Consider the following 57,671-nt stretch of genomic DNA (forward strand, 5'->3'; position numbering starts at 1 on the left):
CCGGGACGCGAGGGCCGACGCGGCCGAGCGGACCGCCCAGGACACCGCGGCGACCGCGATGGCCGTGCCGGCGACCGAGGCGCCCGCGGCCGTGGCCGCGTGCCAGGAGACGAGCAGGCCGACGAGCACGGAGGCCGCGCCGAGGATCGACGCGAGCAGCATCCGGGTCGGGATGCGCGTGGTCCAGTGACCGGCGGCCACCGCGGGAGCCAGCAGGAGCCCGACGACGAGGAGCGAGCCGACCGCCTGGTAGGAGGCGACGACGGCGAGGGTCACCAGGCCGACCAGCGCGGCCTGAGCCGAGCGCGGACCGAGGCCGAGCACCGCGGCGATGCGCGGATCCAGCGCCAGGGCGACGAGCGGGCGGTGGAAGGCCGCTGCGACGAGGAGGCCGACTCCGGCGGCGGCGGCGAGCAGCCCGATGTCGACGGGAGTGATCGCGAGGATGTCGCCGAAGAGGATCGAGGTCGCGTCCGTGGCGAAGCTGCCCGAGTGCGAGATCACGATGACCCCCAGCGCCAGCATGGCGACGAAGAGCAGGCCGATGCTGGTGTCGTAGGACAGTCGTCCGCGCCGCTGCAGGGCCGCGATGCCGAGGCTCATCAGCACCGCGCTGGCTGCGCCGCCCACGAGGACGGGCGCGCCGAGCACCGTCGCGAGGGCGACGCCGGGGAGCATCCCGTGGGCGAGCGCCTCGCCGAGGAAGGCCATCCCGCGGAGGACCACCCAGGTGCCGACGACGCCGCAGAGGACCGCGACGAGGACGCCGCCGAGGAGGGCGCGCTGGAGGAAGTCGAGAGCGAACGGCTCGAGGATTCCGGCGAGGAGGCTGGGCATGGTGCCCGACCGTACACGATAATGAGAACAGTTATCACTCCTGTACGCTCGTCGGGATGGACGTCTCACCCCTGCCCGAGCCCCCGGTCCGCCTCCGAGGCGCTCACGTCGACTTCGGCTCCCGCCGCGCTCTCGCGGGGGTCGATCTCGACGTCGCCGCGCGCTCGCTGACCGTGATCGCCGGGCCGAACGGCGCCGGCAAGTCGACGCTCCTGGAGGTGATCGCGGGAGTGCGTCCACTGACGTCCGGCACGCGGGACGTCACCGGAGCGATCGCCTTCGTGCCGCAGCGGGCGTCGATCCCGGACCGCCTCCCGGTGACGGTGCGCGACGTGGTCGCGGTGGGCACCTGGGGTCGGCTCGGCCGCCTCCGCCGCAGCGACGCGCGCGCGGCGGACGCGATCGCCACCGCGCTCGAGCGGATGGAGATCGCCGCGCTCGCCCGGGAGCCCTTCGCGGTGCTCTCCGGCGGTCAGCGGCAGCGGGCGCTCCTCGCCCAGGGGCTCGCCCGCGGGGCCGGCCTGCTGCTCCTGGACGAGCCCACCACCGGCCTCGACTCGGCGAGTGCGGAGCGGATCCGGTCGGTCCTGCGCGCGGAGGCGGACCGCGGCGCGACGGTGGTCTGCGTCTCGCACGACCCCGCCGTGCTGGCCGACGCCGACCGCGTCGTCGGACTCGTCGACGGGGCCCTCGCTCCGGCGGACCGATCCGTCACCCGCGGCCCGTGAGGCGGGGGCGCACGGGCCGTCCGTGACGGATCGCACCCGAGCGACGGCCCACGGGCTGGGAGGATGGGGGGATGACCTCGACGCTGCTCGACCGGATGCCGACGCCCGACGCGGACGGGCGCGTCGACGACGACGCGGTCTACCTGGCCTTCACCGAGTGGGCGGAGTCGCGCGGCCTCCCGCTCTACCCGGCGCAGGACGAGTCCATGCTCGAGATCGCCTCCGGCTCCAACCTGATCCTCTCGACGCCCACCGGCACCGGGAAGTCGCTCGTCGCGATCGGCGCGCACGCCGCGGCGCTCGCCTCCGGACGCCGCAGCTTCTACACGGCGCCGATCAAGGCGCTCGTCTCCGAGAAGTTCTTCGCGCTGGTCGACGTCTTCGGCGCCTCCAACGTCGGGATGGTCACCGGCGACTCCTCGGTGAACGCCGACGCGCCGATCATCTGCTGCACGGCCGAGATCCTCGCGAACCTCGCGCTCCGGCACGGCGAGGACACCCCGGTCGACCAGGTCGTGATGGACGAGTTCCACTTCTACGCGGACCCGGCGCGCGGCTGGGCCTGGCAGGTGCCGCTGCTCACCCTCCCGCACGTGCAGTTCGTGCTGATGTCGGCCACCCTCGGCGACGTGACAGCGCTCGCCGCCGACCTCAGCCGCCGCACGGGCCGGGAGACCGCCCGGGTCACCGGCGTGGAGCGCCCGGTGCCGCTGCACTACTTCTACGAGATCGCGCCGATCCACGACTCCATCGAGGAGCTGCTCTCGACGAACCAGTCGCCGGTCTACGTCGTGCACTTCTCGCAGGCGGCCGCTCTCGAGCGTGCGCAGGCGCTCACCAGCGCGAACATCGCCACCCGCGAGCACCGCGACCGCATCGCCGAGGTGATCGGCGGCTTCCGCTTCACCACCGCGTTCGGCAAGACCCTCTCCCGGCTGCTCCGGCTGGGGATCGGCGTGCACCACGCGGGCATGCTGCCGAAGTACCGCCGCCTGGTCGAGCAGCTCGCCCAGCAGGGCATGCTGCGCGTGATCTGCGGCACGGACACCCTCGGCGTCGGCATCAACGTCCCCATCCGCACCGTGCTGCTCACCGCGCTGACCAAGTACGACGGCACCCGGACCCGCCAGCTCTCGGCCCGCGAGTTCCACCAGATCGCCGGCCGCGCCGGCCGCGCCGGGTACGACACCGCCGGGACCGTGGTCGTGCAGGCCCCCGAGCACGAGTCCGAGAACCGGAAGGCTCTCGACAAGATGGGCGACGACCCGAAGAAGCGGAGGAAGTGGGTCGCCAAGCGCGCACCGCAGGGCTTCGTCAGCTGGGGGGAGCCGAGCTTCCGCAAGCTCGTCGACGCCGAGCCCGAGACGCTGACCTCGCACATGACGATCACCTCGGCGATGCTGCTGAACGTGATCGCCCGCGGCGGCGACGCCTACGCGAACGTGCACGCCCTGATCTTCGACAACCATGAGCCGTGGAAGCGGCAGCTGCAGCTGGCCCGCCGGGCGCTCGGCATCTACCGGACGCTGCGGGAGGCGGGAGTGGTCGAGCAGAGCGTCGGCGCCGACGGCGTGACCCGCATCCGCCTGACCGTCGACCTGCAGCCGAACTTCGCGCTCAACCAGCCGCTCTCGCCGTTCGCGCTGGCCGTGTTCGACGTTCTCGACCCGGAGTCGCCGAGCTTCGCGCTCGACGTGATCTCGGTGCTCGAGGCGACCCTCGACGACCCGCGCCCGATCCTGGGGGCCCAGCAGTTCCAGGCCCGCGGCGAGGCCGTCGCCGCGATGAAGGCCGAGGGGATCGAGTACGAGGAGCGGATGGAGCTGCTCGAGTCCGTCACGCACCCCAAGCCGCTCGAGGAGCTCCTCGAGGCGACCTTCGAGACCTACACCGCCGCGCAGCCGTGGGTGAAGGACTTCGAGCTCTCGCCGAAGTCGGTCGTGCGCGACATGTACGAGCGGGCGATGTCCTTCGGCGAGTACACCGCGTTCTACAAGCTCTCCCGCTCGGAGGGACTGGTGCTGCGCTACCTGTCCGACGCGTTCCGCGCGGCCCGGCAGACCATCCCCGACGAGCTGAAGAACGAGGAGCTGCACGACCTGATCGAGTGGCTGGGCGAGCTCGTGCGCCAGGTCGACTCCTCGCTGGTCGACGAGTGGGAGGAGCTGGTCAATCCGGCGCTCCACGCGGCCGACCAGGCGATCGTGCCGCCCGCTCCGCGCCGCCTCACCGCGAACCACCGCGCCTTCCGCGTGCTGGTGCGCAACGAGATGTTCCGCCGGGTGACCCTCGCCGCCCTCGACGACCACGAGGCGCTCGGCGAGCTCGACGCCGCCGCCGGCTTCGACGCCGACGCGTGGGGTGCCGCGCTGGACGACTACTACGACGAGCACGACAGCATCGGCATCGGGCCCGACGCCCGGGGGCCGAAGATGCTGCTCGTCACGGAGGAGCCGACGCAGTGGCTCGTGCGGCAGATCCTCGACGATCCGGCCGGCGACCACGACTGGGGGATCTCGGCGACCGTCGACCTCGCCGAGTCGGACGAGCAGGGTGCGGCCGTCGTCCGCGTCACCTCGGTCGGCCGCCTGGACTGATCAGCGGCCGCGCTTCTCCCGGCGCTGCATCTCGGCGGCGATGTCCGCCTCGGTGATCTCCTTGCGGGCGGGACCCCAGATCGACGCGGCCTGGCCGACGACGCCGATCCCGATCCCGATCATCGGCCAGATCGGCCAGAAGTAGCCGTCGGCCCCTGTGCCGACCCAGACGGCGGTCGTGATCGCCGAGACGCTCGCCCATCCGCCGACCGATCCCAGGAAGTCGCGGCGCCGCTTGACCTCGCGCACGGCGAGCGCGCGCTCGGCGTCCTCGACGCGGGCGGTCTCCACCTCTTCGCCGGAGGCGGCCGCCGGGACGACCTCCGCGGACCGGTCTCGCCGGGCGGACGGGTCCGGAGTTCCCCACTCGTTCGTCATGCGGCCAGCCTACGCACGGGCCGTCGGCAGCGGTACGCGGGCTTCAGGCGGCGGTACGCGGGCTCAGGGGGCGGCCGCCTGCTCCGGCTGGCAGTGCGGGCACCACCAGGTGCGGCGCTGCTCGGGGTCGTCGCGGACCTCGTCGCGGACGAGCACCGTCGTGCCGCAGCGCAGGCACGGGCGCCCGGCGCGCCCCGCGACCCAGTGCCGCTCGCCGCGGCGGGTGTCACCGGTGGTGGTCTGGAATATCCCCGGGATCGTGACGGAGGCGCGGAGGCCTCTCGCCGCGGTCGCCACGAGGGCGCGGATGTCGAGGGAGCCGATCGGCCGCCAGGGCCAGACCCCGCGGAGGAAGCAGACCTCGTTGGCCCAGAGGTTGCCGAGACCCGCGAGGCAGCGCTGGTCGAGGAGTGCGGCGACGACGGGCCGGTCCGGGAGGCGGGAGAGGCGCCGGACGGCCTCGTCGGCGTCCCAGTCCGCGCGGAGCGGGTCGGGCCCGAGGTGCCCGACGGCGCGCGGCTCGTCGCGGGTGGCGAGGAGCTCGACGACCGGGAGGTCGATGCCCCACACGGTCGAGTCGTCGTCGAGGCGGAGGCGGACGCGGACGTCCTTCTGCACCGAGCGGGGGACCGCTCGGCCGGGAGCGGTCACGGTCCAGGAGCCCTGCATCCGCAGGTGGGTGTGCAGGGTCGTTCCGCCGGAGAAGCGGGTGAGGAGGTGCTTGCCGTGGGTGTCGTGCTCGAGGATCCTCAGCCCGGCGAGGGAGGTGCCGGCCGCGTCCCCGGAGCGCAGCTCGCCCTCGAGGACGGTGCGACCGTCCGCCGCCCGCCTGAGGCGGGCGGCGAGACGGTGCACACTGTCTCCCTCGGGCATCCCCGAACTCTAGGAGCCGGAGCTCGTCGAGGTCAGGGGTCGCGCGGGATCAGGCGCCGCGGTACGCCTGCTTGTAGACGCGCTCGGTGCCGTCGGGCGCGGTGACCTCGATGGTCGCCGTGCCGGCCTTGATGGGCGTGAAGACGGTCACGGTCTTGACTGTGAACGACTGGCCGGGCTTGACCGTCTTCTTCGTCTTGCTGCCGTACGCCGTCGTGATCTCGATCGAGACCGTCTCGTCGCCGTTGTTCACCGCCGACACCGTCAGCGTCCGCACGACGGCGAGGCGCTTGGTGGAGGCGGTGGTCGCGACGTCGATGACCGTGACGGGCTCGGGCTCCGGGTCCGTCCGGGTCTCGGGCAGGTCGAGGCCGACGACGACCGGGTCGTGGTCGCTGGAGCGGTACGCCGAGGTGTCGTAGAAGATCGTCGCGTTGTAGTCGTAGCGGCTGTACTCCAGTGCCACGGACTCGCCGCTGTTGATGTTCCAGGTGTCGACCCCGGTGACCGTCCTGTCGGCCGCGGGCGAGGCGAAGACGTGGTCCAGCGAGCCGACCGCGCCGTCGAACGAGTACGAGTACTTGCCGTCCTTCGCACCCTGGTCGATGTAGCCGGCGTCGGTGATCACCTTCACCGGGTCCTCCTTCGAGTAGGCGTTGAAGTCGCCCAGCAGGTAGACGAGCTCGGTGGCCTTCTCGGTGCGGAGGCGGTCGGCGAACGCGACGAGCGCGGTGGCCTGGTTGACGCGGGAGGCGTTCGAGGCGCCCTGGCCGTCGCCCTGATCCGCGTCGACTCCGGAGCCGGAGCCCTTCGACTTGAAGTGGTTCACGATCGCGACGAACTCGCTGGCGCTGTCGCCGATCAGGCGGAACTCCTGGGCGAGGGGCTTGCGGGCGTTGGAGAAGGCGACGCCGTCGTTCAGGATGACGGACTCGCCGACCGGCTCGATGACGGCCTTCTTGTAGATGAACGCGGTGCGGATGACGTCCTCGTTCGCCAGCGCGGGGAGGGCGGCGGGTGAGGGCACGTACGCCCACAGCTCCGAGCCGGCGGCGGTGTTCAGCGCGGCGGTCAGCGTGGCGAGGGCCTCGTCGCGCGGCTTGCCGAACTTGGCCGAGTTCTCGATCTCCTCGAGCGAGACGACGCCGGCGCCGAGGCTGTTGATCGCGGTGACGATCTTGGCCTGCTGGCGCTCGAGGTCGTCCGCGTTCGCGGCGCCGCGGGCGTCGCAGCCGCTGTTGACCGTGACGGGGTCGCCGTCGCGGTCGGTGTAGAAGGTGCAGCCGGTGATCGAGTCGCCCGTGGTGGAGAAGTAGTTCAGCACGTTGAAGGACGCGATCGAGAGGTCGCCGCCGACGGCCTCGGGCTTCGCGGTCCGGGTGTTCGCGAAGGTCGCGGGCTGCACGTCGCCGGCGTTCTCGACGGTCAGCTGCGTGGTGGGCTGGAAGGCCCAGCCGCCGTTGCGGTAGTCGAGGACGACGGGGCGGGTGAAGGTCGCCGGAGCACCCACGCGGATCGGCGCGGTGGTGGTGAGGTAGGGCAGCGGGATCGCCTTGTTCGCGGCGGCGCCGAGGAAGTTGATCGAGGCGCCGTCGTCGAGGGTGATCGCGCGGGCGGCGTTGTCGGCGACGACGGCCGCGAGCTCCGGCGAGCCGGGGCGGGCGACCTCGGTCGGCGTGAGCAGCGGGGACGTGCCGGCGGCGAGGCCGACCGAGCCGAAGCTGTTCAGGTCGAAGGTGTCGGTGACCGTGTAGGCGCCCTGCGGAGCGATCAGCATGCTCTCGAGTACCTCGCGCTCGGCGGCGGTGCGGGGGAGCGCGACAGCGGCCGGGACCGGCGCTGCGGCGGCGTCGTCGAGCTTCACGACGGTCGCGGCCGAGGTCGGGGTGAGCTCGGTCAGGCCGTTGTACTCGCTCACCTCGCCGGTGATGCGCAGGTGGTCGCCGATCGCGACCGACCCGACGGAGGCGGAGGAGAAGACGAAGACGGCGTCGGAGGCCGTGCGCGAGCTCTCGCCGCCGGTGCCGGGGGTCTGGATGACGTAGCCGTTGTAGCCGCCGGACGGGTAGCGCGCGGTGACGACGCCGGAGGTGGTGACGGTGCTGCCGACGAGCGGCGACGCGTCGCCGGTGCCCTGGATCTCCGCGATGGAGACGGCCGGGATCTCGGCCGGCGGGGTGGTCGGGGGAGTGGTCGGCGGGGTGGTCGTCGGCGGCGTCGTGGGCTCGGGCTCGGATCCTCCGCCCGCGGCCTGCGGGGTCGGTGCGCCGAGCGCGAAGTCGGCCGAGTTGACGTCGGTGTCGCCGGTGGCGGTGTCTGCGCGGGCGATCGTCTGGGTGAGCGAGGGGACCGTGGCGACGGACGACTCGAAGGTGTTCGAGGTGCCGTAGCCGACGAGGTCGATCACCGCGTCCGGCTGGGCGGCGGCGCCGGTGGGCGGCGCCACGAGCGCCGAGGTCCCGTCGACGAGGAAGAGGGTGCCGCCCGCGGCGGCCATGTTGAGGCCGTTCGCGCTCTGGTCGGGCGTCGGCAGGGCCGCGCCGTTGGTGCCGTTGCTGGCGCCGGCGAGCAGGAAGTGGCCGCCGGCGGGCACCGAGCCGGTGAGCGGCACGGTCGTGGTGGGGTTCGCGGTGCCGGTCGCCGAGCGGTACTGGATCGAGAGGCCGCCGAGGGCGATCTCGGCGGCGGTGGGGTTGTAGAGCTCCACGTAGCGGTTGCTGAACGCGGCGCCGGCGGAGCCTCCGCGGGCGAAGACCTCGCTGATGACGAGCTCGTCGCCCGAGGGCGCGGCCGCGGCGGAGGTCGCGACCAGCGGAGCGGCCGCCAGGGCCAGTCCGGTCAGGGCCGCCAGGCCGAGCCCGCGCCTCCGGCGGCGGTCGGGCGGAGTGGGAGAGTCGGGCATGGTGGTCCTCTCGATCGCCGCTCGGAAGAGCGGTCGCAGCGTCGTCGCCGCGCGGCGCGGCCGGCGCACCCCCGAAAGGGGCACGCATGGTCACGCTATGCAGTGCGGGTGCCCGGCCTGTGAACCGGACGTTTCATGAACGTAAACTCATCCACCGACATCGGGGCGCGCGGGTGCCGCTCGCGGCGCGTTCGCGGCTTCGCGGGCCACACTCGTCGGATGATCTCCTTCGAGCTGGCCCGTGCCCTGCGCACGGCGGGCGTGCGCTGGACGCCCCGCACCGGTGACCGCTTCCGCATCGAGCGGGAGGGCTTCGACGGCGACGTCTTCACCGTCAGCGACATGACCATCGAGGCGCACGAGTACCCGAGCGGGACCGTCCTCGGCTTCAACGGCACCACGGAATGGGCGCTCGACTCCGTCTCCCTGGAGGACTCGCTCTGGCTGCCGCGGGAGGACCAGCTGCGCGAGCTCCTCCGCGGGACCTTCCGCTCCCTCCGTCGCCTCGCCGAGCCGGAGACGCGGTTCGCCGTCGAGGTCGAGCTCGGCGGCCGGGCGCGGACCTTCGAGGACGCGGCGGCCGAGAACGCCTACGCGGAGGCGCTGCTCGCGCTGGTCAGCTCGGTCGCGGTCGACCTCGACGACGTGCACGAGCTGGACGCGGCCGACGAGCCCGACCGGGCGGCCGAGCGGGCCGGAGGCTCCGTCTGACCCCGACCCGCCGCATCCGGCGGGACTAGGACGCCGCCTTCTCCGCCGCAGCGGTCTTCTTCGGGGTCCGCTTCTTCGCAGGCGCGTCGGCGCCCTTCTCCGTGTCGGCTCTCTTCGCCGCGGGCTTCTTCTTCGCGGCGGTCGTCGCCGGAGCCTTCGCCGCCTTCTTCGCGGCCTTCTTCTCGGCGGGGGCCTCCTCCGCCGGCGTCCCCTTCGCCCCGCGGCTGCGCTCGACCGAGCGCTTGAGCGCCTCCATCAGGTCGAGCACCTCGCCGCCGCCCTCCTCCTCCGGCGCCTCGCCGAAGGTCGCGGCGGTGTCGAGGGCGTCGCCCTGCTCGATCTTGGCGTCGATCAGCGTGCGCAGCTCCTCCTGGTACGCGTCGTGGAACTTCGCGGCGTCGAAGTCCTCGGAGTAGGAGTCGACCAGGTGCGCCGACATCTCGAGCTCGCGCGCCGCGATCCGGGTGCTGCCCTCCAGCGACGGGAACTCGACCTCCCGCACCTCGTCCGCCCAGAGCAGGGTCTGCAGCATCAGGAGCTTGCCGCGCACGCGCAGCGCGGCGAGGCGGGTCTTCTGCCGCAGCGCGAACTCGACGATCGCGGTGCGGTCCGTCTGCTCGAGGGTGCGGCGCAGCAGGACGTAGGCCTTGGGGGAGGAGGAGTCGGGCTCCAGGATGTAGGCGCGGTCGAACATGATCGGGTCGACCTGCTCGCTGGGCACGAACTGCACGACGTCGATCTCGCGGTCGCGCTCCTCCGGCAGCGCCTTGAGCTCGTCCTTGGACAGGACCACGGTGCGCTCGCCGTCGTCGTAGGCCTTGTCGATGTGGTCGAAGGTGACGACCTCGCCGCAGATCTCGCACTTGCGCTGATACCGGATCCGTCCGCCGTCCTTGTCGTGGACCTGGTGCAGCGGGATGTCGTGGTCCTCGGTCGCGCTGTAGATCTTCACCGGCACGTTGACCAGGCCGAAGGTGATCGCGCCCTTCCAGATGGCTCGCATGCGCCCAGTGAACACCGTGTCCCCCGGCCGCCGGAAGCCCTGTCGGACGCGAGGGAGCCCCCGACCGTCGAAGGGACCCGCCGCAGCTCGACGGTCCGGGGTCCCCTCAGGGCGGAACGACGGAGCCGTCCGGTCGTCGCGGAGCGACGGCCGGACGGCTCCGGGGCGGTGGCGGCTAGCCGCGCTCGGCGCTCCGGCGGCGCAGCGCGGCGAGCAGGAGCCCGCCGACGCCGCCGGCGATCAGCAGTCCGCCGAGGCCCAGCGGCAGGCCGACGTCGGCGCCCGTCGAGGCCAGGGGCGGGCGGCCGCCGGGGTGCGGCGCCACGGCGGTCGGCGTGCTGCTCGGAGTGGGAGCGGTGGTGGGCGCGGTCGTCGGGGCGACGGTCGGCTGCGCGGTCGGAGCGACGGTCGGCTCGGCGGTCGGGGCCACGGTGGGCTCCGGCGTCGGAGTCGGCGTGGTCGGGTCCTTCTCGGCGTCGATCGCGGAAATATCCGCGGCGAACGAGGCGGTCACGAAGGCGATGGCCTTCGACGTGATGCCGAGCGCCTCCTGGTTGATGTTGTCGATGTCGTCGGCGGCGGAGTGGTAGTTCGGGTCGTGCGTGATGCCGGCGGTGCCGCCGAACAGCGCGACCTCCTCCTCCGTCTTGACGTCGTCAGCGCCGGTGAAGACGCCCGAGGACGGGATGCCGACCGAGATGAAGCCGTCGTAGTCGCTGCGGCCGTCGAACGCGGTGTCGATCCAGGGCTGGTCGATCGAGTCGAAGTAGTCGGTGAACGCCTTCTCGGTCGCGATCGAGCCGGCGGGCACGTCCACGGGTGCCTCGTAGGTGGACTGGTCCGCGTCGTAGACGGAGATCACGTAGTTCGGCGAGGCGACCATGTCGAAGTTCATGTAGGTCGCGATCTTCGAGGCGTCCTCCTCCGTCAGGGAGTCGACGTAGGTGTAGGAGCCGACCAGGCCCACCTCCTCGGCGCCCCACCAGGCGAAGCGGACCGCGTTGGTCGTGTCGCCCGCGGCGGCCAGCTGCACGGCCGTCTCGAGCAGCGTCGCGGATCCGGAGCCGTTGTCGTTGATGCCGGGGCCGGCGGGCACGCTGTCGAGGTGCGCGCCGAGCATGACCACGTTGTCGTGGTCGCCGCCCGGCGTCTCCGTGACGATGTTGAAGGTCTCCACCTCGGTCGTCGTCTGGTCGATGAGGACCGAGACGCTCGCGGGGAGCGACGCCAGCAGCGCCTGCCCCTCGGCCTGCGTGACGCCGACGCCGGGGACGGCGGCCGCGTCCTGTCCGCCGAACGTCCCGTTGAGGGCGTCGCTCGGCGCGTTGTCGTAGATGATGATCGCGGCGGCGCCGGCGGCACCGGCGGCGACCGACTTCTCGAGGAAGCTGCAGGAGCCGCGGCTGACGAGCGCGACCTTCCCGGTGGCGTCGAGGCCGGTCCAGGCGTCCGTGGTGCAGCCGAGCGGATCGACGGGGGCGATGAGCTCGCCGGTCACGCCGCCCTCGGGCGTCGACGGAGTGAACTCCATCGGCGTGCCGACGGCGCCGGTGCCGGTGGTCAGCGTGAACGCGTCGATCGTCTGCGTCGCGGTGGTGAAGTCCTGGCGCTGCGTCGTGTAGCCGGCGTCCGCGAGGACCTTCTCGACGTACGCGCCGCTCAGCTCGTAGCCCGGAGTGCCGATCGCGCGGGTGCCGCCGTTGGCGTCCGCGATCGCCTGAAGCGCCTCCAGGTGGGTCATGATGCCGTCGACCGTGACGGTGTCGGCGAAGTCGACCGGCTCGACGGCGCTCGCCGTCGGCGCGAAGGCGAAGCCGGCGACGAGGGCGCCCGCTCCGATCATCGCGCTCGAGCCGATCAGCGAGCGGCGTCGGCGGCCGCTCGGGGTGTTCGTGGTGGTTCGCGCCACTGGGGCTCCCTCTCCTCGAGAACGGGCCGCCGCGTCGGCGGCCCCGACGCGCACCTCCCGAAGACTGGGAGGGGATCGCGTCCTCTGCGAGGGTATTCACAGGAAACGGTGCGGCCCAGTCCCCCCTGCCAGATTTCATCCGGACGAAACACGGACCGGGCCGGCGGGTCGGTCAGGCCGTCGCCGGGCTCTCGGCCCACTCGCGGAGCATCGCGAGCGTCTCCTCCGGACGGTCGCGGTGGGGGCTGTGACCTGCGCCCGCCACGACCGCGTACCGGATGCGCGGATTCGCGCGCAGCACCAGGGCGGCGAGGGAGGGAGGGAGCAGCGTCTCGACCTGCGGGTCGCCGGCCAGCACGAGGACCGGCGGGCGGAGGCCCGGCAGGTCCGCCAGCAGGTCCCACGGGTTGTTGTCGTCGATCGTCGCGGCGACCGCGGCCGGATCGGCGGCCCGCACCGCGGCGAGCTTCTCGGCCCGGTCCCGCTCGTCCCAGAGCGGCTGCGCGACAGCGAGCTCCTCGGCCGAGACCGCGAGACCGGCGAGCTCGCCCGCGCGGACGGCGGCCCGCTGCTCCGGGGCGAGCCGGAGCACCGGGTCCAGCAGCGCCAGGCGCCCCGCCCAGCCGGAGTCGCGGGCGGCGGCGCGCACCGCGACCGCTCCGCCGAGCGAGTGCCCGACGACGAGGTCGAACGGTCCCCGCGCGAGGGCGTCGTCGGCGTAGGCGTCGTGGCGGGAGGAGCCGCCGCGCGGCCCGTCGCCGTGTCCGCGCAGGTCGGGAGCGGAGACGCTCCAGCCCGCCGCGGTCAGCTCGCGGCTCAGCCGCCACCAGGTGCGGCCCGAGCCGCCCAGGCCGTGCAGGAGCAGGACCCTGCCCGCCGTCATCGCCGGAGCCTCAGTCGAAGCGCGGGTCGCGCCCGGTGCGCTCACCGGTCGCGAGCCCGGCGATCGCGGCGAGGTCCTCGTCGTCGAGGGCGAAGCCGAAGACGTCCAGGTTCTCGCGGATCCGCTCCGGCGTCACCGACTTCGGGATCACGACGACGCCGAGCTGCACGTGCCAGCGCAGCACCGCCTGCGCCGGCGAGACGCCGTGCTTCGCGGCGACGCGGGCCAGGGCCGGCTCGTCGAGGAGGCGCCCGCGGGCCAGCGGCGACCACGCCTCGGTGACGATCCCGTGGGCGGCGTCGAAGGTGCGCAGCTCCTCCTGGGGCAGCCGCGGGTGCAGCTCGACCTGGTTGATCGCCGGCACCACTCCCGTCTCGTCGAGCAGGCGCTGCACGTGCTCCTCGGCGAAGTTCGAGACGCCGATCGAGCGGGCCCGCCCCTCGCTCTGCAGGCGCTCGAGGGCGCGGTAGGTGTCGACGTAGCGGTCGCGCGAGGGGATCGGCCAGTGCACGAGGTAGAGGTCGACGTAGTCGGTGCCGAGCAGCTCGAGGCTCCGGTCGAAGGCGGCGAGCGTCTCGTCGAAGCCGTGGTCGTCGTTCCAGACCTTGGTCGTCACGAAGACCTGCTCGCGGGGGAGGCCGCTCGCGCGGATCCCCTCGCCGACTCCGCGCTCGTTGCCGTAGAGGGTGGCGGTGTCGACGTGCCGGTAGCCGGCCTCCAGGGCGACGGCGACCGTGCGGGCCGCCTCCTCGTCGCCGATCTTGTAGACGCCGAGCCCGAGCTGGGGGATCGCGCGGCCGTCGTTGAGGGGGATCAGGGGGACGCTCATGCCTCCCATGCTGGCACGCGCCTCAGACGCTCCAGTCGAGCTCGCCGTGCGGTCCCACGTGCACGTCGTCCTCGATCAGCGCCGCGAGACCGGCCACCCCGAAGAGGAGGCGCCGCTCGGCGCGCTCCGCGTCGCTGCGCTCGTCGATGCCGCGCGCGGCGAAGTGCACGTCGTGGCCCGCCTGCAGGCCCTCGACGCCGAGCCGGCCGCGGAGCGCGCGCACGGGGCGCCGGCCGATGCCGAGTCCGCGCCAGAGGGAGCCCGTCTCGAGGACCACCGCCGTCTCGGAGGCGACGACCCCGTGCTGCTCGCGGTGCGCGGTGAGCTGCCACCCGTAGCCGAGGTGGTGCAGGCGGGTCGAGTGCGGGCCGCGCCAGGCGTGCGAGGACTCCTCGCGGCGGAAGTAGACGGGACTCGGGCGGAAGGACCCCTGCCAGAGCGCGGCGGCGAGCTCGGTGCACCACTCCGGGGTCTCCGGATCGGACCAGGGGTCGAGGAGGTCGGTCCGGGCGGCGGCGCGCCGGTGCTCGCGCACCAGCTCCTCCGCGTCCTCCCGCAGTCCCATGCCGCCCCCTCGCCGTCGTGGCCTTCACCCTAGGGTGCCCGACAGGCGCCGGACAACCGGGGTGGCGGCCTAGGAGGGCAGCGTGACCGGCTCGGTGTCGGGCAGCGGGCTGGCGTCGCGCCCGCGGAGATCCGGGTGGTACCGGCGGCCGAGCAGGGGCACCAGGAAGCCGACCAGGGCGAAGGCCGCGGCGACGACGATGGCGGCGGTCGGCCCGGCCTGGTCGATCTGCACGCCGGCGATCGCGGAGCCCAGCGCCGCGCCGATCAGCTGACCGGTGCCGACCCAGCCGTAGGCCTCCGCCGTGTCCGAGAAGCGCACGCTCGAGGCGGTGATCGCGAACAGCGCCGCGAGAGCGGGGGCGATGCCGATGCCGGCGAGGAACAGCGTGACGCACAGCCACCAGAAGTCGGTCGAGACCGCCGCCAGGCCCATGCCGACCGTGACGATCAGCATCCGCCGCGCGGTCGCCCACCGGCTGATCGGGATGTGGCCGAGGGCGAGGCCGCCGACCAGGGAGCCCGCCGCGAACACGGCGAGCACGACGCCCGACTCGACTCCGCCCTCGCCGAACACCGCGACGACGCCCGCCTCGACCGCCGAGCAGGCGCCGATCAGGAGGAAGCCGACGACCGTGGCCAGCAGCACCGGGGGCTTCGTGAGCACCACGCCGAGGCGGCGCTTCGAGCGCGGGATGCGGACGCGGCCCACCTCGGGCGAGGCGATGAACCAGATCCCGCCGCCGATCAGGAACGCGGCGGCGGTCAGGATGCCCGCGACCGTCGACACCTGGATCGACACGAGCGTCGCCAGCACCGGGCCGAGCACCCAGATGATCTCCTGCGCGGAGGCGTCGAGCGAGAAGAGCGGGGTCAGCTGCGAGCTGGTGACCATCTTGGGGTAGATGGTCCGCACGGCCGGCTGCACCGGCGGCATGCTCAGGCCGGCGATGAATCCGATCACGACGAACTGCCACACCTCGAGCGGGAGCACGGCCATCGCGATGATCGCGCCCGCGCAGACCACGAGGGTGATCGTCAGCACGCGGCGCATCCCGAGCCGCCCCATCAGGCGGCTGGTCAGCGGCCCGGCGATGGCCTGCCCGATCGACATCGAGCCGAGCACCAGGCCGGCGGCGGCGTAGGAGTGGTGCACCCGCTCCACGTGCAGGAGGAACGCCAGCGAGAGCATCCCGAACGGGAAGCGCGCGGTCAGCTGCGCGAGGATGATGCGCCCCACCCCGGGGGTCTTCAGGAGATCGGTGTAGCTGCCCACCGGACGACACTAGCGCTCCGGAGGGGACTGCGGTTCGTCGAGGGAGACCGCTGCCCGAGGGCCGCTCGACGGGTCGCGGTTCCCTCGGCGGAGGGGCGCGTCAGCCGGCCAGCACCTTGCGGATCCGCTGCAGCGACACGCTCTCGGCGGTGCCGAGCGACTGCGCGAAGAAGCTCACCCGCAGCTCCTCGATCATCCAGCGGGCGCGCGCGATCCGCTCCGGGGCGTGCGCGGGCAGCGGCACGACGCCGCCTGCCGAGCGGTAGAGCTCCTGGGCCGCCTGCACCTCGTTCAGCCAGACGCGGTCGCGCCCGACGTTCTCGGCGATCTTGCCGAAGCGCTCGGTGATCCCGCCGAGGTAGCGCGGGAGGTGCCGCAGCCGCTCCACTCCGGTCGCCGAGACGAAGCCCGGGTAGACCAGGCCCGAGAGCTGCTCCCGCGCATCCGTGAGAGCGGGCAGGAGCGCCATGCTCGTCGAGGCCTTGAGCGCCTTCTCGACGCCCCGGGCGGTGGTGAGGATCGTCGTGACCGTCTTCACGGTCTCGAACATCGCGTCCATGACGCTCGCCGAGACCCGGTCGCGCACGGCGTCGAACTCGGCGCGGAGGAAGAGCATCCCGTCGGGCTTCATCCGCCAGAGGACCGCGTCGACGCAGGCGAGCAGGCAGTCGGTGAAGAGCGCGGTCGTGTTCTGGTACGGGCTCTGCGCGAGCACGAGCTTCTCGTTCGAGGTGAGGTGCTGCTGCACGTAGGCGACGGGGCTCGGCGTCGCGAGCAGGAGGAGGCGGCGCACGCCGCGCGGGTGCTCGCGCGCCTGGTCCTCGGCCGTGGCGAGCAGGCGGATCGAGACCGAGTCGCCGTCGTCGATCAGGGCGGGGTAGGCGCGGATGGTGTTCCCGCCCTGCCGGGTGTCGGTGACGCGGGGCAGCTCCGGCATGTCCCAGGTCTTCAGGCCCCGGCGCTCGAGCGCGTCGGGGACCCGGGCCTCGACCACGCGGGCGACCTCGTCGCGGACCCGACCGCGCAGGCGCTCGGCCAGCGGGGCGAGCTCCTTGCCGGCGGCGACCGTGCGCCCCCGCTCGTCGGCGACGGCGAAGGTGACCCGCAGGTGCGAGGGGATGCGCTCGAGGTCGAAGTCCTCGGGCTGCACCACCACGCCGGCCTCGCGGCGGATCGCTCCGGCCAGGGTCGCCGCGAACGACTCCGTCGGCGGGTTCGGCACGTCGTGCGGCAGGGACGCGGTGAGCTTGCGCGCCCAGTCGTTCGCGGGCACCACGTTCCGGCGCAGGTGCTTGGGCAGCGCCTTGATCATCGCGGTGACCAGCTCGGCCCGGAGTCCCGGCACCAGCCAGTCGAAGCCGAGGGGCGTCACGCGGGGCAGGAGCGCGAGCGGCACGTGCACCGTCACTCCGTCCTCCTCCGTCCCCGGCTCGAACCGGTACGAGAGGCGGAAGCGCTGGTCGGCCTGGCGCCACTGCGTGGGGAACGCGGTCTCGTCGATCTGCTCCGCGTCCTCGGGGAGGAGCGTCTCCTGCGTCATCGTCAGCAGGTCGGGCTCGTCGTGCTGGGTCGTCCGCCACCAGGAGTCGAACGAGCGCACCGAGGTGATGTCGCGGGGGAGTCGGCGGTCGTAGAAGTCGAACACGGCCTCGTCGTCGACGAGCAGGTCGCGACGGCGCGTGCGCTCCTCCAGCCGCTCGAGCTCGGCCCGCAGGGCCCGGTTCTTGCGGTCGAAGGCGTGGCGCGACTCCCACTCGCCCTCGACGAGGGCGTGCCGGATGAACAGCTCGCGGGCGTACGAGGCGTCGATCCGCGAGAACTGGACGCGGCGGCGGGCGATGATCGGCACGCCGTAGAGCGTGACCTTCTCGTAGGCGACGGCCGCGCCCTGCGACTTCTCCCAGTGCGGCTCGCTGAACTGCCGCTTGACGAGGTCGCCCGCGATCGCCTCGGCCCAGGCCGGATCGATCGCGGCGTTCGAGCGGGCGAAGAGGCGGCTGGTCTCGACCAGCTCGGCGCTCATCACCGCGTCGGGGAGCTTCTTGGCCAGGGCGCTGCCGGGGAAGATCGAGAACTTCGCGTTGCGGGCGCCGATGTACTGCACGTTCTGGCGCTCGCGGCTCTTCGCCGCGCGCTGCGCCTGCTGCGAGGTGGTGTCCTTGATGCCCAGGTGCGAGAGCAGGCCGGCCAGGAGGCTCCGGTGGATCCCGTCGGGGTCGACCTTCGGCTCGCCCAGCTCGAGCTTGAGGGGGCGCGCGAGCTGGCGCAGCTGGCGGAACACGTCCTGCCACTCGCGCACGCGCAGGTAGTTGAGGTACTCGGCCTTGCACAGGCGCCGGAAGGCGCTCGAGGAGAGCTCCTCCTGCTTCTCCTCGACGTAGTTCCAGAGGTTCAGCAGGGTGAGGAAGTCGCTGGTGGGATCGACGAAGCGCGCGTGCTGCTGGTCGGCCTGCGCGCGGCGCTCGAGAGGGCGCTCGCGGACGTCCTGGATCGTGAGGCCCGCGACGATCGCCATCACCTCGCGGCTGACGCCGTGGCGGCGCGACTCGATCACCATCCGGCCGAAGCGCGGATCGATGGGGAGCCGCGCGAGGTCGCGCCCGATGCGCGTGAGCTGCGGCGCGGCCTCCGCCCCCTTGCGCGGGACGCCGCTCGAGTGCGCGTTCGGCGGCGTGCCGCGCACCGGAGCGGCGTCTCGCGGCGCGGCGGAGGCGGCGGAGGGGGAGCCGGGGACGCGGAGGGCGCCGAGCTCCGTGAGCAGGTCGAGGCCGTCCTTGATGCCGCGGGAGTCGGGCGGAGTGAGGAACGGGAACGAGGCGATGTCGCCCAGTCCGAGCGAGATCATCTGCAGGATGACCGCGGCCAGGCCCGTGCGGAGGATCTCGGGATCGGTGTACTCGGGGCGGCGGAGGTAGTCCTCCTCGGAGTAGAGGCGGATCGCGATGCCCGCGCTGGTGCGGCCCGAGCGGCCGGAGCGCTGGTTCGCGGAGGCCTGCGACACCGCCTCGATCGGCAGCCGCTGCACCTTCGAGCGCGCGCTGTAGCGCGAGATGCGGGCCGTGCCGCCGTCGATCACGTAGCGGATCCCGGGGACGGTGAGGCTCGTCTCCGCCACGTTGGTCGCGAGCACGACGCGGCGGCGGACGCCGGGGGTGCGCCCCTTCTCGAAGACGCGGTGCTGATCGGCCGCCGACAAGCGCCCGTAGAGGGGGAGCACCTCGGTGCCCGGCAGGTTCCGACCGCGGATGGCGTCCTCGGCGTCGCGGATCTCGTTCTCGCCCGAGAGGAACACCAGGACGTCGCCCGGATCCTCGCGCGCCAGCTCGGATAGGGCGTCGGCGATGCCGGTCATCAGGTCGCGGCTGCCGCTCGTCGCGTCGGGGACGTCGGTGTCGTCGTCCTCCTCCGGCTCCTCGGCGACCAGCGGGCGGTAGCGGATCTCGACCGGGTAGGTGCGGCCGGAGACCTCGATGATCGGCGCGGGCTCGCCGGCGGCGTCGGCGAAGTGGGCCGCGAAGCTCTGCGGGTCGATCGTCGCCGAGGTGATGATCACCTTCAGGTCGGGGCGCTGCGGCAGCAGGCGGTGCAGGTAGCCCAGGAGGAAGTCGATGTTGAGGCTGCGCTCGTGCGCCTCGTCGATGATGATCGTGTCGTACCGGCTGAGCATCCGGTCGTGGTTCATCTCGTTGAGCAGGATGCCGTCGGTCATCAGCTTGATCCGCGTCGAGGCGGACGCCTTGTCGGTGAACCGGACCTGGTAGCCGACCAGCCCGCCGACCTCGTCGTCGAGCTCCTCCGCGATGCGCTCGGCGATGGTGCGCGCGGCGATGCGCCGGGGCTGCGTGTGCGCGATGCTCTCGCGGCCGAGCTCCAGGCAGATCTTCGGCAGCTGGGTCGTCTTGCCCGATCCGGTCGCGCCGGCGACGATGACCACCTGGTGGTCGCGGATCGCGGCGGCGATGTCGTCGCGCCGCGCCGACACGGGGAGTTCGGGCGGGTAGCGGATGCTGAGCACGTCTGACATGAGCCCTCCATCCTACGCCGCGTGCGACAATGCCCTGTCTCGTGGAACATCGCGGGCCACCCTGCCCGGTCGGGCGCTCCGGCGCCGGTCGACCGCGGCGCACGATCCCGTGGAGCACCCCGATGAATCCGCAGTCCCTGCTGGTCGTGCTGAACATCGTGCTGCTGCTCTTCGCGATCAGGGGCGTGCTGTCGAACCCGAGGCTCTCGAAGGTCGCGAAGGTCTCCTGGGTGGCGTTCATCGTGATCGCGCCGTTCATCGGCAGCCTCGCCTACCTGGCGGTGGGCCGTCGCGGCGGGAGCGGCGGAGGCGGCACGGTCGTGCGCGGCACGGAGCGGCCGTCGGGCTGGTTCTTCGAGCGCTGAGCGGCCGGGCGGGCCGGCGGCGGGGGAGACCCGCGGACGTCGGCGCTCCGCGGACCTCCTGACCCTCCGTCGCGCGGCAACCCCCTGACCGGCGGCTCCGCCCGCGTCTAGCGTGGGGCGCATGGCCGATCGTCTGCGCTCCAGTGTCAGCCCCTACCTCCGCTCGCACGCGGACAATCCGGTCGACTGGTTCCCCTGGGGCGAGGAGGCGTTCGCCGAGGCGGTGCGCCGCGACGTCCCGGTGATGGTGTCGATCGGCTACTCCACCTGCCACTGGTGCCACGTGATGGCGCGGGAGTCGTTCTCGGATCCGGTGCTCGCCGCGCGGCTGAACGCGGACTTCGTCGCGGTGAAGGTCGACCGCGAGGAGCACCCGGACGTCGACACGGCCTACCTGACGGCCGCGAGCGCGTTCACCCGGCAGCTCGGCTGGCCGCTGACGGCCTTCGCCACGCCCGCCGGCGAGACCTTCTTCGCCGGCACCTACTTCCCGCCGCGCGCCGTCGGCGGCGTGCCCGCCTTCTCCGACGTCCTCGACGCGGTCTCGGAGGCGTGGCGGCTGCGGCGCGACGAGGTGCAGGCGACGGCGGGCGGCCTGGCCGCGGCCCTGCGCGAGGCGACCGCGGCGCTGCCCGCCGATGCCGCACTGCCCGGCGACGCCGAGCTCGACGGCGCCGTCCGCGCACTCGCGGACGAGGAGGACCGGGTGCACGGCGGCTTCGGCGGCGCCCCGAAGTTCCCGGTGGCCCCCGTGCTCGGGTTCCTGGCCTCGCGGCCCTCGGGAGCGGCGCTCGCCGAGCGCACGCTGCTCGCGCTGGCCGCGTCCCCTCTCCGCGACCGCGACGGGGGCTTCTTCCGCTACGCGACGCAGGCCGACTGGAGCGATCCGCACTACGAGCGGATGCTGTACGACAACGCGCAGCTGCTCGACGTCGCTGCCGTCCTGCTCGGGCACGACGGGGCCCGGATGGCGGAGCTGACCGGGATCGCGGAGGGCGTCGCCGCGTTCCTCCTGACCACTCTCGAGCGGCCGGGCGGCGGCTTCGCGTCGGCGCAGGACTCGGAGAGCATCGTCGACGGTCAGCGCTCGGAGGGCGGCTACTACCTCGCCGAGGACCGGTCCCGCCTCGCGCCTCCCGCTCTCGACGAGAAGGTCGTCACCGGCTGGAACGGCCTGGCGATCCGCGCGCTCGCCCGCGCCGGACGCGTGCTCGGACGGGAGGAGTGGATCGACGCCGCCCGGCGCGCGGCGGACGCGGTGCTGCAGCGGCACCTCGTCGACGGCCGCGTCACGGTGCGCGCCTCCCTCGACGGTGCCGTCTCCGCGGCCCGCCCGGCGCTGGAGGACCTCGGGATGCTGGCCGGCGGGCTCCTCGAGCTCGCCCTGGCGGAGGGCCGCCCGCGCTACGCGGTCGCGGCGCGCACCCTGATCGACGGCGCGCTCGACGCGGCCGACGGCCCGCTGCCGTTCGCGCTGCCCGGGGGAGGAGACCCGGCGCTGACCGCGCGGGGACTCCTGCTCGCGGCCGACCCCTCCGAGGGCGCCTACCCCTCCGGCCTGTCGGCGACTGCGGACGCGGCGCACGAGCTGTACCTGCTCACCGGATCGCAGCGCTACCGGGAGGCGGCCGAGGCGGTCGTCGCCTCGATCGCTCCGGGCGCGGTCCGCCGGCCGATGGGCTTCGGCGCCGTGCTCGGGCTCGCTTCGCGGCTGGCTCGCCCGGTGCGGCAGCTGGTCGTCGTGGGCCCCGGAGCGGCGGAGGCGGTGCAGGGCGCCCGGTCCGCCGGGATCGGCGTGCTGGTCGGCGTGTCCGACGAGGGCGCCCGGGACTGGGCGGACGCGGGCTTCGAGCTGTTCGAGGGGCGGATCTCGCGGGAGGGGCTGCCGACCGCCTACTCCTGCGAGGCCTTCGTCTGCGCCCTGCCGACGACCCGCCTCCCGGAGGAGCTGCTCACGCGGCCGTGACCACCAGCGGCGCCTGGGGGTCGGCGGCCCACTCGTTGAGCGAGCCGTCGTAGACGACCGCCGTGTGGACTCCGAGCACCGCCAGTGCGAGCGCATCGGCCGTCGCGGCGATCCCGCCCCCGCAGTAGAGGACGATCCGCTCGGCCTGGAGAGCGTCTCCGAACAGCGACCGCAGCCGCTCCGACGGCAGGAGCGTGTTGTCGGCGCGGTCGACGAGCCGCCCGGCGGGGACGCTCCGCGAGCCCGGCAGGTGTCCGAGGCGGGGGCGGCGCCCCTCCTCCCCGGTGAACTCCTTCGGCGGGACCGCGCAGACCAGCGCCCCGGGAGCCTCGCCGCGCACGACCCTCTCGACGCCGGCCTTGTCGATCCAGAGCGGCCGCTCCTCGCGCACGCTGATACCTCCGCTCACCGCGGGCTCGACGTGCCCCGTCTCGATCGGGCGCTCCTCCCGCCGCCAGGCCGGGAGCCCGCCGTCGAGCACCGCGACGGCGTCGTGCCCGGCCGAGCGCAGCAGCCACCACACGCGCGAGGCCCACTGGCCGACCGCGGAGTCGTACACGACGACCACCGAGTCGTCGTCGATGCCGAGCGCGGCGGTCGCGGCGGCGAAGCGCTCCGGGTCGAGCCGGGTGAAGGGCAGGGGAGCCGCCGGATCCGACAGCTGCTCGAGCAGGTCGCCGAACACGGCGCCGGGGACATGCCCCTCGAGGAGGTACTGCTCGTCGCCGCTGAGGTAGCCGGGCCGCCCGTCGAAGCCGGGCACGAGCAGCACGCTGGCGTCGACGACGACGAGGTGCTCGCGGCCGAGCTGGTCGGCGAGCCACTGGGTCGAGACGATCGGCCGGGCGAGGTACGGGGCGGAGGAGGTGCTCACCCGCCCCACGGTAGGCGCGACCGCCGACAGGCGCGCCCCCGTGCGTCACGCACGGTCACGGACGCCGCCGGGCGCTCAGCACTCGATGACGTTGACCGCGAGGCCGCCCTCGCTCGTCTCCTTGTACTTCGACGACATGTCGATGCCGGTCTGGCGCATCGTCTCGATGACCGCGTCGAGCGAGACGCGGTGGTCGCCGTCGCCGTGCAGCGCGAGGCGGGCCGCGCTCACGGCGGTGGAGGAGGCGATCGCGTTCCGCTCGATGCAGGGGATCTGCACGAGCCCGCCGACCGGGTCGCAGGTCAGTCCGAGGTGGTGCTCCATCGCGATCTCGGCCGCGTTCTCGACCTGGCGCGGAGTGCCGCCGAGCACCGCGCAGAGCGCTCCGGCGGCCATCGCGCAGGCCGAGCCGACCTCGCCCTGGCAGCCCGCCTCCGCACCGGAGATCGAGGCGTTCGTCTTGCAGAGCGAGCCGATCGCGGTGGCGGTGAGGAGGAAGCGGCGCAGCCCCGCGCGGTCGGCGCCCGGGACGAAGCGGAGGTAGTAGTGCCCGACGGCGGGGATGATGCCCGCCGCTCCGTTCGTCGGAGCCGTCACGACGCGCCCGCCCGCGGCGTTCTCCTCGTTCACCGCGAGGGCGAAGGCGTGGAGCCACTCCACCGAGGTCGCGCGGGCGCGGTCGAGAGGGTCCTCCTCGAAGGCCTCGAGGCGCTCGCGCAGCACCGAGGCGCGGCGGCGGACGCCCAGGCCGCCCGGCAGCACGCCGTCGGTCGCCAGGCCGTGCTCGACGCAGGCGGCCATGGCGTCCCAGATCGCGTCGAGGCGGGCGTCGATGTCGACCCCGGGGTGCAGAGCGCGCTCGTTCGCGGCGGCGATCTCGGCGATGCCGGAGCGGGTCCGGTCGCAGGTCGCCAGCAGGTCGAGCCCGGAGACGAAGGGGTAGGGGTGCGGGGCCAGCGCAGCCAGCTCGGCGCGCTCGCCCGCGCGCCGGATGAAGCCGCCGCCGATCGAGTAGTAGGTCTCCTCCCACACCGGCAGCGGGTCGTCTCCGACCCAGACGCTGAAGGTGAGGGCGTTCGGGTGCTCCGGCAGCCTCGTGCGCGGCTCGAAGACGACGTCGTCGCGCGTCATCGCGAGGCGCTGCTCGCCGGCCAGGAGGATCGTCCCCTCCGCGTCGAGGCGCTGCCAGGCCCCGCGCACCAGCGCCGGGTCGCACGTCTCGGGGTCCAGGCCGGCGAGACCGGCGACCACCGCGTCGGGGGTGCCGTGGCCGATCCCGGTGGAGCCGAGCGAGCCGTAGAGGGTGCAGCCCACCCGGCTCACGCGGCCGAGGAGCCCGGCGTCGCGGATCCGCTCGGCGAGGGCGAGGGCGGCGCGCATCGGTCCGACGGTGTGCGAGCTGGACGGGCCGATCCCCACGCTGAACAGGTCGAGGACGGAGACGTAGGCGCTCATCCACCGAGACTACGCCGGGGCCGGCGGAGTGCGCCGCCCGAGCCGCGCCCGCGACGAAGAGCCACGGAGATCCGGCGTCGACGAGGGTCGGCGGCGGGTCAGCGCAGCGTCTTGCGCGCCGAGATCTGGCCGGTGTCGAAGCCGAGCAGGTGCAGGCCGCCGTGGAAGCGGGCGTGCTCGACCTTGATGCAGCGGTCCATCACGACGGTCAGGCCCTTCGACTCGCCGTACTCGGCCGCCTCCTGGTTCCAGATCCCCAGCTGCACCCAGACCGTGGGCGCGCCGACGGCGAGGACGTCGTCGATCACGGCGGGGATGTCGCTCGCCTTGCGGAACACGTCGACGATGTCGGGCACGACCGGGAGCTCGGCGAGACTGCGGTAGACCGGCTGTCCCAGGATCTCGGTGGCGTTCGGGTTCACGAAGTAGAGCTCGTAGTCGCTCGACTGCTGCAGGTAGGTGGCGACGAAGTAGGAGGAGCGGGCCGGGTTCGGCGAGGCGCCGACGATCGCCACGGTCTTCGCGCGGCGGAGGATGTCGAGTCGCCTGCGGGCGTCGGGGCCCACCCAGGTGCGCTGCGAGCGCAGCATCTTCGCCAGCGGCGAGTTCGCCGGGACCGAGCAGCTCAGCCCGTTGGACAGCTGGACGACCGTGTCGGCGGTGTCGGTGGTGCTCATGCTCAGACCTCCACGGCCGGGGTGTGCAGGGTGGTGGTCGTGTCCTCGGGGAGCGCGGTCGGAGCGTCGGGGGTGCCGTGCTCCTCGACCGCGCGGGCGAGCGCCTGGTCGAGATCGTAGATGATGTCGTCCGCGTCCTCGATGCCGACGGAGAGGCGGACGAGTCCGGGGAGGACGCCCGCGTGGAGGAGCTGGTCCTCGGTGAGCTGGGCGTGGGTGGTCGAGGCGGGGTGGATCACCAGCGTCTTCGCGTCGCCGATGTTGGCGAGGTGGCTGGCGAGGTCGACCGATTCGATGAAGGTCTGGCCGACGGCGCGGCCGCCCTTGACCACGAAGCTGAAGACCGAGCCCGGTCCCTTCGGCAGGTACTTCTGCGCGCGGTCGTGGTGCGGGTGCGCGGGGAGCCCGGCCCAGTAGACGGCCTCGATCCGGGGGTCGGCGTCGAGCCATTCGGCGACGCGGCGCGCGTTGTCGACGTGCGCCTGGATCCGGTACGGCAGCGTCTCGACGCCCTGGGCGAGCAGGAACGCGGAGTGCGGAGCGAGGACCGGCCCGATGTCGCGCAGCTGCTCCGCGCGCAGGCGCGTGAGGAAGCCGTACTCCCCGAAGTTGCCGTCCCACGACAGGTCCCCGTAGGAGGCCACCGGGTCGTGCAGCAGCGGGAACTTCTCGGGGGAGTAGTGGAAGCGCCCCGACTCGACGACGACGCCGCCGAGCGTGGTGCCGTGTCCGCCGAGGAACTTGGTGGCCGAGTGGATGACGATGTCGGCGCCCCACTCGATCGGGCGGACGAGGTAGGGCGTGGCGACCGTGGAGTCGATGATCAGCGGGATGCCGGCGGCGTGCGCGACCGCGGCGAGGCCCTCGATGTCGGCGATCTCGCCGGAGGGGTTCGCGATCGTCTCGGCGTAGAGCACCTTGGTCTTCTCGGTGATCGCCGCCGCGTAGTCGGCCGGGTCGCTCGAGCGGACGAAGGTGGTGTCCACTCCGAAACGGCGGAGCGTGACGTCGAGCTGGGTGATCGATCCGCCGTAGAGGTTGGCGGAGGACACCACGTGGTCGCCCGCGCCGACGAGCGCCGCGAAGGTGATGAACTGCGCCGAGAGCCCGGAGGCCGTGGCGACGGCGCCGAGGCCGCCCTCGAGGCTCGCGACGCGCTCCTCGAAGGAGGCGACCGTGGGGTTCGACAGGCGCGAGTAGACGTTGCCGTACTTCTGCAGCGCGAAGCGGGCCGCGGCGTCGGAGGTGTCGTCGAAGACGAAGGCGCTGGTCTGGTAGATCGGCAGAGCGCGGGCGCCCGTCACCGCGTCGGGGATGTTGCCCGCGTGGATCGCACGCGTCTTGAAGCCGTACTCACGATCTGCCATGCGATCTACGCTAGCGGGAGCCGCCGACACCGCCGCGCCGGAGCGACGCATCGCGTAACAGAGCGGTCCCGCAGTGCAGAGCGACCGTGCGCGACAGAGCGGTCGAGCGGATCGGAGCGCCGATCAGAGCGCCAGCTGCACCGCGGCCAGTCCCATCGCCGCGATCGCCGCCCACGACACCAGGGCGACGAGGAGAGCACGCCACCCCGTCGTCACGAGCGCGCGCACCCGGACGGCGCTGCCGAGCGCGAAGAGGGCCGCGGCGAGGAGCCAGGTCTGCGCGGTGTCGGCGGCGGCGAGCAGTCCCTCCGGCAGGGGGAGGAGCGTGCGCAGCAGCACCGCGGCGAGGAACCCGACCACGAACAGCGGCACGATCGCCGGGCGCGTCCCGCCGGTCCCGCCTCGGCGCCTCGTGACCGCCGCCGCCACCGCGACCATCGGCGCCAGCATGACCACTCGGGTGAGCTTCACCACGACCGCCACGGCCAGCGCCGACGCACCCGCCACCTGGGCCGTCGCCACCACCTGGCCCACGTCGTGGACCGAGGCGCCGACCCAGTGCCCGAACTGCACGTCGGAGAGCCCGAGCGGCTGCTGCAGGGCGGGGAGCACCGCGATCGCGAGCGTGCCGCAGAGCGTCACCAGCGCGACCGGCGTCGCCTGCTCCTGCTCCTTCGCCCGGGTCGCTCCGGCCATCGCGCCGATCGCCGAGGCCCCGCAGATCGAGAAGCCCGCCGCGAGCAGCAGCGGCTCCTGCCCGGGCAGCCGGAGCGCCCGGCCCAGCGCCCAGGTCAGGCCGAAGGTGGCCAGGACGATCCCGACGACGACCAGGATCGCGCCCCAGCCCAGCGCAGCGATGTCGATCAGCGAGAGCTTCAGCCCGAGCAGGACGATGCCGGTGCGCATCAGCGAGCGGGACGAGAACTTGAGGCCCGGCGCCAGCGCCCCGCTCAGCAGGGGGCGCGCCGCGGGCAGCTGCGCCACGAGGATCCCGAGCGCGACCGCCGCGGTCAGCATCGGCACTGCCGGCACCGCCGCGTGCAGCAGGGCCGCGATCACCGCCGCGACCGCGCAGGCCGCGACTCCCGGGCCCAGCCGCCGGATCATACCCACGAGGGCAGCCACATGTGGGCCTGCCAGAAGGTGAAGGACGTCTGCGCGCCGATCCAGAGCGGCAGGAAGTAGGCCGTCAGCGCGGCCGCCGCCACCGCGAAGACGAGCACCACGAGGACGCCGCGGGTGCGCCGCCTCCGCTCGTCGCCCGGACTCCCGATCACGATCCCGGCCGTCAGCGCCAGTGCCAGCATCATGTAGGGCTCGAAGACGACGCAGTAGAACTGGAACACCGTGCGGTCGAGGTAGAGGAGCCACGGCAGGTAGCCCGCGACGATCCCCATCAGCACGTAGCCGGCGCGCCACTCCCGGTACCGCGCGAGCCGGTAGAGGAGGTACACCAGCGCCAGGACCCCGGCGTACCAGATGAGCGGATTGGCGACCGAGGTGATCGCCTCGTCGCAGCGTGCGGCGGTGCAGCCGTCGACGCCCGTCGCCTGGTCGACGAAGTACATGCTGGTCGGTCGGAGCATGAGCAGCCAGGTGAGCGGGTTCGCCTCGTAGGGGTGCGAGGCCCGCAGGTTGATCGAGTAGTCGTACATCTGCACGTGGTAGTGCCAGAGGCTCTGCGCCCAGTCCGGCACCCACGCCAGAGCCCCGGTCCAGGCGTTGCCGGGGGCCTCCGACGCCCACTGCCGGGCCCATCCGCCGGAGGTGCGCAGCCAGCCCGTCCAGGTGACGAGGTAGGCGATCAGGGCGATCGGCACGACCAGGAGGAAGGTGACCGGACCCTGCTTGAGGATCGCGCCGCTGCCCCAGAACGGCACGCCCGCGCGGCGCCGCATCAGCGCGTCGACGACCACCGCGTACACGCCGTACGCCGCGAGGAAGTAGACGCCCGTCCACTTCACGCCCGCGGCCAGGCCGAAGAGCACTCCGGCCGCGAGCAGCCAGGGCCGCCACCACAGGACCGGCCCCCAGCTCGGCAGCGCTCCCGCCGCCACCTTCCGCGCCAGCTGCAGGTCGGCCCAGCGCCGGTCCAGCAGCACCGCCGCGACCCCGCAGAGCGCGACGAACATCAGGATCCCGTCCAGGAGCGACACCCGCGACATCACGATCGCGTGGCCGTCGAGCGCGAGCATCAGCCCCGCGAAGGAGGAGAGGAGGGTGGAGCGGAACAGGAGGCGGCCGATCACGATCACCAGCGCGACGGCGAGGATCCCCACGACGGCGGTCGCGACGCGCCAGCCGACGCTGTCGTCCGCGCCGAACACGCTCATCCCGAGCCCGATGATCCACTTGCCCAGCGGCGGATGCACCACGAAGGACGGCGCCCCCGTGAAGGTGTCCACGTCGCCGGCCGCGAAGCCGGGGTCCGGGTTCTCGGGCCAGGCGCCCTCGAACCCGAGGTTCCAAAGGGTCCAGGCGTCCTTCACGTAGAAGGTCTCGTCGAACACGAGCGAGCGCGGGTGGCCGAGGTTCCACAGCCGCAGCACCGCGGCCAGGGCGACCACCAGCAGCGGCAGTCCGAGCTCGTACAGCCGGCGGCGCGCGGGGGAGGCGACGAGCCGGGCGTGCAGGTCGTCGAACCAGGAGCCGCGCGGCACGTCCGGGAGCGGGGTGCGCTCCCGCGGTGCGGACGCCTCGGCGGGCTCCACCGGGACCGAGCGCGCCGATCCCGCCGCGTCCAGGAGCAGGTCGTCGAAGTCGCGCTGCGGTCGGTCCGTCACCCGGCCATGCTAACGGGGCGCCTCCTCCCGGGACGGCGGCGATCCGCGGCGGGAGGCCCCGGACCCGGCCTGGGAGACTGGCGACATGATCATCCTCGCCGGCACTCCCATCGGAAACCTCGGCGACGCCTCCCGCCGGCTCGTGGAGGCACTGGGCTCCGCCCGCCACGTCGCCGCCGAGGACACGCGCGTGACCATCCAGCTGATGCGCGCCCTGGGCGTCGAGAACCGGCCCGCCCTCTACGCGCTGCACGACCACAACGAGCGCGATCGCGCCGCCGAGCTGGTGGAGCTGGCCCGCGAGGAGGACCTGCTCGTGCTGAGCGACGCGGGCATGCCCACGGTCTCGGACCCGGGCTACCACCTGGTCGAGGCGGCGGTGGCGGCGGGAGTCGCGGTCACCGCGCTGCCCGGTCCCTCGGCGGTGCTGATGGCGCTCGCCGTGTCCGGGCTCCCGACGGATCGCTTCAGTTTCGAGGGGTTCCTGCCCCGCCGGCACGGCGAGCGGGTCTCGACCTTCCGGGCGCTCGTCGACGAGCGGCGCACCATGGTCTTCTTCGAGTCCCCGCACCGGATCGGCGACGCGCTCGCCGACCTGGTCGAGGCGATGGGCCCGGAGCGGCGCGTCGTCGTCTGCCGCGAGCTCACCAAGATGTTCGAGGAGGTCCGGCGCGGCACGGCGGCCGAGCTGGCCGAGTGGGCCGCCGACGGCCTGCGCGGCGAGATCTGCCTGGTCGTCGAGGGAGCCCCCGCGCGGGAGGCGTCGCTCGAGGACGCGCTGGCCGACGTGCTGGCCCGCGTCGAGGCCGGATCGCGGCTCAAGGAGGCGTCGGCCGAGGTCGCCGAGATCACCGGGCTCTCCCGCCGCGCGCTCTACGAGGCGGCGCTCGCCTCCCGCCGCGGCTGAGGCTCCCTCCCCGGCGGCGATCGCGGCCGGTCGTCCACAGCGTCCGTCACACGCCGGGAGCGGTGCCGCGCGGTGAATAGGATGGTCGCCATGTCCGACGGCGCCTCCTTCTACCTCACGACCCCGATCTTCTACGTGAACGACGTCCCGCACATCGGGCACGCGTACACCGAGGTCGCCGCCGACGTGCTCACCCGCTGGCACCGCCAGGCGGGCGACGACACCTGGCTGCTGACCGGCACCGACGAGCACGGACAGAAGATCCTCCGCACCGCCACCGCCAACGGCACGACCCCCCAGGAGTGGGCCGACCGCCTCGTGAGGACCGCCTGGCAGCCGCTGCTCGAGACCATCGACATCGCCAACGACGACTTCATCCGCACCACGGACGCGCGGCACGAGGTCAACGTCCAGAAGTTCCTGCAGAAGCTGTACGACGAGGACGCGATCTACACCGGCGAGTACGAGGGCTACTACTGCGTGGGCTGCGAGGAGTACAAGCAGCTGTCCGACCTCGAGGAGGGCACCGGCGACTACGCCGGCCAGTACGTCTGCAAGATCCACTCGAAGCCGGTCGAGCTGCTGAAGGAGAAGAACTACTTCTTCAAGATGAGCGAGTACACCGAGCGGCTGCTCGCGCTCTACGAGGAGCGTCCCGACTTCGTCCAGCCCGAGTCGGCGCGCAACGAGGTCGTGAGCTTCGTCCGCCAGGGCCTGGCCGACCTGTCGATCTCCCGCTCCAGCTTCGACTGGGGCGTGAAGGTCCCGTGGGACGACTCGCACGTGGTCTACGTCTGGTTCGACGCGCTGCTCAACTACATCACCGCGGTCGGCTACGGCCAGGACGAGGCGGAGTTCGAGCGCCGCTGGCCCGCGACCCACATCGTCGGCAAGGACATCCTGCGCTTCCACGCGGTGATCTGGCCCGCCATGCTCATGGCCGCGGGCCTCGAGGTCCCCCGGCAGGTGTTCGGCCACGGCTGGCTGCTGGTCGGCGGCGAGAAGATGTCGAAGTCGAAGCTCACCGGCATCGCGCCCGAGCAGATCACCGACACCTTCGGCTCCGACGCCTTCCGCTACTACTTCCTCCGGGCCATCACCTTCGGCCAGGACGGCTCGTTCTCGTGGGAGGACCTGTCTGCGCGCTACCAGTCCGAGCTCGCGAACGGCTTCGGCAACCTCGCCTCGCGGGTCGTCGCGATGCTGCACCGCTACTACGACGGCGTCGTGCCCGCGCCGGGGGAGCCGACCGAGGCGGAGGAGCGCGTGCAGCGCATCGTCGCCGAGGCCGCCGCGTCGGCCGACCGGTCGATCGACGCGCTCGCGATCCACGACGCGATCACCGCCGTGTGGAGCATCGTCGAGGAGCTCAACGGCTACATCACCGAGCAGGAGCCGTGGGCACTCGCCAAGCGCGAGGAGCGCGAGCGCCTCGGCACGGTGCTCTACACCGCGACGGAGGGGCTCCGCGCCCTGGCCGTGCTGCTCTCGCCGGTCGTGCCGCGCGCGACGGCGTCCCTCTGGGAGGCGCTCGGCGTGACGGAGTCGCTGGGCGCCCTCACCGCGCAGCCGATCCGCGAGGCGGGCCGGTGGGGAGTCCTCCCCGTCGGCACCACCGTCGGCACGCTCGCCGCGCTCTTCCCGCGCATCGAGGCTCCCGCGTCCTGACGGCCGCGCCTCGACCCGTGGACCGAGCAGCCGAGCGGTGCGGACTCGCCGGCGGAGGATCCGCAGGGGAGTGCCCGACGGCCGTGATCCGAACGCGGGGGGCCGGGTGCGAGCGGCCCTCCGCTCCGTGGACGGCGGGGCGCTGATGACGCGCGAGGTGCTCGACGCTCTCGAGCAGGCGGCCGAGCTCACCCGGCGCCACGTCGGGCACCCGGAGCGCGCCGCCGCGCTCGCCCTGCGCCTGCACCGGGTGACCGCTCCGACCGAGCTCGTCTACACCCGGTTCCCGCCGACCCTCAGCCTGGTGCTGGCCGGCCGGAAGCGCTCGGTGGTCGGCGACTCCGACGAGCGGTGGGGCGCCGGCCGCTTCCTGATCACCCCCGTCGATCTGCCGGTGGTGGCGGCCGTCGTGGAGACCGGCGACCGCGGCGACTTCCTGTCGGCCAACTGGCGTCTCGACCCGCTCGTGGTGGCCGAGATCGCGGCGCTCGCCCCCCGGACGGCCCCGCGGGCTCCCGCCCCGCGGATCGGCACGGTCACGGAGGAGATGGCCGACTCGCTGCGCCGACTCTTCCGTCTGCTCGACGCCCCCGCCGACATCCCGGTGCTGGCCCCCGCGATCACGCGCGAGCTCGTGCTGCGGCTGCTGCAGACGGACCAGGCGCCCCGGCTGCTGGCCGCGTCCAGCACCGTCCGCTCGGAGGCCGTCTCCCGTGCGGTCGAGGTGATGAGCGCGTCGCTGTCGCGCGGATGGACCCTCGGCGCGCTCGCCGCGGAGGCGGGCACCAGCGTGCCCACGCTCACCCGCCGCTTCCGCGAGCTGACCGGGATGTCGCCGTTGGGCTACCTGCGGCGGCTCCGCCTGGGGGAGGCCAGGAGACTGCTCCTGGTCCGGGGCGACACCGCCGCGCAGGCCGCGGCCGCGGTCGGCTACGCGAGCGCGTCGCACTTCGGGCGCGACTACCGCCGCGCCTACGAGACGACCCCCGCGGCCGACGCTGCGCTCCACCCCGGGCCGCTCGTCCAGATCCACTGAGCGGCGGGCGCTGTCGCGGGGACTCCGAGCGGCGCGTACCGCGGCGTCAGACGCGGGCGCCGACGATGCCTCCGTCGACGTCGAGCGTCGTGCCGTGGACGTACGAGGCCTCGTCCGAGACGAGCCAGCGCACGGCCAGGGCGATCTCGTCCGGACGTCCGGGCCGGCCGGCGGGGGCGGACGCGGTCATCTGCTCCAGGATCGCCGCGGCGTGCTCGTTGCCGGGCGTGAGAGTCGCGCCGGGCGCGACGGCGACCACGCGCACGCCGCTCGGGCCGTACTCGGCCGCCCACGCCCGCGTGAGGTGCTCCAGCGCAGCCTTGGTCGCGGGGTAGAGCGCGGTCCCGGGCGTTCCCACCCGTCCCATCCACGAGGTGATGTTGACGACCACTCCGCTCCCGCGCTCGGCCATGGCCGGGGCGATCGCCGCGACGAGCTGGTGCGGCACGCGGATGTTCGTGGTGAGGAGGGACTCGACGTCGGCGTCGCTGAGGTCGGCGGTCGGCCCCACCGGGAACACTCCGGCGTTGTTGACGAGGACGTCGATCCGCCCGTCGAGGAGGGTCAGCGCCCGGGCGGCGACGGCGCGGGTCTCCTCCGGCGTGCCCGCGAGGTCGGCGACGAGCGCGGAGGCGGTGCCCCCGTCGGCGCGGATGCCGCGGACGACGGACCCGACCCGCTCGGGGTCGCGTCCGTGCACGAGGACGTGAGCGCCGGCCCCGGCGAGGCGGCGGGCGATGGCCGCGCCGATCCCGCTCGAGGATCCGGTGACGAGGGCGTGGCGTCCGGCGAGGGAGCCGGATGCGGAAGGGGCGAGGAGCTCGGTGTCTGTCATGGCTCCAGCCTCCCGGCGGCGCGGGAGGCGGGCTGTCCCGATCCGATCGGGTGCTGACCCGATCCGCTCAGGGCGCCTCGGCGGCCGCTCTCGGCCCTCGTCCGCCCGGGACTCCGGCCTCCGCGAGCCCTCCCGGTAGCCTGGAGCGCATGACCGACAGCCAGCACGTCCGCTCCCGCGAGGCCTCGTCCGGCCGCGACCTGACGTACCCGCCGCTGCCCGAGGCGCTCGTCGTCCCCGTCTACGACAACCACACGCACCTCGAGATCGCCGACGGCCTCGAGCCGCTCGACCACCGCGAGCAGCTCGACCGGGCCTCCACCGTCGGGGTCCGCGGCGTCGTCCAGGTCGGCACGGACGTCGAGACGAGCCGCTGGTCGGCCGAGCAGGCGGCGAGCGAGCCGCGCATGCTGGCCGCCGTCGCGATCCACCCCAACGAGGCGCCCGGGCTGGAGCAGCGCGGCGAGCTCGACGCAGCCCTCGCCGTGATCGCCGAGCTGGCGGAGCAGCCGCGGGTGCGCGCCATCGGCGAGACCGGGCTCGACTTCTTCCGCACCGGCGAGAGCGGCCGCGCCGCGCAGTTCCGCTCCTTCGAGGAGCACATCCGCATCGCGAAGGAGCACGACCTCGCGCTGCAGATCCACGACCGCGACGCGCACCGCGAGGTCATCGAGACCCTGCGCCGCGTCGGCGCCCCCGAGCGCACCGTCTTCCACTGCTTCTCCGGGGACGCGGAGATGGCGCGGATGTGCACGGACGAGGGCTGGTACCTCTCCTTCGCCGGCACCGTGACGTTCAAGAACGCCGAGCCGCTGCGGGAGGCGCTCGTCGCGACCCCGCGGCACCTCATCCTGGTCGAGACCGACGCGCCCTACCTCACTCCGTCGCCCTTCCGGGGCCGCCCGAACGCGCCCTACCTCCTCCCGCACACCCTGCGCTCGATGGCCGCGACCCTCGAGACCGACGTCGGCCACCTGGCCGCGACGATCGCCTCGAACACGGAGGCCGTGTACGGCGAGTGGGGCGGCGAGGTCGGCTCCGAGCCGACGGAGCCGGTCGGACCCCTCGCATGAGCGGCCGCCACGCCGCCGAGCCGACGGCCGCCGCGATCCCGCGCCTGCTGGGCCCGGCCGAGATCCGCGACCTCGCGGGCCTGCTCGACGTCACGCCGACCAAGAAGCTCGGCCAGAACTTCGTGCACGACGCCAACACGGTCCGCCGCATCGTCAAGCTCGCTCGGGTACGCCCGGGGGAGACCGTCGTCGAGATCGGCCCCGGCCTCGGATCGTTGACCCTCGGCCTGCTCGAGGCGGGCGCGCAGGTCGTGGCCGTCGAGATCGACGGGCGCCTCGCCGAGCAGCTGCCGCGCACCGTCGAACTGATGGCGCCGGGCGCCGATCTCGCGGTCGTGCACGCCGACGCGATGAAGGTGCTCGACCTGCCGGGGGAGCCGGTCCGGCTCGTCGCCAACCTCCCGTACAACATCTCGGTGCCGGTGCTCCTGCACTTCCTCGAGCACTTCGCCAGCATCCGGTCCGGAGTGGTGATGGTGCAGTCCGAGGTCGGGCACCGGCTCGCCGCCGGTCCCGGCTCCAAGGTCTACGGCGGCCCGAGCGTCAAGGCGGCGTGGTTCGGCTCCTGGACGACGGGCGGCGCGGTCTCGCGTCAGATCTTCTGGCCGGTGCCGAACGTCGACAGCGTGCTCGTCGCGTTCGACCGCGGCGAGGAGCCGGGCGACGAGACCCTGCGCCGCGCCGTCTTCGCGGTCGTCGACGCGGCGTTCGCGCAGCGGAGGAAGATGCTCCGCCAGTCGCTCGCGACCCTCTTCGGCGACAGCGCCGCGGCGATCGTCGCGCTCGAGCGGGCCGGCGTCCCGCAGACCGCGCGCGGCGAGGAGCTGGACGTCGCCGCCTTCGTCCGCCTGGGCCGCGAGCTCGATCCGGCGCGGGTCCCCGTGCGCGGCGCGGCGGTGCCCGACGGGTCGCTGGCGGAGACCGACGGGGACGACGCGGACGGCGACGGGGAGCCCGCCCCGGGTGCGGACGAGGGCGCCTCCGCCACCCTGTAGCGTGGATGCATGGCCCACCGCGCGACGTCGAACCGGGTCCACGCGCGGGCGCCCGGCAAGATCAACGTGTTCCTCAAGGTCGGCGCCGTGCGCGACGACGGGTACCACGAGCTGGCCACCGCGTTCCAGTCGCTCTCCCTCTACGAGGACGTGTTCGCGGAGGAGGCGGCCGACTTCTCGGTCTCCTTCTCGGGCTCGATCGACACCTCCCGCCTGGCCGTCGACGGCTCCAACCTCGCGATCAAGGCGGCTCGGGCGCTCGCCCGGGCGACCGGCTACCGCGGCGGCGTGCACCTCGAGATCGAGAAGAACGTCCCCATCGCCGGCGGCATGGGCGGCGGCTCGGCCGACGCGGCGGCGACCCTGCTCGCCTGCGACGCGCTCTGGGGCACGGCCTGCACGAGGGAGCAGCTGCTGGGCATCGCCGCGAGCCTCGGCGCCGACGTCCCCTTCTCCTTCACCGGCGGCACCGCGATCGGAGTCGGCCGAGGCGACGAGCTGAGCCCGGCGCTCGCCAAGGGCCGCTTCGAGTGGGTGCTGGTCCTCTCGGAGGAGGGCCTGTCGACCCCCGAGGTCTACAGCGAGCTCGACCGGCACCGCGAGCGCCACCTGCACGACTTCCGCCCGATCTCGGCGACCCCCGCCATCGATCCCAACGTGCTGCAGGCCCTCCGCGCCGGCGACGCAGCCATGCTCGCCGACGCGATGCACAACGACCTGCAGGCGCCGGCGCTGCACCTGCAGCCCGGGCTCGCCCGCATCCTCGAGCTCGGCGAGGGCCGCGGAGCGCTCGGCGGCCTCGTCTCGGGGTCCGGCCCGACCGTCGCGTTCCTCGCTCCGGACGCCGATGCGGCGGCCGACCTGCAGCGCGAGCTGAGCTCCGCGCGGCTGAGCGCCGTGCGGGTGTCCGGCCCGGTCCACGGGGCTCGCCTGCTCTCGACCTAGTCGCGGAGGCGGTGCCTCCGGAGCGGGGCTCGCGAGCCTCGCGCCCGGCGCCCTCCACAGACGGTCCGCAGAGAAGTTCCGACCTCGTGGCTTAGAGTGCCGCTCATGTCCCGCCGAGCCACCCTCTTCGCGATCCTCTCCGGGATCGTGGCCGCCGTCGTCGCCCTCGCGGCCGCCGAGGTCGTCGCGGTCTTCACCGGAGCGGGCGGCAGTCCGCTGGTCGCGGTCGGCGGCTTCGTCATCGACATCGTGCCCCCGGGCGTGAAGGACACGGTCATCGCGCTCTTCGGCACCGGCGACAAGCTCGTGCTGCTGGTCTCGATCGGCCTCGCGATCGCGCTGCTGGCCGTCGGCGCGGGAGTCCTCGAGTACCGCCGCCCGCCGTTCGGCGTGCTGCTGCTGGCCGTCGTCGCGGGCGCCGGTGCGCTCGCCGCCGTCAGCCGCGAGGGCGCGTCCGGGATCGACGCGGCGCCGAGCGTCGTGGGCATGGTGGCCGGTGCCGCGGTGCTGCGCTCGGCCTCCGTCCGCCTCCGCGGCTGGCAGGAGGAGCGCGAGAGCGACTCCCCGGACCGCCGGTCGTTCCTCCGCCTGGTCGGGATCGCCGGAGTCGCCGCGGTCGCCGCCGGCATCGGCGCCCGCTTCCTCACGTCCGCCTCCGCCGCCGTCACCGCCGTGCGCGAGGCCGTGTCCCTGCCGGCTCCCGCCTCGGCCGCCGCGCCCGTCCCGGCGGGCGCCGTGCTCGACGACATCGACGGCATCAGCTCCTACGTCACTCCCAACTCCTCGTTCTACCGGATCGACACCGCGCTCTCGGTGCCGTCGGTCGAGCCCGCCGACTGGTCGCTGAAGATCACCGGAATGGTGGAGGAGGAGATCGAGATCACCTGGGACGAGCTGCTCGCACTGCCGCTCGAGGAGCATCTGGTCACCCTGTCCTGCGTGTCCAACGAGGTCGGCGGCGACCTGATCGGCACCGCCCTCTGGCTGGGCTACCCGATCCGCGAGCTGCTGGCCCGGGCCCGGCCGACCGCCGGCGCCGACATGGTGCTCTCGCGGAGCATCGACGGCTTCACCGCCTCCAGCCCGCTCGACGTGCTGCAGGACGAGGACCGCGCGAGCCTGCTCGCCGTCGGGATGAACGGCGAGCCGCTCCCGGTCGAGCACGGCTTCCCCGTCCGGATGGTCGTCCCCGGCCTGTACGGCTACGTCTCGGCGACGAAGTGGGTCGTCGAGCTGAAGGTCACGACCTTCGCGGAGGACCTGGCGTACTGGTCGACGCGCGGCTGGACCGAGCGCGGTCCGATCAAGATCGAGTCGCGGATCGATGTGCCGCGCCAGGGCCAGCCCGTCGAGGCGGGGACGGTCGCCGTGGCGGGAGTCGCCTGGGCGCCGCACACCGGCATCGCGAAGGTGGAGGTGCAGATCGACGGCGGCGCCTGGCAGGAGGCGCGCCTCGCCGAGCAGGTCACCGCGGACACGTGGATCCAGTGGGTCCTCGAGTGGGACGCGACGGTCGGCGACCACGTCGTGACCGTGCGCGCCACCGACGCGGACGGCACGGTGCAGACCACGGTCGAGCGCCCGCCCGCTCCTGACGGTGCCACGGGACTGCACCGCCGCTCGGTGTCCGTCTCGGAGCCGGCACCCGCGGGCTGAGGTCCGGGGGCCGCGACCCGGTCGCCCTGTGATCGACCCGCGGCGGACCGCTCAGGCGGCACCGCCTAGGCTGGATCCCTATGGCACATCTGCTGGGCGCCGAGGCGCTGCGACTCGAGTACCCCACACGCGTGATCTTCGACGACGTCTCCCTGGGGATCGAGGAGGGCGACCGCATCGGGATCGTCGGACGCAACGGCGACGGCAAGTCGACCCTCCTGCGACTGCTCGCGCAGCGCATCGAGCCGGACAGCGGCCGCGTCACGCACCGCCGCGGCGTCACGCTCGGGATGCTCGACCAGGCCGACACGGTCGACGAGGACCTCACCGTCGCCCAGGCCGTCGTCGGCGGGCTCCAGGAGCACGAGTGGGCGGGCGATGCGCGCACCCGAGACGTGATCGCGGGCCTGCTGCGCGACGTCCCCTGGGACGGAGTGGTCGGCTCCCTCTCGGGCGGCCAGCGGCGCCGGGTCGCCCTCGCGAAGCTGCTCGTCGGCGACTGGGACGTCGTCTTCCTCGACGAGCCCACCAACCACCTCGACGTCGAGGGCATCGCCTGGCTCGCCGAGCACCTCAAGCGCCGCTGGGCGGCGTCGTCGGGCGGGCTCGCGGTCGTCACCCACGACCGGTGGTTCCTCGACGAGATCTGCACCGCCACCTGGGAGGTGCACGACCGCCTCGTCGAGCCGTTCGAGGGCGGGTACGCGGCGTACATCCTGCAGCGCGTGGAGCGGGACCGGATGGCGTCGACCATGGAGGCCAAGCGACAGAACCTGATGAAGAAGGAGCTCGCCTGGCTCCGGCGCGGCGCCCCCGCCCGCACGGCCAAGCCCAAGTTCCGGATCGACGCCGCGAACCAGCTGATCGAGGACGAGCCCCCGGTGCGCGACTCGGTCTCGCTCTCGCAGCTCGCCGTCTCGCGCCTGGGCAAGGACGTCGTCGACCTGCTCGACGTCACCGTCCGCTACGGCGAGCGGACCGTCCTCAACCGCATCGAGTGGCGGATCGCGCCCGGCGAGCGCACCGGCATCCTCGGCGTGAACGGCGCCGGCAAGTCGACCCTCCTCGGCCTGGTCGCGGGCAGCGTGGAGCCGACGAGCGGCCGGGTGAAGCGCGGCACCACCGTGCGCGTCGCGATCCTCGACCAGCAGCTGCGCGAGCTGACCGGTGTCCAGCACCGGCCCGTCCGCGAGATCATCGCGGAGCAGCGCACCAGCTACTCCATCGGCGGCAAGGAGATGACCCCGGGCCAGCTGCTCGAGCGGCTCGGCTTCTCGAGCGCGCAGCTCTCGACGCCCGTGAAGGACCTCTCGGGCGGTCAGCGCCGGAGGCTCCAGCTCCTGCTCATCCTGCTCAGCGAGCCCAACGTGCTGATCCTCGACGAGCCGACCAACGACCTCGACACCGACATGCTCGCCGCGATCGAGGACCTGCTCGACTCCTGGCCGGGCACCCTCCTCGTCGTCTCGCACGACCGGTACCTGCTCGAGCGCGTCACCGACCAGCAGTACGCCGTGATGGACGGCGCGTTCCGCCACCTGCCCGGCGGCGTCGAGCAGTACCTCGACCTGCGCCGCGCGCTCGAGAAGGGTGCGCCCGCGGCGGCGTCGTCGGGCTCCTCCTCCGCCGCGCCGGCGTCGAGCGGACTCGCGGGGGCCGAGCGCCGCGCCGCCGAGAAGGAGGTGTCGGCGATCGACCGGCGCCTGCACAAGCTCACCCAGCTGACGAAGACCGTCCACGAGAAGATGGCGACGCACGACCAGGACGACTACGACGGCATCCTCGCGCTCAACGCCTCGCTCCGCGCCTACGAGGACGAGACGGCCGAGCTCGAGCTGCGCTGGCTGGAGCTCTCGGAGCAGCTCGAGGGCTGACGCCGCTCTGCTCCGCGGCACCGGCAGCTGTCCCGTACCGCGTGGGCGGGCCGCCGTCGCGGGCCCGGGCCGACCGGCTCAGCCGAAGTCGAGGGAGAGCTTCCGGAGGAGCTGCGCCAGCCGCTCCTGCTGGGCGTGGGTGAGCGCGCCGAGCAGCTCCTGCTCCGCGTCGACCAGGCGGGTGATCGCCGCGTCGACCCGGGCGAGCCCCGACGGCGTCATCTGCACCAGCACGCCGCGCCCGTCGTTCGGGTCGTCGAGGCGCTCGACCAGGTCGCGCTCGACCAGCCGGTCGATGCGGTTGGTCATGGTCCCGCTGGTGACCATGGTCGCCTGGAGGAGCTGCTTGGGGCTCATCCGGTAGGGCGCGCCCGCGCGCCGCAGGGCCGAGAGCACGTCGAACTCCCACGTCTCGAGCTCCGACCGGCCGAAGGCGCTGCCGCGCGCGCGCTCGAGCTGCTTGGCCAGCCGGCGCATCCGCGAGAAGACCTGGAGCGGCGTGAAATCGAGATCGGGCCGCTCCCGGACCCAGGCGTCGACGATCCCGTCGACCTCGTCATTCGCACTCACCCGTCCATTGTGGCGGCTGGGCGGCTCGGGGGACGCCGGGAGGCGGACGGGCCGGGAGGCGGGGACCTCCCGGGCCGCCGTCGTCCGCCCGAGCGGCGGCCGCCCGCGCCCGAGGCGGGGCCGGGGGCGCGGGGATGGCAGGATGGACGGCGCGCGATCGCGCGGTCCGCCATGGTGTAACGGCAGCACGGCAGCCTTTGGAGCTGTCCGGTCCAGGTTCGAATCCTGGTGGCGGAGCGGCACCAGGACGGTGCGCTCACGGAGGAGAACGCGAAGAACATGGCAGACAGCACGCTCGCCGTCGTGATCCTGGCGGCAGGCCAGGGCACCCGCATGAAGTCCCGCACCCCGAAGGTCCTGCACCGCCTCGCCGGGAGGCCGCTGCTCGGGCACGTGCTCGACACGGCCGCCTCGCTCGACGCGGCGCACGTCGTCACCGTGGTGCGCCACGAGCGCGACCGGGTCGCCGAGGCCGTCCTCGAGCACACGCCCTCCGCGCTGGTGGTGGACCAGGACGAGACGCCCGGCACCGGCCGCGCGGTCGAGCAGGGCCTCGCGGCGCTCCCGGAGTCCTTCGCCGGCACGGTCGTCGTGCTGAGCGCCGACGTCCCGCTGCTGGACGCGCCGACCCTCCGCCGCCTGGTCGACGAGCACCTCGCCGCGGCGAACGCGCTCACCATGCTCTCCTGCGTGCTCGAGGACCCGACCGGCTTCGGCCGGATCGTCCGCGGTGGCGACGGCGCCTTCGCCTCCATCGTGGAGCAGAAGGACGCGAGCCCCGACGAGCTCGACCTCACCGAGATCAACGCCGGCGTCTACGCCTTCGACGCCGCCGCGCTCCGCTCGGTCATCGGCGCGATCGGCACCGAGAACGCCCAGCGGGAGAAGTACCTCACCGACGCCGCCGCCGCGCTCAAGGCCGCCGGCCGCGCGATCGAGGCCGTCCCCGTGCAGGACCGCTGGCTCGTGGCCGGGATCAACGACCGCGCCCAGCTCGCCGACGCGGCGCTCGAGCTCAACGCGCGCATCGTGCGCCGCTGGCAGCTCGAGGGCGTCACGATCCAGGACCCGGCGACCACCTGGATCGACGTGGACGCGGTCCTCGCCCCGGACGTCGAGATCCTCCCGGGCACGCAGATCAAGGGCCCGACCGTCATCGCCACCGGCGCGGTCATCGGCCCGGACACCACGCTCGACTCCTGCGAGGTCGGCGAGGACGCGGTCGTGAAGCGCTCCGACGCGACGCTCGCCGTCATCGGCGCGAAGGCCCAGGTCGGCCCGTTCTCGTTCCTCCGCCCCGGCACCGTGCTCGGCGCCCGCGGCAAGATCGGCACCTACGTCGAGACCAAGAACGCCGTCATCGGCGAGGGATCGAAGGTCCCGCACCTCTCCTACGTCGGCGACGCGGTCATCGGCGAGGAGTCGAACATCGGCGCCGGCTCGATCTTCGCCAACTACGACGGGGTGAGCAAGGCGTCCTCCGTGGTGGGCTCGCACGTGCGTGCGGGGTCGCACAACGTCTTCGTCGCCCCCGTTAGAATCGGTGACGGAGCGTACACGGGCGCCGGCACGGTCATCCGCAAGGACATCCCCGCCGGAGCCCTCGGGATCACCGTCGCTCCGCAGCGCAACATGGCCGGGTGGGTGCAGACCCACCGTCCGGGCACCGCAGCGGCCGACGCCGCCGAGGCGGCCCTGGCGTCGGATCCCACCGGATCCGACCAGGCGCCCACCGGAGGAAGCGGAGCACAGTGACCGGCATCACCGCCAGCAACAAGAAGAGCCTGGTCCTCGTCTCGGGGAGGGCGCATCCGGCACTGGCGGAGGCGGTCGCCGCCGAGCTCGGGACCGAGCTCGTCACGACCGAGGGGCGCACCTTCGCCAACGGCGAGCTCTACGTCCGCTACGGCGAGTCGGTCCGCGGAGGCGACGTGTTCGTCCTCCAGTCGCACACGTCCCCGATCAACGAGTGGCTGATGGAGCAGCTGATCATGGTCGACGCGCTCAAGCGCGCCTCCGCCAAGCGGATCACCGTGGTCGCCCCCTTCTACCCCTACGCGCGCCAGGACAAGAAGGGCCGCGGCCGCGAGCCGATCTCGGCCCGCCTCGTCGCCGACCTCTTCAAGGCGGCGGGAGCCGACCGGATCATGTCGGTCGACCTCCACGCGGCGCAGATCCAGGGCTTCTTCGACGGCCCCGTCGACCACCTCTTCGCGATGCCGGTGCTGCTCGAGCACTTCCGCGAGAAGCTCGACCCCTCGACCCTCACCATCGTCTCGCCCGACATGGGCCGCGTCCGCGTCGCCGACATCTGGAGCGACAAGCTCGGCGTCCCGCTGGCGATCATCCACAAGCGCCGCGACCCGAAGGTCGCCAACCAGGTCTCCGTCCACGAGATCGTCGGCGAGGTGAAGGGCCGCGTCTGCCTCCTCGTCGACGACCTCATCGACACCGGGCGCACCATCGCGAAGGCGGCCGAGGCGCTGAAGAAGGCGGGCGCGATCGGCGTGGTCGTCGCGGCCACCCACGCCGTCTTCTCGGACCCGGCGGTCGAGCTCCTGAGCTCCGAGTTCATCGACTCGGTCGTCGTCACCGACACTCTGCCGCTGCCGCCGGAGAAGACCTGGGACCGCCTGACGATCCTGCCCATCGCTCCGCTGCTGGCCCGCGCCATCCACGAGGTCTTCGACGACGGCTCGGTGACGTCGATGTTCGACGGCGACGCGTAGGACCCCGCACCCCGGGTGCGCCCTGCACGGCGCACCCGGGTCCCGCCCCGGCTCCACCGCCTAGGGTGAGGCCGTGCCCCAGCGTTCGGATGCGACCCTCGCCCTGGCGGCGGTCTTCCTGGTCTGGTCGCCGGCCGCCGCGGCGGCGGGCTGGTGGCTGCTCCTCGGGCTCGCCGTCGCGGCGGCCGCCGCGGCTCTGAGCGCCGTCGCCGACGCCGGGCGCACCGTCCACGACGGCCCCTCCTCCGAGTGGCTCGGGATCGTCGGGCGCGCCTTCGCCTCGGCCGCGCTGGCCCTGACCGCGGCCCAGTCGGTCCTCGGGGGAGCGGCCCGGCCCCTGGCCGTCCTGCTGCTCGTGGCCGTCGCGCTCTTCGGTCTGCGCGGCGGGCGCCTCCCCGCTCGCCCGGTCCTGCTCCTCGTCGGTGCGGTCGTCGTCCTGCTGGCCGCCGCCGCCGTGATCGTGCTGGTGTCCCCTCCGGACCCCGCGCCGCTCGACCCGTTGCGCGACGGAGGGCCGCTGGGAGCCGGCACCGCCGCGGCCCTGCTCCTGATCCTCCTGCCGACCTCCCGCTCCGGCGCGGTGACGGCTCTCCGCCCCGCCCTGCTGCGCATCGGGATCGCCACGGCGGCCGCCGCCGCGCTCGCCACCGGTCTGCTCCTGGCGGCCGGTCCCGAGGTCCTCGCGTCCTCGGAGACCCCCCTGAGCGCTGTCACCCGGGGCACGCCCGCGTCCGGGCTCGTCGGGGCCGCCGCGGTGATCGCGGTCCTGCTCGCGCTCCTCGACCTCGGGAGGAGGGATGCGCGCGCCCTCGTGCGTCTCGCCGACGCAGGGGAGATGCCGGCGGTGCTCGCCGCCAGGAACCGCAGGACCGGCGTGCCCGCGGCGGCCCAGCTGGTCCTCTGCCTGGTCGCCGTGCTCGCGGTCGTGATCCTCGACGCCGACGCGCTGCTCGCCTTCGCCGTGGCCGCTCTGCTGGTGGCGACCATCGTGCGGCGCCTCGACCACGGAGCGGCCGGGGCGAGCGGGCCCGCCCTCGCGTCGGCCGCGGTCTCGCTGCTGCTCCTGCTCGCCGTCCCGGCGGCCACGGCGGCCGCCGCAGCGGTGCTCCTCGCGGCGCTCCTGATCGCGCGGGCGTTCCGGACCTGAGGGGTCAGCCGGCCCGGGCGTCGAGCGCCCGCTCGGGGAGCCGGACGCCACCGCCCGGCTCCGCTGACGACAGGGGAGCTCTCTCCGCAACGAGGAAGGCGCCCCCGCCCGAGGATCCGTGGATCCTGCGGGCGGGGGCGCCTTCCCGTGCGACGCGGGTCAGTGCGTGGACGGGTCCTGCTCGACCTCGGTGCGGTCACCCGACCACAGCGTGTGGAAGGTGCCCTCCTTGTCGACGCGCTTGTAGGTGTGCGCTCCGAAGAAGTCGCGCTGGCCCTGCACGAGAGCGGCCGGGAGGCGCTTGGAGGCGAGCGAGTCGTAGTACGACAGCGCGGCGCCGAAGCCGGGGATCGGCACGCCCGAGAGCGCGGCGGTCGAGACGATGCGGCGCCAGGCGGCCTCGCCGTTCGCGACGGCCTCGGCGAAGTACGGGTCCTCGAGGAGGGTCGTGATGCCGGCGTTCTCGTCGTAGGCGTCGACGATGCGGTTGAGGAACTGGGCGCGGATGATGCAGCCCGCGCGCCAGATCTTGGCGACCGCGCCCTTGTCGATCTCCCAGCCGTACTTCTCGGCCCCGGCGATGATCGCGTCGAAGCCCTGCGAGTAGGCGACGACCTTGGAGGCGTAGAGCGCGGCGCGCACGTCGTCCTCGAAGCCCTCGTACTTCTCGACCGGGGTCGGGCGCGAGGTGACGCGGGCCTGCACGGCCTCGCGCTGCTCGGGGTGGGAGGACACGGCGCGGGCGAAGACGGCCTCGGCGATGCCGCCGACGGGGACACCGAGGTCGAGCGCGTTCTGCACGGTCCAGACGCCGGTGCCCTTCGAGCCGGCCTGGTCGAGGACGACGTCGATGAAGGGGTTGCCGGTGTCGGCGTCGACCTGGCGGAGCACCTCGGCGGTGATCTCGATGAGGTACGACTCGAGGTCGCCCTTGTTCCAGGCGTCGAAGACCTCGGCGATGGCGGCGGGCTCGTGTCCCCCGACGGTGCGGAGCAGGTCGTACGCCTCGGCGATGAGCTGCATGTCGGCGTACTCGATGCCGTTGTGGATCATCTTGACGAAGTGGCCGGCGCCGTCGGTGCCGATGTGGGTGACGCAGGGCTCGCCCTCGGCGACCGCGGCGATCGACGAGAGGATCGGGCCGAGCGTCCTGTAGGACTCGACCGAGCCGCCGGGCATGATCGACGGGCCCTTGAGCGCGCCCTCCTCGCCGCCGGAGATGCCGGTGCCGACGAAGTGGATGCCGGTCTCGCGGACGGCCTTCTCGCGGCGGATGGTGTCGGTGAAGAGCGCGTTGCCGCCGTCGACGATGATGTCGCCGGGCTCGAAGACCTTCGTCAGCTGCTCGATCACGGCGTCGGTGCCGCGGCCGGCCTGGACCATGATGATCGCGGTGCGCGGGGTGGCGAGCGAGGCGGCGAAGTCCTCGATGGTCTCGGACGCGACGAAGCCCGCCTCCGGGTGCTCCGTGATGAGGGTCTCGGTGCGGCCGTAGGAGCGGTTGAACACCGCGACCGTGTTGCCCTCGCGGCTGGCGAGGTTGCGGGCGAGGTTCGAGCCCATCACCGCCAGACCGACGACTCCGATGTTGGCTGTGGCGGTGGGCTTGTCAGACACGGTTCTCCTCGACGTTCGCGTTCAGGGGCGAGCCCAGGCTAGCCCCGGGTCGCTCCGGGGAGCCCGGGTCCGAGCCGTCTCCCGGCTGCACATCGGTCGAGCGGCGCGCGCACGGTCTTGCGCGCGCCGCGACGACCGCGACCGGAACCGGTCAGGCGCCGTGGCCGAGGGGGACGCGCTCCGACGGGATCGGCGGCGGCGGGGGAGTGCCGTCGCCGAACGGGCGGCCGCCGAGCTCCTCGCGGCGCGAGGGGACGAGCCAGCCGGAGAGGTCCGGGCCCTTGGGGACGACGCCGGTCGGATTGATGTCCCGCTGCACCTCGTAGTAGTGCGACTTGATGTGGGTGAAGTCGATCGTGTCGCCGAACCCCGGAGTGGCGAACAGATCCCGGGCGTAGCCCCAGAGCGCGGGCATCGCCGACAGCAGGTTCCGGTTGGCCTTGAAGTGGCTGTAGTAGACGGCGTCGAAGCGGGCGAGCGTCGTGAAGAGCCGCACGTCCGCCTCGGTGATGGTGTCGCCGACCAGGTAGCGGCGGGTGCTCAGCCGCTCCTCCAGCCAGTCCAGCCGCGCCCAGAGGCGGTCGTAGGCCCGGTCGTAGGAGCGCTGCGACCCGGCGAAGCCGCACTTGTAGACGCCGTTGTTCACGTCGTGGAAGACCAGCTCGGCGATCTCGTCGATCTCCTCGCGGTGTTCCTCGGGGTAGAGGTCCGGGGCGCCGTCGCGGTGGAACGCGGTCCACTCGGTGGAGAAGTCGAGCGTCATCACCGGGTAGTCGTTCGTGACGACCTGGCCGCTCGGGATGTCCACGAGGGCCGGGACGGTGATCCCGCGCGGGTAGTCGGGGAAGCGGGCGAAGAACGCGTCCTGGAGGCGGGGGATGCCCAGCACCGGGTCGACCCCGCCCGGATCGAGGTCGAAGGTCCAGCTGCGCTTGTCGTGCGTGGGCCCGCAGATGCCCATCGAGAGAGCGTCCTCGAGACCGAGCAGGCGCCGCACGATCACGGCGCGGTTCGCCCACGGGCAGGCGCGGGAGACCACGAGGCGGTAGCGCCCGGCCTCCACCGGGTACCCGTCGCGGCCGTCGGCGGTGATCCGCGTCGGGATGTAGTTCGTGTCGCGGTGGAAGCCGTTCTTCTCGACGTAGGAGCCGAAGTCGTCGCTCGTCATACCCGCACGGTAGGCGGTCCGCCTGGACGTCCGGCTCCGAGTCCGGCGGCGCGACCGCCTGCTGGCGGGCGGCCGCGATGCCGGGTAGGATCGGCAGCTGAACTTCGGCGAGGGATGCACGTGCATCCGTGATCGACGCGGTGGAAGCAGGCGAGGCCCCCACGGGGCGCCACGGACTTCTCCTCACGCTGACATGCGTTCGAGTCGACAAACCGTCCGTGGCCGCAGGCCACGACCCGATCCGGTGGCGTGCGCGCCGCCCAAGGAGAACATCATGGCTGAACTGACCAACAAGGTCGTCGTCGAGGTCCGCACCTCGTTCGGCAAGGGCGCCGCCCGCAAGATCCGCGCGCAGGACAAGATCCCCGCGGTCCTCTACGGTCACGGCACCGAGCCCCAGCACCTCACCCTCCCGGGCCACCAGGTGCTCCTGCTCACCCGCAAGGCGAACGCGATCCTCGAGCTCGACATCGAGGGCGCCGCGCAGACGACGCTGGTGAAGGACATCCAGCGCGACCCGGTGCGCCAGATCATCGAGCACATCGACCTCGTCGTCATCAACAAGGGCGAGAAGGTCGAGGTGGACATCCCCGTGCACGTCGAGGGCGACGCCGCTCCCGGCACCCTCGTCTCGATCGAGTCGAACACCCTCTCGCTCGAGGTCGACGCCACGCGCATCCCGCAGAACATCGTCGTCTCCGTCGAGGGCCTCGAGGCCGGCACGCAGATCACCGCCGCCGACGTCACGCTCCCCGAGGGCGCCACGCTGGTCACCGACGCCGAGATCCTCATCGTCAACGTCACCGCCGAGGTCGAGCAGGACCTGGGCGAGGACGACGAGACCCCGGCCTCGGGCGACGTCGTCGCCGAGACCGCGGAGTAGTCCGCACCACCCCGGGAACGGGCCCGCTCGCAGCCGCGGCGGGCCCGTTCCGCGTCCGGCGGGGGAGTCCCTCCGCCGCCCCCGAGGAAGAGGAACGACATGGGTGACACCTGGCTGGTCGTCGGACTGGGCAACCCGGGCGCGCAGTACGCGCGCAACCGGCACAACGTCGGTCAGATGGTGCTCGACGAGCTCGCGACGCGGATCGGCGGCTCGTTCCGCCGGCACAACCGCGCCAACGCCGTGGTCGCCGAGGGCTTCCTCCGCCCGGGCGGGCCGAAGCTCGTGCTGGGCAAGCCCAACAGCTTCATGAACCTCTCCGGCGGGCCGACGGCGCAGCTGCTCGACTTCTACTCGGTCGACCCGGCGCACCTGATCGTCGTGCACGACGAGCTCGACATCCCCTTCGACACCCTGCGCCTCAAGCAGGGCGGCGGTCACGGGGGGCACAACGGCATCCGCGACATCCTCGCGGCGACCGGAGGAGCCGAGTTCCTGCGCGTGCGGGTCGGCATCGGCCGCCCGCCGGGCCGCCAGCAGGCCGCCGACTTCGTGCTGAAGGACTTCGCCGGCCCGGAGCGCGAGGCGCTCCCGATCCTGGTCTCGGACGCCGCCGACGCCGTCGAGCTCATCGCCGACTCCGGCCTCTCCGCCGCCCAGCTGAAGTTCCACACCAGCGCCTGACCCGCCCTCCACCGAGGGCACCCCGGACGGCGAGGGAGACCGCAGCGCCGGGCTCCCTCGACGGTTCGGGGTTCCCTCGGCGGTCGGCCCGCGGGGCGGCCGTAAACTGGACCCGTGCCCCTCAACGAGATCATCTCGGCGCTGTCGCGCGCCTCCACGTTCGACGATGCTCTCGCGTACGCGGTGCGGGACGCCGACTTCTCGGTGGCCGACGGCCTCCGGGTCCCCCTGCTCGCGGGCCTGATCGAGAGGCGCGCGGAGGCGGGACGCCCGCAGGCGGCGCTGGTGGTCACGGCCACGGGCCGCGACTCCGAGAACGTGCGCGCCTCCCTCGGCTGCATGCTGCCGGACGCGGACGTGGTCGAGTTCCCGGCCTGGGAGACGCTGCCGCACGAGCGCCTCAGCCCGAGCGCCGAGATCGTGGGGCGGCGCCTGGACGCGCTGCGGCGGATGAAGCAGTGGTCCGGCGAGCGGCCCCTCGTGGTGGTCGCCTCCGTGCGCGCGGCGCTGCAGCCGGTCGCCGACAACCTCGCCGACATCGAGCCGATCCGACTCGTGAAGGGCGCCCGCGGCTACGACCTCGGCCGCATCTCGGCCGAGCTGGTCGACCTGGCCTACGCCCGGGTCGACATGGTCACGCGCCGCGGCGAGTTCGCCGTGCGCGGTGGCATCCTCGACGTCTTCCCCGCGGTGGCCGAGCATCCGAGCCGAGTGGACTTCTTCGGCGACGAGGTCGACTCCATCCGCGGCTTCTCCGTGGCCGATCAGCGCTCGCTCCCGGGCGAGGCCGACTCGGTGGTCCTCCCGCCGAGCCGCGAGCTGCTGCTGGTGCCCGCGGTGAGGCAGCGGGCCCGCGAGATGCTGCACGAGTTCCCGAGCCTGTCGGCGATGCTCGCGAAGATCGCCGAGGGCATCCCGGTCGAGGGGATGGAGTCGCTCGCCCCCGCGCTGCTGGAGCGGCTGGTCCCGATCTCGCACTACCTTCCCTACGGTGCGGCCGTCGCGGTCCTCGCCCCCGAGCGCGTGGCGACGCGGGCGATCAGCCTCGCCGAGACGAACCGCGAGTTCCTGCAGGCGGCCTGGAGCGCGGCGACCGCCGGCGCCGAGGCCCCCATCGACCTCGCCTCGGGCGAGTTCATCTCGCTCGGCGCGCTCCGCGACTCCGTGAAGCTCAGCGCCCCGGGCGCCGACGCTCCCGACCACCCCTGGTGGACGATGAGCACGTTCCGCCAGGGCCCCGCCGCGGGCGAGGCCGAGGTGCTGCCGGAGGAGCTCGGGATCGACGAGATTCTCGCCGTCCGCGTCGAGGGCGAGCCGGTCCCCGGCTTCGGAGCGAGCGTCGAGGGCGCCCTCGCCCACGTCCGCGCGCGCCTGGCCGACGGCTGGACCGTGGTCCTGACCGCGCCCGGCACCGGCACGGTCGAGCGCACCGACCAGGTCCTCGCCGAGCACGAGGTCGCCGCCCGCATCGTCGCCGACCTCCCCGCCGGGCTCGAGACGGGCCTGGCCTACGTGGTGCAGGCCTCCGTCGATCACGGCTTCGAGGTGGAGGAGGCGAAGCTCGCCCTGCTCACCGACACGGAGTTCTACGGCCGCACCGTCGGCTACGACTCCCGCGCGGTGAAGAAGCTCGCGTCGCGCCGCAAGAACGTCGTCGACCCGCTGCAGCTCACGCCCGGCGACTTCGTGGTGCACGCCACGCACGGCATCGGCCGGTTCGTGGAGCTCTCTCAGCGCGAGGTCTCCAGCGGGGGCCGCAACGCGATCAAGACCCGCCGCGAGTACCTGGTGCTCGAGTACGCCCCCAGCAAGCGCGGCTTCCCCGGCGACAAGCTGCTCGTCCCCACGGACCAGCTCGACCTGCTCTCCCGCTACGTCGGCGGCGAGGCTCCGGCGCTGAGCAAGATGGGCGGAAGCGACTGGGCGCAGGCCAAGAGCAAGGCCCGCCGCGCGGTCCGCGACATCGCGGTCGAGCTCGTGAAGCTCTACTCCGCCCGGATGGCCTCCCGCGGGCACGCGTTCCCGCCGGACACCCCCTGGCAGCGCGAGCTGGAGGAGGCGTTCCCGTTCGCCGAGACCCCCGACCAGCTCACCGTCATCGACGAGGTCAAGGCCGACATGGAGCGGCCGATCCCGATGGACCGCCTGCTCTCGGGCGACGTCGGCTTCGGCAAGACCGAGGTCGCCGTGCGCGCCGCGTTCAAGGCGATCCAGGACGGGAAGCAGGTCGCGATGCTCGTGCCGACCACGCTGCTCGTCCGCCAGCACCTCGAGACGTTCCAGGAGCGCTTCGCCGGCTTCCCCGTCCACCTGCGGGCGCTCAGCCGGTTCCAGAGCGCGAAGGAGTCGAAGGAGACGATCGAGGGCCTGGCCGACGGCACCGTCGACATGGTCATCGCGACCCACCGGCTCCTCAGCGACAACATCGTCTTCAAGGACCTCGGCCTGCTCGTGATCGACGAGGAGCAGCGCTTCGGCGTCGAGCACAAGGACAAGCTCAAGGCGCTGAAGAAGAACGTCGACATCCTCTCGATGAGCGCCACGCCCATCCCGCGGACGCTCGAGATGGCGGTGACCGGCATCCGCGAGATGTCGACCCTCGCGACCCCGCCGGAGGAGCGCCACCCGATCCTCACCTTCGTCGGCCCCTACTCCGAGAAGCAGGTGTCGGCCGCGATCCGCCGGGAGCTCCTGCGCGAGGGCCAGGTGTTCTTCGTGCACAACCGCGTCTCGACGATCAACCGCGTCGCCTCGCAGCTCGCCGAGCTGGTGCCCGAGGCGCGGATCGCGGTCGCGCACGGCAAGCTCAGCGAGTCGCAGCTCGAGCGGATCATCGTCGACTTCTGGGAGCGCAAGTTCGACGTCCTGGTGTCGACGACGATCGTCGAGACCGGCCTCGACATCCCGAACGCGAACACGCTGATCGTCGACCGCGCCGACAAGTACGGTCTCTCGCAGCTGCACCAGCTGCGCGGGCGGGTCGGCCGCGGCCGCGAGCGCGCCTACGCCTACCTCCTCTACGACGAGACGAAGCCGCTGAGCGAGACCGCGCACGACCGGCTGCAGACCCTGGCCGCCAACTCGGACCTCGGCGGCGGCATGCAGATCGCGCTGAAGGACCTCGAGATCCGCGGTGCGGGCAACCTCCTCGGCGGCGAGCAGTCCGGGCACATCCAGGGCGTGGGATTCGACCTCTACCTGCGGATGATCGGCGAGGCCGTCGACACCTTCCGCGGCGAGGTCGCCGAGGGGCAGACGGAGCTGCGGCTCGAGCTGCCCGTCGACGCGCGCATCCCGGAGGAGTACGTCGACAGCGAGCGGCTGCGCCTGGAGGCGTACCAGAAGCTGTCGGCCGCGTCGTCGCCGACGGCGAAGGAGGGGAGCATCGACCTCGTGGTCGAGGAGCTGACCGACCGCTACGGTGAGCTGCCCGAGGCGGTCGAGAACCTCATCCTGGTGTCGAGGCTGCGGATGCGCGCGCAGAAGGCGGGCCTCAGCGACGTGGTCGCGATGGGCTCGAACGTCCGCGTGGCTCCCGCTCACCTGCCCGACTCGATCCAGGTGCGCCTGCGCCGGATGTACCCGACCGCGAAGTACCTGCAGCAGGCCGACGCGGTCGTCGTGCCGATGCCCGTGCTCGACGGCGTCCCGCTCGGCGACCGGGCGCTCATCCAGTGGGTGGCGTCGCTCCTGGACGCGCTGTTCCCGGAGCCGGTCACCGTCTGAGGTCCTCGGGGCGGCGCTCCCCGGTGGAGCGCCGCTCCGCTCCGGCGGCCGTCGCCGCTGCGGGAGGGCCCGCTGGCAGGATGGAGGGCATGCCGCTCCTCGCCGCCCGACGTCCCCGTGAGCCGGAGCCGCTCGCCGGCCCGCTGGTCGCCGTCCGCGGGGTCGCGGTGCGCGCCTCGGGGGTCGAGCTGCTCGCCCCGTGCTCGCTCGAGGTGGAGGCGGGGGAGGGCGTCGCGGTGACGGGCCGCAACGGCACCGGCAAGACCACGCTCCTGCGGGTGATCGCCGGCCTCACCGCTCCGAGCGAGGGAGTCGTGGCGGTGGCCGGGCGCGCCCCGGAGGAGCGCTCCGCCGCCCACCGCCGCGCCGTCGCCGCCCTGATCGGCACCCCGCCCTTCGAGCGGGACCTGACCCTCGAGGAGCACCTCGCGATGGTGGCCGTCTCGTGGGGGGCGCCGGTCGCCGACGCCCGCCGCGAGGCCGCAGCTGGTCTCGACGCGCTCGCGCTCGCTCCGCTCGCCCGCCGCTTCCCGCACGAGCTCTCCTCCGGGCAGACGCAGCTGTTCTCCCTCGCGCTCGTGCTGGCCCGTCCCTCCGCGGTGCTGCTGCTCGACGAGCCGGAGCAGCGGCTCGACGTCGAGCGGGTGCCGCTGGTCGCGGAGGTCCTGCGGCGCGAAGCCGCGTCCCGGGCACTCGTCGTCGCGACCCACAGCCCTGTGCTGATCGAGGGTCTGGGCGCGCGGGTCGTCGAGCTGGAGCGGGCGTGACGCGCGCGGAGGGGGCCCGCGTCGCCGAGGTGCGGGCTCTGCACCGGCACCGCGCCGCGGCTCCGCCGAGTCCGCGCGCCTACGCGGGCTACCTCGCCGCGATGACCGTCCTCGTCGTCGTCCTCCCCGTCGCCCGGGCCCTCGCGCTCCTCGCCGCCGAGGCGGGAGCCGCGCCGGAGCCGCTGATCGCCCTCGCCGCGAGTCTCGCCCTGCCCGCCGCCGTGCTCCTGGGCCGGGTGCGCGGACCCGCGGTGGACGAGCCGCACACCACGGCCGTGCTGCTCGCGACCGATCTGCGCCGCTGGGCGGTGCTCCGCCGACCCGTGGTCCGGGCGTCGGCCGGTCTCGTGGCGTGCTGCTCCGCCGTCGCGTCGCTCCTCGCCGTCGCCGCCTCCGCGCCGCTCCTCGCGGCCGTCGTCGGCGGCGCCGCGTTCGCCGGCCTCCTCGCCGTCGCCTGGCTCGCCGGTCAGTGCCTGCCCTCGCGCCTCCCCGCGCTCGCGGCGGGCCTCCTCGCCTCCCTCGCGGTCCTCGGGGCCCTCGTGCCCGGTGCGCCCACGCCGGGCGGCCTCCTCGCCTCGGCCGTGAGCGGAGCGGAGGAGGTGCGCGCCGCGACCGTGCTGCTCGCGTCGGCCGCGGTCCTCCTGGCCGCGGCGCCCCGCCTGCTCGACGCCGCGCGCGGACCTCGGCTCCTCGCCCAGGCCCGGCAGTGGTCGGCGACCGCCCGGCTCGGAGCGACGGGCGATCTCGCCGAGTCGCTCGACGGGTACCGCGCCCTTCCGGCGATCGGGCGGGGGCTCCGAGCGGTCCGCCTCTCCCCGCTCGCCCTCGCGGTGCCGGTGCGCGACGCGATCGGCGCGCTGCGCACTCCCGGCCGCTCGGCGGTCGCGGTCGTCGCGCTGGCCGCCGCCGGCGCCGCCGCCGTGCTCGCCGCGGTCGTGCCGTCCTCCATCCTCGCGCTCCCGGCCGCCGCGGCGGGCGTGCTCGCCTACCTCGGCGCCGGCGTCTGGAGCGACGGCTTCCGCCACGCCGCCGCGACCGCGGGACAGCCGGCGCTCCTCGCCCCCGGCCCGTTCGAGCTGCTCCTCCTGCACGCCGTCCTCCCGCTGGTGCTCGCGGTCGGAGTCGCGGTGCTCGGCGCCCTCGCCGCCTCGCTGCTGCTCCCGGGCGCGGCGGTGCCGGTGGCCGCCGCGACCGCCGTCGCCGCCGTCGCCGCGCGGGCGATGGACGCGACCCGGGGTCCGCTGCCGCCGCAGCTGCTCAGCCCGGTGCCGCTCCCGATCGGGGACGGCGCGGGAGTCGCGGTGGTCCTCTGGAACCTGGCGGGTGCACTGGTCAGCGCCTCGACCGCGGTGTCCGTCGCGGCGTCGCCCGGGCTCCTCGCCGCGGTGCCGCTCGTCGCCGGCGGCTGCCTCCTCGTCGCGCGGCGGCGTCTCGCGCGGGCCTGAGGCTCCCGGGCGCCCGCGCCGCCCGGATGTCCGCGGCGGCGGCCGGACCGGATGCGAGGATGGCGGGGTGACCGCGCATCCCCGGCTCGACGAGCTCATCCGCACCGTCCACGTCCTCCGCGCCCCGGGCGGCTGCCCGTGGGACGCCGAGCAGACCCACGAGTCGCTCGTGCGCTACCTGATCGAGGAGTCGCACGAGCTCGTCGACGCCATCGAGGCGGGGGACCGGGCCGACCTGATCGAGGAGCTCGGCGACGTCCTCTACCAGGTGCTCTTCCACGCCGACCTGGCGGCCGAGAGCGCCGAGCCCTTCACCATCGAGGACGTCGCGGCGCACATGAACGCCAAGATGATCGGCCGCCACCCGCACGTCTTCGGCGACGCCACGGCCGAGACGGCCGACGACGTCATCGCGGTGTGGGACGAGCTCAAGCGCACCGAGAAGCCGCACCGCACCAGCGTGCTCGACGGGATCCCGCAGGGCATGCCCGCCCTCGCGCTCGCCGACAAGGTGATCGGCAAGGCGACCTCGCTGGGCGTCGTGGACGCCGGCCAGGGCCCTCTGCCCATCGAGTCGGAGGAGGACCTCGGCCCGCTGCTGCTGGCCATCGTCGCCTCCGCCCGCGCCCAGGGGCTCGACGCCGAGCGCGCGCTCCGCACGGCGACGCGCGACCTGCAGGACGAGATCCGCGCGGTGGAGCAGGAGCGGCGCGCGGACTGAGGCGTCCGCCGGCCCGCCCCGGCCGATCTGGGAGAATCGCCGTCATGGCCTCCCCGATCACCCCGCCCCGCGGCATGCGCGACTTCCTCCCCGCCGACAAGGCGAAGCGCGAGCACGCGCTCGGCGTCATCCGCCGCGTGTACGCCTCCCACGGGTTCGACGAGATCGAGACGCCCGTGGTCGAGGACTTCGACCGCCTCCACTCCGGGCTCGGCGGCGACAACGAGAAGCTCGCCTTCAGCGTCCTGCGCCGCGGGCTCACCCGCGACGACCTGGCGGCGGTCGACGACGCGTCCGCCCTCGCCGACCTCGGCCTGCGCTTCGACCTCACGGTGCCTCTCGCCCGCTTCTACGCCTCGCACCGCGCCGAGCTGCCGGCCGTCTTCCGCTCGGTGCAGATCGCGCCGGTGTGGCGCGCCGAGCGCCCGCAGAAGGGGCGGTACCGCCAGTTCGTGCAGTGCGACATCGACATCATCGGCGAGCCCGGGCAGCTGGCCGAGGTCGAGCTCATCACGGCGACCGCGGCGGCGCTCGACGCCCTGGGCCTCGAGGACTGCACCATCCGCATCAACGACCGCCGCATCCTCACCGGAATCCTCGAGCACTGCGGCTTCGCCACCGAGCGCTTCGGCCCGGCGCTGATCTCGATCGACAAGCTCGACAAGATCGGCGCCGCCGGAGTCGTCGCCGAGCTGGAGGCCGACGGGCCGGACGCGGCCGCGGTCCTCGGGGGCTACCTCGCGCGGATCGAGCAGGCGGTCGCCGCCGGGGGAGTGGCGCTCGAGCAGTCCGCGATCCTCGACGTGCTGCCCGAGGGCATCGACCCGGAGGCGGTGCTCGCGCTCGAGACGCTGGCCCGGTCGCTGCGCTCGCTGCCCGCCGGCGTCTCGCTCCGCTTCGACCCGACGCTCGTGCGGGGCATGGGCTACTACACCGGCACGATCTTCGAGATCGCGCACCCGTCCTCGGGCTCCTCGGTCGGCGGAGGCGGGCGGTACGACGGGATGATCGGCCGCTTCCTCGGTCAGGACGTGCCGGCCTGCGGCTTCTCGATCGGCTTCGAGCGGATCGTCGAACTGATCGGCGGTGCCGTCGTCGAGCGCCCCGACGCCGTCGTCCTCGTCCACGAGCGCGACGCGGCGCCCGAGCTGCTGCTCGCGCTCAAGCAGGAGCTGATCGCCCGGGGCTCGCGCGTGCGCCTCGAGCGCCGGGCGAAGAACCTCACCCCGCTGCTGGACCGCGCGGCCGCCGCGGGCTTCACCCGCTTCGCTCTCGTTCCGCGCGATGCCGCCTCCGCCGCCGACCTCTCCTTCAAGGACCTCGGCTGAGCCGCGCCGGCGGCGCCGGGTGAGCGACGCCGGCTGCCTGCGCTGAGCCGCGCCCGTGGGAGGGGCCGGGGCCGTCCTGTGAGGCCTGAACAGGGTCTCAGACGATCCGTCAGAGGATCATGCCGATCTGGTCGGATCCTTGTCGGATCCGTGAGAGCCTTAATACCCGCGAAATCTGCGGACACACCCGAGAAATCTCCCCCGGATAGCGTCGAGGCACCCGATCGGCGCGGCTTGGCGCGCCTGCACGGGCACCCCGTCGCGACCCCGCGCACCGCACCGCAGCAGCCCTGACGATCCCCACCCGAGGAGTCCCCTTGACCCTGTCGCCCCTCCGCTCCCTCCCGGCCTTCGACCGCCGCAGCCTCCTCCGCCTGGCGGGTGTCGCCGGCCTCGCGATCGGCGGCGCCTCCGTCCTCGCCTCCTGCGCCTCCGACTCCTCCGGCGCGTCCGCCGCGGACGGCGGCGACCTCGGCACCCTCAAGGTCCAGCTCTCCTGGATCAAGAACGAGGAGTTCGCGGGCGAGTTCTTCGCCGACTCGAAGGGCTACTTCACCGAGGCCGGCCTCGCGGGAGTGACGCTCACCCCCGGCCCCTCGACGGGCGTGGCCGAGCTCCTCTCGGGCAGCGCGGACGTCGCGCTCAGCGACGCCGTCTCGATCGGCACCGCGATCGCCCAGCAGGAGGCCCCGCTCAAGATCATCGGCGCGACCTACCAGAAGAACCCCTTCACGGTCCTCTCGATCAAGACCGCCGGGAACATCGCCACTCCGGCCGACCTCGCCGGGAAGAAGATCGGCGTCCAGGCCTCGAACACCTCCCTGTTCCAGGCGCTGCTCGCCGCGAACGGCCTGTCCGAGTCCGACCTCACAGTCGTCCCCGTCGAGTACGACCCC

General features: G+C 73.4%; 45 protein-coding genes and 1 tRNA gene (2 of these 46 running past the window's edge). 25 read left to right on the plus strand and 21 right to left on the minus strand.

Annotation, left to right across the window (positions count from 1 at the left end; genetic code table 11):
• Positions 1-837 carry the 5' portion of a zinc ABC transporter permease AztB gene (gene aztB / locus C5C56_RS08510; protein WP_104283876.1) on the minus strand. The gene continues 27 nt to the left of window position 1, outside the view, so only the first 837 of its 864 coding nucleotides appear in the window; the start codon lies at positions 835-837; the stop codon falls past the left edge of the window.
• Between the two features lie 56 nt (positions 838-893).
• On the opposite strand from aztB, the gene aztA reads away from it, so the two are divergent.
• Both aztA and C5C56_RS08520 read left to right on the plus strand, forming a co-directional pair.
• On the plus strand, positions 894-1,565 hold the full coding sequence (gene aztA, locus C5C56_RS08515; protein WP_104262877.1) for a zinc ABC transporter ATP-binding protein AztA: 672 nt from the start codon (positions 894-896) through the stop codon (positions 1,563-1,565).
• Positions 1,566-1,636: 71 nt separating this feature from the next.
• Positions 1,637-4,162: an RNA helicase gene (locus tag C5C56_RS08520; RefSeq protein ID WP_104247346.1), complete on the plus strand. Its 2,526-nt coding sequence runs from the start codon at positions 1,637-1,639 to the stop codon at positions 4,160-4,162.
• Here C5C56_RS08520 and C5C56_RS08525 read toward each other — a convergent pair whose 3' ends face one another.
• From C5C56_RS08525 to C5C56_RS08535, 3 genes are all read right to left on the minus strand, one after another.
• On the minus strand, positions 4,163-4,540 hold the full coding sequence (locus tag C5C56_RS08525; protein WP_104222259.1) for a 2TM domain-containing protein: 378 nt from the start codon (positions 4,538-4,540) through the stop codon (positions 4,163-4,165).
• Between the two features lie 63 nt (positions 4,541-4,603).
• Positions 4,604-5,413: a DNA-formamidopyrimidine glycosylase family protein gene (locus C5C56_RS08530; protein WP_104319397.1), complete on the minus strand. Its 810-nt coding sequence runs from the start codon at positions 5,411-5,413 to the stop codon at positions 4,604-4,606.
• A 49-nt stretch (positions 5,414-5,462) separates the two neighbouring features.
• Positions 5,463-8,315, minus strand: coding sequence for an ExeM/NucH family extracellular endonuclease (locus tag C5C56_RS08535; protein ID WP_104319398.1), 2,853 nt, complete (start codon positions 8,313-8,315; stop codon positions 5,463-5,465).
• A 219-nt stretch (positions 8,316-8,534) separates the two neighbouring features.
• On the opposite strand from C5C56_RS08535, the gene C5C56_RS08540 reads away from it, so the two are divergent.
• Complete coding sequence (locus tag C5C56_RS08540) at positions 8,535-9,026, plus strand: pilus assembly protein CpaE (protein ID WP_308471023.1); 492 nt, start codon at positions 8,535-8,537, stop codon at positions 9,024-9,026.
• A 25-nt stretch (positions 9,027-9,051) separates the two neighbouring features.
• Here the strand turns inward: C5C56_RS08540 and C5C56_RS08545 are convergent, their stop codons facing one another.
• The 7 genes from C5C56_RS08545 to hrpA all read right to left on the minus strand — a co-directional run bounded on the left by C5C56_RS08545 (position 9,052) and on the right by hrpA (position 19,514).
• Positions 9,052-10,029, minus strand: a complete 978-nt coding sequence (locus C5C56_RS08545) for a Ku protein (RefSeq protein WP_104319399.1) — start codon at positions 10,027-10,029, stop codon at positions 9,052-9,054.
• A 175-nt stretch (positions 10,030-10,204) separates the two neighbouring features.
• Positions 10,205-11,938, minus strand: a complete 1,734-nt coding sequence (locus C5C56_RS08550) for a M28 family peptidase (protein WP_104319400.1) — start codon at positions 11,936-11,938, stop codon at positions 10,205-10,207.
• Positions 11,939-12,110: 172 nt separating this feature from the next.
• Positions 12,111-12,821, minus strand: coding sequence for an alpha/beta fold hydrolase (locus tag C5C56_RS08555; protein WP_146086463.1), 711 nt, complete (start codon positions 12,819-12,821; stop codon positions 12,111-12,113).
• Between the two features lie 10 nt (positions 12,822-12,831).
• Entirely contained in the window at positions 12,832-13,650 is an 819-nt protein-coding gene (locus C5C56_RS08560; protein ID WP_104260329.1) for an aldo/keto reductase, read from the minus strand.
• 22 nt (positions 13,651-13,672) lie between these two features.
• Positions 13,673-14,215: a hypothetical protein gene (locus C5C56_RS08565; RefSeq protein ID WP_104233702.1), complete on the minus strand. Its 543-nt coding sequence runs from the start codon at positions 14,213-14,215 to the stop codon at positions 13,673-13,675.
• A 69-nt stretch (positions 14,216-14,284) separates the two neighbouring features.
• Positions 14,285-15,490, minus strand: coding sequence for an MFS transporter (locus tag C5C56_RS08570; RefSeq protein ID WP_104226915.1), 1,206 nt, complete (start codon positions 15,488-15,490; stop codon positions 14,285-14,287).
• Positions 15,491-15,590: 100 nt separating this feature from the next.
• Positions 15,591-19,514, minus strand: a complete 3,924-nt coding sequence (hrpA, locus tag C5C56_RS08575) for an ATP-dependent RNA helicase HrpA (RefSeq protein WP_104319402.1) — start codon at positions 19,512-19,514, stop codon at positions 15,591-15,593.
• 122 nt (positions 19,515-19,636) lie between these two features.
• Between hrpA and C5C56_RS08580 the strand changes: the two genes are divergently transcribed.
• Positions 19,637-19,879, plus strand: coding sequence for a PLDc N-terminal domain-containing protein (locus C5C56_RS08580; protein ID WP_160033960.1), 243 nt, complete (start codon positions 19,637-19,639; stop codon positions 19,877-19,879).
• 121 nt (positions 19,880-20,000) lie between these two features.
• Entirely contained in the window at positions 20,001-21,845 is a 1,845-nt protein-coding gene (locus C5C56_RS08585; protein WP_104319404.1) for a thioredoxin domain-containing protein, read from the plus strand.
• Here the strand turns inward: C5C56_RS08585 and C5C56_RS08590 are convergent.
• From C5C56_RS08590 to C5C56_RS08615, 6 genes are all read right to left on the minus strand, one after another.
• A complete protein-coding gene (locus tag C5C56_RS08590) occupies positions 21,832-22,719 on the minus strand; it encodes a sulfurtransferase (RefSeq protein WP_146086464.1) in 888 nt (295 codons plus the stop codon). The two genes, C5C56_RS08585 and C5C56_RS08590, sit on opposite strands and share 14 nt — an antisense overlap.
• 75 nt (positions 22,720-22,794) lie before the next feature.
• The gene (locus C5C56_RS08595; protein ID WP_104309675.1) at positions 22,795-24,174 is read right to left on the minus strand and encodes an L-serine ammonia-lyase; all 1,380 of its coding nucleotides are present in this window, start codon (positions 24,172-24,174) and stop codon (positions 22,795-22,797) included.
• A 98-nt stretch (positions 24,175-24,272) separates the two neighbouring features.
• On the minus strand, positions 24,273-24,851 hold the full coding sequence (locus C5C56_RS08600; RefSeq protein WP_104237688.1) for a CoA-binding protein: 579 nt from the start codon (positions 24,849-24,851) through the stop codon (positions 24,273-24,275).
• A gap of 2 nt (positions 24,852-24,853) precedes the next feature.
• Positions 24,854-26,218, minus strand: a complete 1,365-nt coding sequence (locus C5C56_RS08605; RefSeq protein ID WP_104260321.1) for an O-acetylhomoserine aminocarboxypropyltransferase/cysteine synthase family protein — start codon at positions 26,216-26,218, stop codon at positions 24,854-24,856.
• 123 nt (positions 26,219-26,341) lie between these two features.
• Complete coding sequence (locus tag C5C56_RS08610; protein WP_104319406.1) at positions 26,342-27,325, minus strand: YeiH family protein; 984 nt, start codon at positions 27,323-27,325, stop codon at positions 26,342-26,344.
• A complete protein-coding gene (locus tag C5C56_RS08615) occupies positions 27,322-29,001 on the minus strand; it encodes a dolichyl-phosphate-mannose--protein mannosyltransferase (protein WP_258065631.1) in 1,680 nt (559 codons plus the stop codon). The genes C5C56_RS08610 and C5C56_RS08615 overlap by 4 nt, the downstream gene beginning before the upstream one ends.
• Before the next feature lie 85 nt (positions 29,002-29,086).
• Here C5C56_RS08615 and rsmI point away from each other — a divergent pair, with 85 nt between their 5' ends.
• The 3 genes from rsmI to C5C56_RS08630 all read left to right on the plus strand — a co-directional run bounded on the left by rsmI (position 29,087) and on the right by C5C56_RS08630 (position 32,612).
• Positions 29,087-29,908 carry a 16S rRNA (cytidine(1402)-2'-O)-methyltransferase gene (gene rsmI, locus C5C56_RS08620; RefSeq protein ID WP_104319407.1) on the plus strand — a complete coding sequence of 274 codons (822 nt, stop codon included), beginning with the start codon at positions 29,087-29,089 and terminating at the stop codon, positions 29,906-29,908.
• A gap of 90 nt (positions 29,909-29,998) precedes the next feature.
• Positions 29,999-31,576 carry a methionine--tRNA ligase gene (gene metG, locus C5C56_RS08625; protein WP_104226924.1) on the plus strand — a complete coding sequence of 526 codons (1,578 nt, stop codon included), beginning with the start codon at positions 29,999-30,001 and terminating at the stop codon, positions 31,574-31,576.
• A gap of 70 nt (positions 31,577-31,646) precedes the next feature.
• The gene (locus C5C56_RS08630; protein ID WP_258065632.1) at positions 31,647-32,612 is read left to right on the plus strand and encodes an AraC family transcriptional regulator; all 966 of its coding nucleotides are present in this window, start codon (positions 31,647-31,649) and stop codon (positions 32,610-32,612) included.
• Between the two features lie 46 nt (positions 32,613-32,658).
• Here C5C56_RS08630 and C5C56_RS08635 read toward each other — a convergent pair whose 3' ends face one another.
• Positions 32,659-33,447 (minus strand): SDR family NAD(P)-dependent oxidoreductase, encoded by a 789-nt coding sequence (locus C5C56_RS08635; RefSeq protein WP_104226925.1) that lies wholly within the window; start codon positions 33,445-33,447, stop codon positions 32,659-32,661.
• Positions 33,448-33,596: 149 nt separating this feature from the next.
• Here C5C56_RS08635 and C5C56_RS08640 point away from each other — a divergent pair, with 149 nt between their 5' ends.
• The 5 genes from C5C56_RS08640 (at position 33,597) to C5C56_RS08660 (ending at position 39,990) form a co-directional block, all read left to right on the plus strand.
• Positions 33,597-34,520, plus strand: coding sequence for a TatD family hydrolase (locus C5C56_RS08640; protein WP_104247358.1), 924 nt, complete (start codon positions 33,597-33,599; stop codon positions 34,518-34,520).
• A complete protein-coding gene (rsmA, locus tag C5C56_RS08645) occupies positions 34,517-35,515 on the plus strand; it encodes a 16S rRNA (adenine(1518)-N(6)/adenine(1519)-N(6))-dimethyltransferase RsmA (RefSeq protein WP_181073461.1) in 999 nt (332 codons plus the stop codon). Before C5C56_RS08640 ends, rsmA begins: the two co-directional genes overlap by 4 nt.
• Positions 35,516-35,524: 9 nt before the next feature.
• Positions 35,525-36,460 (plus strand): 4-(cytidine 5'-diphospho)-2-C-methyl-D-erythritol kinase, encoded by a 936-nt coding sequence (locus C5C56_RS08650; RefSeq protein WP_104222334.1) that lies wholly within the window; start codon positions 35,525-35,527, stop codon positions 36,458-36,460.
• Between the two features lie 105 nt (positions 36,461-36,565).
• A complete protein-coding gene (locus C5C56_RS08655) occupies positions 36,566-38,116 on the plus strand; it encodes a molybdopterin-dependent oxidoreductase (RefSeq protein WP_104247360.1) in 1,551 nt (516 codons plus the stop codon).
• 80 nt (positions 38,117-38,196) lie between these two features.
• On the plus strand, positions 38,197-39,990 hold the full coding sequence (locus tag C5C56_RS08660; protein WP_104319408.1) for an ABC-F family ATP-binding cassette domain-containing protein: 1,794 nt from the start codon (positions 38,197-38,199) through the stop codon (positions 39,988-39,990).
• A 78-nt stretch (positions 39,991-40,068) separates the two neighbouring features.
• On the opposite strand, the gene C5C56_RS08665 is transcribed toward C5C56_RS08660, so the two are convergent.
• Entirely contained in the window at positions 40,069-40,560 is a 492-nt protein-coding gene (locus C5C56_RS08665; protein ID WP_104222340.1) for a MarR family winged helix-turn-helix transcriptional regulator, read from the minus strand.
• Between the two features lie 165 nt (positions 40,561-40,725).
• Between C5C56_RS08665 and C5C56_RS08670 the strand changes: the two genes are divergently transcribed.
• The 4 genes from C5C56_RS08670 (at position 40,726) to C5C56_RS08685 (ending at position 44,436) form a co-directional block, all read left to right on the plus strand.
• A tRNA-Gln gene (locus C5C56_RS08670) sits at positions 40,726-40,797 on the plus strand.
• A gap of 42 nt (positions 40,798-40,839) precedes the next feature.
• A complete protein-coding gene (gene glmU, locus C5C56_RS08675; protein ID WP_104260365.1) occupies positions 40,840-42,315 on the plus strand; it encodes a bifunctional UDP-N-acetylglucosamine diphosphorylase/glucosamine-1-phosphate N-acetyltransferase GlmU in 1,476 nt (491 codons plus the stop codon).
• Positions 42,312-43,289: a ribose-phosphate diphosphokinase gene (locus C5C56_RS08680; protein WP_104222342.1), complete on the plus strand. Its 978-nt coding sequence runs from the start codon at positions 42,312-42,314 to the stop codon at positions 43,287-43,289. The genes glmU and C5C56_RS08680 overlap by 4 nt, the downstream gene beginning before the upstream one ends.
• 73 nt (positions 43,290-43,362) lie before the next feature.
• Positions 43,363-44,436 carry a hypothetical protein gene (locus C5C56_RS08685; RefSeq protein WP_104319409.1) on the plus strand — a complete coding sequence of 358 codons (1,074 nt, stop codon included), beginning with the start codon at positions 43,363-43,365 and terminating at the stop codon, positions 44,434-44,436.
• Between the two features lie 159 nt (positions 44,437-44,595).
• Here the strand turns inward: C5C56_RS08685 and gndA are convergent, their stop codons facing one another.
• Together gndA and C5C56_RS08695 are read right to left on the minus strand one after the other, a co-directional pair.
• A complete protein-coding gene (gndA, locus tag C5C56_RS08690; RefSeq protein WP_104233684.1) occupies positions 44,596-46,053 on the minus strand; it encodes an NADP-dependent phosphogluconate dehydrogenase in 1,458 nt (485 codons plus the stop codon).
• Positions 46,054-46,204: 151 nt separating this feature from the next.
• A complete protein-coding gene (locus C5C56_RS08695; RefSeq protein ID WP_104226929.1) occupies positions 46,205-47,221 on the minus strand; it encodes a glutathione S-transferase family protein in 1,017 nt (338 codons plus the stop codon).
• Positions 47,222-47,495: 274 nt separating this feature from the next.
• Here C5C56_RS08695 and C5C56_RS08700 point away from each other — a divergent pair, with 274 nt between their 5' ends.
• The 8 genes from C5C56_RS08700 to C5C56_RS08735 form a co-directional block, all read left to right on the plus strand.
• Positions 47,496-48,104, plus strand: coding sequence for a 50S ribosomal protein L25/general stress protein Ctc (locus C5C56_RS08700; RefSeq protein ID WP_104233682.1), 609 nt, complete (start codon positions 47,496-47,498; stop codon positions 48,102-48,104).
• A gap of 99 nt (positions 48,105-48,203) precedes the next feature.
• Complete coding sequence (pth, locus tag C5C56_RS08705; protein ID WP_104233681.1) at positions 48,204-48,788, plus strand: aminoacyl-tRNA hydrolase; 585 nt, start codon at positions 48,204-48,206, stop codon at positions 48,786-48,788.
• 114 nt (positions 48,789-48,902) lie between these two features.
• A complete protein-coding gene (gene mfd / locus C5C56_RS08710) occupies positions 48,903-52,514 on the plus strand; it encodes a transcription-repair coupling factor (protein ID WP_104319410.1) in 3,612 nt (1,203 codons plus the stop codon).
• A gap of 89 nt (positions 52,515-52,603) precedes the next feature.
• Positions 52,604-53,281: an ATP-binding cassette domain-containing protein gene (locus tag C5C56_RS08715; protein WP_104262851.1), complete on the plus strand. Its 678-nt coding sequence runs from the start codon at positions 52,604-52,606 to the stop codon at positions 53,279-53,281.
• On the plus strand, positions 53,278-54,726 hold the full coding sequence (locus C5C56_RS08720) for a hypothetical protein (RefSeq protein WP_104319411.1): 1,449 nt from the start codon (positions 53,278-53,280) through the stop codon (positions 54,724-54,726). The genes C5C56_RS08715 and C5C56_RS08720 overlap by 4 nt, the downstream gene beginning before the upstream one ends.
• A 67-nt stretch (positions 54,727-54,793) precedes the next feature.
• Positions 54,794-55,447, plus strand: coding sequence for a MazG family protein (locus C5C56_RS08725; protein WP_104222356.1), 654 nt, complete (start codon positions 54,794-54,796; stop codon positions 55,445-55,447).
• 44 nt (positions 55,448-55,491) lie between these two features.
• A complete protein-coding gene (gene hisS / locus C5C56_RS08730) occupies positions 55,492-56,775 on the plus strand; it encodes a histidine--tRNA ligase (RefSeq protein WP_104288218.1) in 1,284 nt (427 codons plus the stop codon).
• A gap of 317 nt (positions 56,776-57,092) precedes the next feature.
• Positions 57,093-57,671 carry the 5' portion of an ABC transporter substrate-binding protein gene (locus C5C56_RS08735; RefSeq protein ID WP_258065633.1) on the plus strand. Its footprint extends 513 nt past the window's final position, so the window shows 579 of its 1,092 coding nt (coding positions 1-579); the start codon lies at positions 57,093-57,095; the stop codon falls past the right edge of the window.

The organism is Rathayibacter sp. AY1D1 (assembly GCF_002932635.1).
Classification (GTDB): Bacteria; Actinomycetota; Actinomycetes; order Actinomycetales; family Microbacteriaceae; genus Rathayibacter.

Bases quoted from the DNA above. Each gene is read 5' to 3' on its own strand.
- C5C56_RS08535 (WP_104319398.1), bottom strand. From the start codon at position 8,315: ATGCCCGACTCTCCCACTCCGCCCGACCGCCGCCGGAGGCGCGGGCTC.
- C5C56_RS08635 (WP_104226925.1), bottom strand. From the start codon at position 33,447: ATGACAGACACCGAGCTCCTCGCCCCTTCCGCATCCGGCTCCCTCGCC.
- C5C56_RS08545 (WP_104319399.1), bottom strand. From the start codon at position 10,029: ATGCGAGCCATCTGGAAGGGCGCGATCACCTTCGGCCTGGTCAACGTG.
- C5C56_RS08660 (WP_104319408.1), top strand. From the start codon at position 38,197: ATGGCACATCTGCTGGGCGCCGAGGCGCTGCGACTCGAGTACCCCACA.
- C5C56_RS08580 (WP_160033960.1), top strand. From the start codon at position 19,637: ATGAATCCGCAGTCCCTGCTGGTCGTGCTGAACATCGTGCTGCTGCTC.
- C5C56_RS08585 (WP_104319404.1), top strand. From the start codon at position 20,001: ATGGCCGATCGTCTGCGCTCCAGTGTCAGCCCCTACCTCCGCTCGCAC.
- hisS (WP_104288218.1), top strand. From the start codon at position 55,492: ATGGCCTCCCCGATCACCCCGCCCCGCGGCATGCGCGACTTCCTCCCC.
- C5C56_RS08715 (WP_104262851.1), top strand. From the start codon at position 52,604: ATGCCGCTCCTCGCCGCCCGACGTCCCCGTGAGCCGGAGCCGCTCGCC.
- C5C56_RS08560 (WP_104260329.1), bottom strand. From the start codon at position 13,650: ATGAGCGTCCCCCTGATCCCCCTCAACGACGGCCGCGCGATCCCCCAG.
- C5C56_RS08555 (WP_146086463.1), bottom strand. From the start codon at position 12,821: ATGACGGCGGGCAGGGTCCTGCTCCTGCACGGCCTGGGCGGCTCGGGC.
- glmU (WP_104260365.1), top strand. From the start codon at position 40,840: ATGGCAGACAGCACGCTCGCCGTCGTGATCCTGGCGGCAGGCCAGGGC.
- C5C56_RS08525 (WP_104222259.1), bottom strand. From the start codon at position 4,540: ATGACGAACGAGTGGGGAACTCCGGACCCGTCCGCCCGGCGAGACCGG.
- hrpA (WP_104319402.1), bottom strand. From the start codon at position 19,514: ATGTCAGACGTGCTCAGCATCCGCTACCCGCCCGAACTCCCCGTGTCG.
- C5C56_RS08600 (WP_104237688.1), bottom strand. From the start codon at position 24,851: ATGAGCACCACCGACACCGCCGACACGGTCGTCCAGCTGTCCAACGGG.
- C5C56_RS08520 (WP_104247346.1), top strand. From the start codon at position 1,637: ATGACCTCGACGCTGCTCGACCGGATGCCGACGCCCGACGCGGACGGG.
- C5C56_RS08695 (WP_104226929.1), bottom strand. From the start codon at position 47,221: ATGACGAGCGACGACTTCGGCTCCTACGTCGAGAAGAACGGCTTCCAC.
- C5C56_RS08640 (WP_104247358.1), top strand. From the start codon at position 33,597: ATGACCGACAGCCAGCACGTCCGCTCCCGCGAGGCCTCGTCCGGCCGC.
- C5C56_RS08605 (WP_104260321.1), bottom strand. From the start codon at position 26,218: ATGGCAGATCGTGAGTACGGCTTCAAGACGCGTGCGATCCACGCGGGC.
- C5C56_RS08655 (WP_104247360.1), top strand. From the start codon at position 36,566: ATGTCCCGCCGAGCCACCCTCTTCGCGATCCTCTCCGGGATCGTGGCC.
- rsmI (WP_104319407.1), top strand. From the start codon at position 29,087: ATGATCATCCTCGCCGGCACTCCCATCGGAAACCTCGGCGACGCCTCC.
- C5C56_RS08650 (WP_104222334.1), top strand. From the start codon at position 35,525: ATGGCCCACCGCGCGACGTCGAACCGGGTCCACGCGCGGGCGCCCGGC.
- aztA (WP_104262877.1), top strand. From the start codon at position 894: ATGGACGTCTCACCCCTGCCCGAGCCCCCGGTCCGCCTCCGAGGCGCT.
- rsmA (WP_181073461.1), top strand. From the start codon at position 34,517: ATGAGCGGCCGCCACGCCGCCGAGCCGACGGCCGCCGCGATCCCGCGC.
- pth (WP_104233681.1), top strand. From the start codon at position 48,204: ATGGGTGACACCTGGCTGGTCGTCGGACTGGGCAACCCGGGCGCGCAG.
- C5C56_RS08565 (WP_104233702.1), bottom strand. From the start codon at position 14,215: ATGGGACTGCGGGAGGACGCGGAGGAGCTGGTGCGCGAGCACCGGCGC.
- C5C56_RS08610 (WP_104319406.1), bottom strand. From the start codon at position 27,325: ATGATCCGGCGGCTGGGCCCGGGAGTCGCGGCCTGCGCGGTCGCGGCG.
- C5C56_RS08700 (WP_104233682.1), top strand. From the start codon at position 47,496: ATGGCTGAACTGACCAACAAGGTCGTCGTCGAGGTCCGCACCTCGTTC.
- C5C56_RS08540 (WP_308471023.1), top strand. From the start codon at position 8,535: ATGATCTCCTTCGAGCTGGCCCGTGCCCTGCGCACGGCGGGCGTGCGC.
- C5C56_RS08595 (WP_104309675.1), bottom strand. From the start codon at position 24,174: ATGAGCGCCTACGTCTCCGTCCTCGACCTGTTCAGCGTGGGGATCGGC.
- C5C56_RS08530 (WP_104319397.1), bottom strand. From the start codon at position 5,413: ATGCCCGAGGGAGACAGTGTGCACCGTCTCGCCGCCCGCCTCAGGCGG.
- metG (WP_104226924.1), top strand. From the start codon at position 29,999: ATGTCCGACGGCGCCTCCTTCTACCTCACGACCCCGATCTTCTACGTG.